Raw genomic sequence first — 49777 nt, 5'->3', positions numbered from 1 at the left:
GATAAAGATATAACGGCTCCAGATGCACCGAAATTGAATGAGGTTACAACAAACAGTAAAGAGGTAACAGGAAGCGGTGAACCTGAAGCAAATGTGACCGTCACCATTAATTCCAAGAAATATACCGGAGTTGTAGGTCCAGAAGGGAAATTCAAGGTTGCGATTCCAAATCAACCAGTCCATACGGTTATTACTGTTACCCTTACCGACGCGGCTGGGAATGTCAGCGAGAGTTCATCTTTCAGGGTAGTACAGTTTATGCCAAGTGAACCTGTAAAGATCAATCCTGTGTACCCAATTGCAGAGGTTATAACTGGAACTGCTCCTGAAGGGGCAACTATCGTTCGCTTATTGGTAAATGGCGAAGCACTGCGTACGGCACCTGTCAATGAAGATGGAACATTCAGTATATACAGTAAGTATGTAGGAGTAGATGAGAATGGAAATAATAAAACCCTACAAGTAGGCGATATCGTAACGGTTGACTACGGTGTTCGGACTCCATCGAACCTACAGGCTCATACTACGGTAATCAAGGAAGCGGAGAAACTGCAGGTGAATCCTGTAGCTCCTAATGCCGATTATGTTACGGGCAAGGCATCGGAGGGAACTAAGAGTCTCCGTTTGCTAGTGAATGGAATAGCGCAGAGAACAGTGTCTCTAACTCAGACTGGGGCAGGATTCATTAATCCAGATGGAAGTTACCAAATTTACAGCCGGTTTATTGTGGATGAAAATGGGGTTACTCGAAGATTGCAAGCAGGAGATGTCATTGAAGTTGACAATGGACCTCTAGTAGTTGGGGGAGAAATAGCAAAAACAGTAGTGAAATAATCAATTCGATAATGATGTAAGAAGGCCTCTCCTATTGGAAGTGGGTCCTTCTTACATGTTTGAAAACGCTTCTTAAAGTGTTTGAGTATTTTTTCGTTACAAGGAAAGAAGTCCAATTTTTAAATGAGATAAAAGGTACTGAAGAATCTCTCTTTAAGAAGGGTTTATATTTTTTAAAAGGAGTGGAATCATGATATTGAAGAGAAGGTTCAGAAGTATTGGAATCTGTATATTTACATTAAGTATATTTTTGACAGGCTGCATGTCAGGAGAAAAGGAAGTCCAGAAAGAAATGCAAAAGCAAACGAATACTTCTACTAAGGACGAAACGGATAAAAAAGAAACAGGACAAGAGAAGACCGTATCTGGCGTAAGTATTGGGATTGAAGAAGCATTGCAGCTCGAGCATCCAGATCAAAAAGGAAAAAAAGTTTTACAGTTACAGCTGAAGGCAACTAATAAAACGGCAGAAGAAAAATTTGTAGACGTTTTTGAAATGTCGGTATGGAATCAAGAGGATAAAAAACTACGTATCTATCCAGGAGATAATCTAGGCACGAAACTGGCTCCTGGAAAAAGTGTAAAAGGTAATGGGTACTATGTGATTGAAGGAAAGGGACCTTACAAGGTGCAGTATGAAAATACTGAAACGAAAGATAAGCAGGAATGGACTATTAACAAAGTGAAGGACATGACAGAGGACGAATCTGAAAAGTAGTATGTAATTTACATTTTGACTGAACATTGGAGTTCCCCCGATGAATGGCCCCCCTGGTTAAAGGTCATTCAATCGGGGGATTTGTATTTCCTGAACGATAAGAAGAATGGAGTATGGATGGAAAAGACTATGTTCGTTTTTATCAGCTGATTGCTTGAGGGACGTCCATTATAAATGTGAAATGCGTGGGATTAAGTTCAGAATCAAAAATTAATTATGATTATAGGTGTTTTGGCTAAAAAACAGATTTAGTTTTCCCCTAACCATGCACTTGTACCTCACGTCAAAAAAACAGGTGATTCTGGTTAAATAGGGTAGATGAATCAAAAACAGAACGCTTCATTCGAAATCTGGAACCAGCAACAAAAATAATTATGATAATTTATTAATGCTGACGATAAAAATTAACGGGAAACTTACAAGGCGACTTTTCAAGGCGGAACTCTAGTATTTCATTCATAAAAAATGATATATCTGGTCAACTTTGCTGATTAAGAAAGATAGCGTTAGGAATTTGCTGGTTTTTTGTAGTGAATTTTCATTGTGGCCTAATAATTTAAATGTTCGTTATGTTCTGATAAGGAAATGGAGGAGTTGAATCATGATAACAGCGACAACGCAAGAAAGGCAGCAACAAAAAAATACTGCCCAATACTCGCACAAATCTGCTCTGCAAAGAGAATTAAAGAACAAGACCGCTAAAGTCGGAGTGATTGGATTGGGTTATGTTGGTCTCCCGACTGCTTGCCATTATGCATCTAAAGGTTATACGGTGACAGGATTCGATGTCTCTGAGACAAAAGTGGAAAGTTTAAATAGCGGAATCAACTATATCAATGATGTAGATAATGACGGGCTTAGAGATTTGATAAACCAAAAGCGGTTTACAGCGACGACGGATATGAAGCAGCTAGGAGACATGAATGTCCTTTTGATTTGTGTCCCGACCCCAGTTAATAAGTTGAAGGAACCTGATATCTCGTATGTGAGGGATGTAGGGAACATTGTCGCTGAACATGCGAATGAAGGTACAATGGTTATTTTGGAAAGTACAACATACCCAGGAACGACAGAAGAGTATATCTGTACACCATTGACAGATAGGGGATATGTGATAGGTGAGAACCTTTTTGTAGCTTATTCCCCGGAAAGAATAGATCCAGGAAATAAAAGTTTTAATATAAGCAACACGCCAAAAGTTATTGGGGGGATGACGGAAACCTGTACAGACCTAGCGTGCAAGTTCATCGGTTCGACAGCTCATCGTGTTAAGGGGGTTCGTGTTGCAGAATTAAGCAAAATCTTTGAGAACACTTTTCGATGGATTAACATGGCTTTGGTCAATGAAATGACGGTACTATGCAATGAGTTGGAAATTGATATATGGGAAACGATCAATGCGGCTTCTTCAAAACCATACGGGTTCATGAAATTCACCCCAGGCATTGGTGTCGGGGGACATTGCATTCCGGTAGATCCATACTACTTGCTCTATAAGGCAAAAGAACATGGTCATCGGACAAAAATGATTGAACTGGCAGGGGATATCAATGACGGAATGGTTCACTATTCATATAACCGGATACTTGAATTGCTTGCAGCCAATGACAAGCTCATGAAACACTCACATATTGTGGTTTTAGGTGCAACTTACAAAAGTGATATTGGTGATTTAAGGGAAAGCCCGGTCGTCCGCTTACTTGAACGATTACAAAACAAGGTCCGGAATCTAACCGTAATCGAACCCTATGCTAAAGAAATCCGAATCAATGAACAGGTTCTACAGGTGGAAAAATACGATGCTGCCATTCTTCAAAAAGCCGATTTAGTTGTCATCGGAACACCACACAATTGTTTTGACTGGAAAAGTGTCCATGATCATGCTTCATTAATATTCGATTCCAAAAATGTGATGGAGGAAAATGGATTGCTTTCTGATAAGGTCATAAAATTATAGGCCGAGAACAAAAAAAGTGACAAACGAAAAGGTTTAAAGATGGATTGGAGTTGATTGAATGGCGGAGACACTCAATATAAAAGATCTTTTTCAAATGGTGAAAAAACGCATCGTGCTCATTATTATCATCACAACCTTATTAACGGCAATGACGGGAATCGTTAGCTTTTTCATTCTTTCACCTGTTTACCAAGCTTCTACACAAATCTTAGTCAATCAATCTAAAGAAAAGTCAGAACTTTACAATGTAGGTGAGATTCAAACCAATATTCAATTGATTGAAACGTACAGTGAAATCATAAAAAGTCCGATGATGTTAGAAAAAGTCAAAGAACGACTGAATCTTGATATATCAAATACAGCATTATCGGAACAAATCAAAATTGTAAGTAATGGGAATTCACAAATTTTCACCATTAAAGTTGAGGGGGCTGACCCTAAAATTACCGTTAGTGTCGCCAGTGCAATTACGGACATATTCCAAGATGAAATAAAAACGCTTATGAATGTGGACAATGTCAATGTCTTATCCAAAGCAACTATAGGAGATAATTCCTCACCTATAAAACCGAACCCGATCATGAATACGATCGTTGCATGTTTTGCAGGGTTAATCATAAGTTTATTTCTTACATTAATGATCGAATTTTTCGACAAAACAATCAAAGTTGAGTCTGATATTGAAGAACATTTAAAGATTCCGATGCTAGGCATCGTGAATTTAATGGAAAATAAAAAAAAACGGAAATGATAGTGTAATTACAACCTCAAGAGGTGAAAAGCTTGACACGCGATAAACGGCATAAAAAGACGGAGATTAAAAAAAGAAGCAGTATTTCCATGTTGAAATCGAAGTCACCTGTTGTGGAGCAATATAGGACAATTCGAACGAACCTTCAATTTTCCGCTGTGGAAAAAGACATAAAGACGATGATTTTCACCTCTGCAAATGCAGGTGAAGGAAAATCGACGACTTCAATCAATGTCGCAGCAGTTTTTGCTCAGCAAGGGAAACGCGTTCTCATCATAGATGCAGATTTGAGAAAGCCTAGTGTTCATACTAACTTTAATATGGAGAACTACTTGGGGTTAACGAATATCATATCAAAGCAAAATCAATTACTCGATGCTGTACAACCTTCCTTTTACCCTAATTTAGATGTGCTGACAAGTGGGCCAATCCCCCCAAACCCATCGGAGTTGCTTGGGTCTAACGGAATGGTGACAGTGCTGGATGAAGCAAAGCTAAATTATGATTTAGTAATTCTGGACACACCGCCTGTTAATGCAGTCACAGATGCTCAAGTATTAGCGAGTATGACAGACGGCGTGGTTTTGGTGGTGAGCAGCGGAAGCACTGAAATACAGCAAGCACAAAAAGCGAAGGAATTACTTGAGAATGCAAATGCAAAGCTTTTGGGTGCAATCCTAAATAAGAAAAAACAAAAATATCCTGACGAATACTACTACTATGGTAAATAAAATAAGTAGTTTGGAAGTTGTATAAGTTTAGCATTCGTGGTTAGGAAAAAGAGGGATAACGATGATTGATATTCATAGCCATATTTTACCGAAGATGGATGATGGTGCTGGAGATATCCATGAAAGTATAGAAATGGCGAGAAAAGCTGTAGAACAAGGAATTTCCAACATCATAGCAACCCCTCATTATAATAAGGGGATATATGAAAATGATAAGGAAATAGTCGTGAATGAAACAGCAAAATTAAACCTAGTGCTAGATGACCTGGATATCCCGCTAAAAGTATGGCCTGGGCAGGAAATAAGGATATCCGATGAACTTTCGGATGATTATGACAATAATGAAATCATGGGCTTGAATGGTTCGCAGTACATCCTTCTCGAACTGCCTTCAAACCATGTGCCAGTGTATACGGAACGATTAATTTATGATCTGCAAATGAAAAGGATGACACCGATCATTGCTCATCCAGAGCGGAATTTGGAAATAATAAAAAATCCGCAACTTCTAAAAGAACTGATTTGGAAGGGTGCTTATTCACAAATAACTGCAGGGAGCATCACGGGCAAATTCGGCTGGAGAACAAAAAGGTTTTCCAAATATTTAGTTCAATCAGGTCTTACTCATTTTATTGCATCAGATGCTCATAATGTTGGAAACAGAGGTTTTCAACTCAGGGAAGCACATAAGTTGATTGAGAAGAATTTCGGTCAAGAAATAGTCGATGCCTTTAATGAAAATGCCGAGAATGTTTTGTACGGGATGAAAGTTAAAGAACTCTTGTTTGACTAAAAATATTAATATGGGGAGAAGTAGATTTGACATATTATAACCGGCTTTTCACATTAGTCTTACTGGACGCTGTGATTGTTGTGACGGCTGTATTTTTAAGTTATTGGTTATTACATCCGTATAATGAAATATCGGCATTTATAATGACAATTACACTTATTTTGCTTATGTGTCATTATTTCTTCACTGCTTATTTAAAACTCTATAAAAAGGCTTGGGAATACGCCAGTATCAAGGAAATGTTCAATATATTCAAAGTAACGGCCTTTTCTATTACGATTACTGCCGCCTTTCAGCTATACTTTACCCATTTTCTATATATTAGAGAGCTTTTCATTACTTGTATTCTATATATTGCCATGATTGGGTGCTCACGTTTGGCATGGAGGATCTATTTTGAACGATACATTAAGCAATCACCCAATAAAAAAAGAACGTTGATCGTTGGAGCAGGGTCTGCAGGGACGATGATAACGAGTCGGTTGTTAAAATCCAGCAATATAGACTTAGTCCCGGTTGCATTCGTTGATGATGATAAAGCGAAGCTTAGTTTAGAAATCTTCAATATACCAGTTGTAGCAGCAACAAAAGATATTTCTCAAGTGGTTGAACAATACAAGATCGAACATATCGTGATTGCGATTCCTTCTTTGAAAAGAGAAGAAATAAATTCCATATTTTCGGAATGCACCAAAACTTACAAAAAGACTCAAATTGTCCCTAGCCTGGAAGCGATTGTTCAAGGCAAGGTTCCAATTAATCAATTGCAGGATATCCAGATGGAAGACTTATTGGGTCGCTTACCCGTTCAACTTGATGATAAAGGGATTTTAGAAAAGATTGTTGATAGCACTATTTTAGTAACCGGTGCCGGCGGTTCAATTGGATCGGAAATCTGTCGTCAGATCATGAAGTATAATCCAGCTAAAATTGTATTGCTCGGGCATGGTGAAAACAGCATTTATGCGATCGAGTTGGAATTGCGAGAGGCTTATGCAGATACAATTGAGATCGTGACAGAAATTGCAGACATTCAGGACCGCCGGAGGATGTTTCAGGTAATCGACCATCATCGGCCTAATATCGTCTACCATGCAGCCGCCCATAAACATGTACCGCTTATGGAGTCCAACCCTAAAGAAGCGGTGAAAAATAACATGATAGGCACGATGAATGTTGCCGAGGCATCAGAGGCTGGCATGGTTAATATTTTTGTCATGGTTTCGTCAGATAAAGCCGTAAATCCGACAAGTATAATGGGTGCCTCTAAATGTTTGGCCGAGATGATGATCTGGTATAAGAGTTTGTCTAGTCATACTAAATTTGTAACGGTCCGATTTGGAAATGTCCTTGGCAGCAATGGCAGCGTAATCCCACTCTTTAAAAAACAAATAAAAAAAGGGGGACCTTTGACAGTCACTCATCCGGATATGATTCGCTATTTCATGACAATTCCGGAAGCTTCAAGATTAGTCATTCAGGCAGGGGTCCTGGCCAAAGGAGGAGAGGTATTCGTACTTGATATGGGCGAACCGGTCAAAATTGTCGATTTCGCTAAAAAGCTTATCCAACTGTCAGGTTACAGCGTTGAAGAAATTGGAATAACTTATACTGGAATCCGGCCAGGTGAAAAATTATACGAAGAATTGCTTGGGGAAGACGAAGTTTACTTGAATCAGATTTACCCGCAAATCCATATTGGAAAACCAAGAGAAGTAAATTGGAAAGCGATAAAAGAGATTATCACAACATATGAAGACATGAGCGAAGAAACGTTAAAAGATAGAATGCTGAATTTGGCGAATTACAGGAAGAATAACAAAATTCCCATACCGTGATAATGCCTCAAATCCGGGTGATGTTAGCAATTAATAGAAAAAGTAAAGCAAGTGTCACAATTTTGATGATTTGCGTTTTTCAATGAAGGAAATTGGGCAATATATTCACCTTTTAAAAAATGTTAAAGAGAAGTAAGAATAATAGATGCGAAGAAATTTTCAATTAATCACTAGAATTCTGTATAGCTATCTGAAGAATTCCTTTGTTACTTGATAACGATACACAATGATAATTTGGGAGGAAAAAATGAAACGGGCTTTTGAATTTTTGATATCTTGTCTGGCGCTTATATCCTGTTCACTTCTTATGCTGTTTATCGTCATCCTAATCCGTTTAAAATTAGGTTCACCTGTCATTTTTAAGCAGGAGCGGCCAGGATTTAATGGCAAACCATTTTATCTGTATAAGTTCAGAACGATGACAGATGAAAAAGATGAAAAAGGGGATTTGATTCCTGATGAGAAGAGATTAACTGATTTTGGGAAATTACTTAGAAAATTAAGTTTAGATGAATTACCTCAATTATTTAATGTCATGAAAGGCGATGTGAGTTTTGTAGGCCCACGGCCATTATTAATGGAATATCTCCCATTATATACTTCCGAACAAGCAAGGAGGCATGATGTCCGGCCTGGAATGACGGGGTGGGCCCAAGTGAATGGGCGAAATGCAATCTCGTGGGAGAAAAAGTTTGAGCTTGATGTCTGGTACGTTGAAAATCAATCCTTTTTACTGGATATGAAGATCTTGTACCTTACCTTGATTAAGGTATGTAAACAAGAAGCCATTACCCAGGAAGGACATGTCACAACCCAAAAATTTGTTGGATAATGGGATGAATGATATTGATTTAAGGTTTACCAAAATTCAACTGTACCTCGAGGTAACAAGAAACCCCAAATTTGATGATGTGAGAAGTGATTTGAATTGAAGAAAATCGTAATAATCGGTGCGGGCGGGCACTCAAAAGTTGTTCAAGATATTGTTGAAGCAATGGGTGAATATCGTCTCATGGCTATTTTAGATGATCAATACGAAGTGCTGAAAAGAAAGGGAAATGTATATTTTGGCCCCATCTTAAGCTATAGAAGCTTATTTATTCATTTTGAATATAAGGTAATTATTGCGATAGGCAGGAACGATTTAAGATTAAAAATCGTAAACGAACTGAATTTAGATGTAATGGATTATGAGACAGTCATTCATCCAACTGCTATAGTGGGTAAAAATGTTTCGATAGGTAAAGGAACGGTCATTATGCCTAATGTCGTCTTGAACGCTGGCGCTAAAGTGGGGAATCACGTCATTGTTAATACGTCTTCAGTCATTGAGCATGATACCCATCTTGATGACTATATCCATATAGCACCAAGTGCTACCCTGACAGGAGCTGTCAAGGTAGGAACTGGTAGCTTGATAGGAGCAGGATCTACGGTCATACCAAGCATAACGATAGGGGAATGGTGTACGGTTGGTGCCGGGTCAACCGTTATTCAAGACATTTCTGATGCATCTACCGCTGTGGGGTCCCCAGCTAGGATAATATAATAAGGAGTGTGTGTGGGATGGAGAATAAAAGATTGTATCTTTCGCCTCCTCATATGAGTGGGAATGAACAAATGTACATTAGACAAGCGTTCGAGACAAATTGGATAGCGCCACTAGGACCGAACGTAAAAGCTTTGGAAGACGAATTTGCCAAATATGCGGGCACTAAGGGAGCGTTGGCAGTAAGTTCAGGAACTGCGGCCATTCATTTGGCATTGCAAGTATTGGGAGTCACCACTGGTGATACTGTATTCTGTTCTTCATTAACTTTTATAGCCAGTGCAAATCCTATCATCTATCAAGGTGCGAAGCCTGTTTTTATAGATTCTGAATCTGATACATGGAATATGTCACCTAAGGCATTGGAACTGGCTTTGGAATATGCGAGGAAAAATCGGAGAATTCCAAAAGCTGTAATTTTGGTCCACCTATTTGGACAAAGTGCAAAGGTAGATGAGATTAAGAGCATTTGCGGGAAATATAAGGTTGCTTTAATAGAGGATGCGGCCGAATCCCTTGGTGGATCTTACAAGGGGAAGCAAACAGGAGCGTTTGGTGATATAGGGATTTATTCGTTTAATGGAAATAAAATCATAACAACTTCTGGAGGGGGCATGCTGGTTTCAAATAACGAGGAATACTTACATAAAGCTCTCTTCCTATCTACACAAGCACGTGATGCAGCGCTTCATTATCAGCATAGCTCGATTGGATATAACTATCGTTTAAGCAATATTCTAGCTGGAATCGGCCGTGCCCAATTAGAAGTATTGGATGACCGTGTTAAAGTTCGGAGAGAAATTTTTGATCGTTATAAAAAATCTTTAGGGAACATACCTGGCATTACCTTCATGCCTGAATTAAAAGATACGATGGGGAATCGCTGGCTTACCGCATTAACAATAGACGACAAAATCAATGGAGTACGATCCAGTGACGTGATTAATGCGTTAGAAGCAGAAAATATTGAGTCCAGACCAGTATGGAAACCATTACATTTACAGCCTGTCTTTAAAAATGCAGCATTTTTTACAGAAAGCGGCGATAAAAGCATTTCAAGTATGTTATTTGAACAAGGTTTATGTTTGCCGTCCGGTTCGGGTATGACATTTGAAGATCAAGAGCGGGTCGTGGAAATTGTAAAGGAAGTACTTGAACCGTCCAAATTAGCCCAATGATTCTTTAGTCGTGTGATACGAGTTAATTCATTAAAGGAACTGTTGCATGCAGTCACATTTAGCAGATATACCAAAGCCCGTTTTCTTACAATGAAAAGGAGGCAAACCAAAATATGAGAATTACATTTAAACAGATTTATCAAGATATCAACAATTTAGTATGTTTATCCAATAACCGAAATGGTTTGAATTTCAGAGAGATTGAGCTTACAAGAAAAAGACTGGTTGAAAATATAAAAGCGATAGAACTGCATACCATCATTTTAAAAAAGAAAGATCCTGGATGAAAACCCCCATATCATCCTTACCTTTTAAAAATGATTTCATTTTTTGGGAGCCTTTTTAAATCCACATTAGAAATGAGGGTGCTTATGAAGATTGGTGATAAAGTTATTTATAAATCAAGGGAATATAAAATTATTTACATCTATAGAAATGATTTAAAAGCCGAGCTTCTTTCCTTTGATGCTAAGCATGAGAAATTCGAATTAGCGCATATATCACATTTGATAAAGACTAACCCGGCTTATGTAGAGAATCTACAAAAGGTGTCCCCTTATGAAAATTGTTGAGTAGCGGTTGTTGAATAGAATGCAGATGACACACCACCCTGGCGTTTGGTCAGTCTGTCGAGCAATTCAACACAGTCTTTTTCTTGACTTATGCAATCAACATATAAAGATGATGTATCTTCAATATTCTATTGAACCTTGTTGGGGTAGGTATTAAACCTATGAACAATTTTTTCCTCCTCAATATGGATGCCTTCTATGAATTTAACTTTTCATTTTCATAAACCTCTTTACTGACTTTTTACATGGGAGCACTGCTTTTGAGGCGTTGTTCATTTAAATAGTAAGCACTGCATTCTTTTAAGGTATATTCCCTTAAATCCTCTATAAAAGAATGAGGTGTTTTTTTTTGTCCGGAACAAATGAATGCTGTAAAGAAAACCATTATTGCTTAACGATTGATAAAGCAAAAGAAATTGTTTCTAAAATGAAATGCTTCATTGTTAATTTGGGTTATATTACTAACTGCATTTACATTTTAAACCTTACAACTATACATAGCTTGTTGATAGTATTCGACGGATCATGCTTGTTACATCAAAGATAAGTTTCAATTATTGATTTCCACATACCACTTATGAAACGACGCAGGAATAAAATTATGGTAAATTTGGGTAGTAAGTAGTGTGTATTTTCTGTTATTTTTTAAAAAAGAGTGAGGTAATTTTTAATATTAGGTATTAATACTCAACTTATATATTAATAGTTTTAGTAAGAAAAGATATGAAAATCAAAAGTTAAAGGTGATTGTATGAATCGATTTACTGACCGCTATTCAAAACTGCTGTATCATTTATTTTATGAGGATAACTGGTGTAGTTTAACGGAGCTATCAAAAAAAACAGGTTATTCGAAAAGCACATTATGGCGGGATATATTGCATATGAGTTCAAATCTTCCACCTGAATGGAAAATTGATAAGAATGAAGTGCAGGGCGTAAGGTTAATGAAACCTAAAAACGGCACCTTGGAAGAGCTTTGGTTTCATCTTAAAAGTGAAAACACCTATTTTCAAACCTTGGAATTAATTCTTTTTAACAATGGAGTAACGATAAAATATATTACTCAAAAAGTGCATATTAGTCGCTCTTCAGTGTACCGACAGTTAGAAAAAATAGAAGAAGTATTAAAAAATGCCGAAGTTCATTTATCAAATAGTCCGTTTAAAATTGTTGGGGATGAAATAAAGATTAGAAGATTCATCATGCAGTATGTAGAGTATATGTCCGGCAATTTAAATGATTTTATTACTTCCTTTAATCTTAAGGAGTTTCAAGACACTTTATTGGAGCTATTGAAGGAACATTCAACTTCTTTACACATGGGTGCCATACAAAGACTAGCGATAATCCTTCATATCTCCAACATTCGAATAACCCATAATTGTTTTGTGACATTCCCAAAAGTGGTTATAGATGAAAATGAAACATCCACAGCATTCGAAATATCAAAGAAACTATTTAAATTCATGGTGAAATGTCCAAATAGGGAGAAACAGATTTCTGAAATTTTATTTTTTTCTTTATATTTTATGAGCGAAGAAATGTCTTTAAATCGTACCCAAGAACTTCGGTACATTCGTTCCAAATTTAATTCGGATAGCGGTAAGCCTTTAGGTCAATTTTTAAGTAATCTATCAAAGAAAATTGGGCTGGATGTTTCTCAGGATGATATTTTCATGTACGAATTTGCGCAAACTCTTCGTGGGATATCGTTTGACTTACAGTTAAAAACGGATACGAGAATAAATAATATTTTGCAATTCGTTCCTTATTTTGAGAATAATGAGTTATTTGTGATCATTGAAGAAATAGCACAATACATATCGGATGAATTTGCTATTTCTTTTGAAAATATAGAAGTATTAGAGATATTCATGTTGGTCCAAGCTTCAATTTTAAGAAAACAAAACCAAATGGTTATAGAGACTGCATTAATTTGCCGATCATATGTAGAGAAAGGTTATATTCGTGAGGTATTGAAACATCATTTCGGAAACAAGCTAAATATTTATGTTATGGATTTTTCCGATATAGACTCACTTTTCAGAAAAAATGGGTTTGATATCTTAATAACCACAGATTTAGGGCAGTTAATTAATATTGAACACATTCCTGTATATAAAGTTTCTTCATTTCCAACTCCCTCTGAATTAAAAGAAATTAAGATGTTCACTCGAAAGAATTTCATTGATCGGTATGGTTTAAATCCTAATATTTTATATCCATTTGAAGAAGACATTGATTGAGATCAGTCTTAAGGCATTTATTCACTTTGTACTTTACCCCACTGATAACGAACAGTAATATGCAGCAAATAATTTTACCTCGTCTAAGCCTAGGTCATTTCTTTTTTCTCCAAAAGGAGAAGGTGGAATTTACTTATCTGACAGAGTTTAAGGTTGATAATTTACTAAAGGTAAGGGATCCACGAAATTACCGAAGCGAGAACGCCATACATTCCTTCTCAATTTATACCACAGACCATTCTCTTTAATCGAAACTAAAATCACGAAATAGGAACCTGTCTTACTGCTATCAGTGGCTGGTATGTAAATGGCCCCGGTACAATACCGGGGCCATGGCCGTTTAGAACCTTTACTGGCTTTATTGAGTAGTTACATATTCATTATTTCCTGCACGCATTCCAACAATGAAAATAAGTGCCGATATTGCGGCCAACATCAATAAGGGAACTGTCCAGCTGTGTGTAATGTCATGAAGCAAGCCGAATAATACTGGTCCAATGGCAGCTAAGAGGTACCCGAATGATTGAGCCATTCCTGATAATTCCGTCGCCTCATGGGTGCTTTGTGTTCGAAGACTAAAGAACATCATCGATAAACTGAATATGGTTCCAACTCCAATCCCGATCAATATCATGCATACTGGTATGAAGAGAGTGCTTCCGTATAATATGCCGAATATCCCTGCAATAAGGAAGACGACAGGCGGGATCACTAACAGACGCTGACTTTGTAAGCGTCCAGCTAAAATTGGCACAAGGAATGTTATTGGAATGACTGCAAGCTGCATGATGGAAAGCATCCAGCCAGCTTCATCGGCGTTCAGGCCTTTTTGCTCCAGGATTTCCGGCATCCAGGTAATTACTGTATAGAAAATAAACGATTGCAAACCCATGAAGAATGTAATCTGCCAGGCTAAACCAGAACGCCATAAGTTAATCTTTTTATCCTTTTGTGCCGTTTGTACATCCTTACCTGAGTTGAATGGCCGTCTTATTTGCGGCATCCATAAAAAAACTGTAATAAGTGATAAAATTCCCCAACATCCAAGGGCACCAGCCCATCCCAACCCCGATGAAGAAGCAAGGGGAATGCTGATCCCTGAACCTATTGCGCCACATAAATTCATGGAAACAGCATAGGTTCCTGTCATCAAACCGATGTTCCTGGCAAAGTTATGTTTAATCAGACTTGGTAACAATACATTGCCTATTGCAATGGCCAACCCGATTAAAATGGTCCCTATGAACAATGTCGGCACTCCGCCAACTGAGCGTATAACAATTCCGATTGTTAGTAATATCAAGGAAAGGAAAAGCGTAAGCTCCATTCCAAAACGCCGTGCTATCCTAGGTGCAAACGGTGATAATAAAGCAAAGGAAAGCAAAGGCAATGTCGTTAATGAACCTGATAATGTATTGGATATCCCCAAGTTATCTCGGATCGAAGTGACAAGGGGGCCAACCGAAGTTAAGGGAGCCCTCAGATTTGCCCCCAGAAGAATGATTCCGATGATGAGTAGTCCAACTCTGGGTTTAATATCCATTTTAGTTTGTTCTAGTTGATTTGCCGCTTGATGAATGCCCATAATCTCCTCCTTACTTACTCTATAGATTTTTTGAATTGTGCAATGTATTCATTCACTGTTTCGGTTGCCCGGTTCACATTTTGTTCGATGATGGCATCTACAAGTTTGCAATGAATGTTCAAATGAAAGTTCACATCAGAACTCATCTCCACTATCTGATGGATGGATTCATGCAGGGAGTGTTCCATATGTTCGTACAAATCAATCAATAAATCATTATGTGATGAAACCATAATCGATTTATGCAACTGTATATCGGCTTCTTCGTAAGCCTTGATATCCCTTGCTTCGGCAGCTTTACTGCATGCTGAAATATGAAACCGCAATTGTTCTATATCTTCTTGATTACGTCTTAATGCCGCTAACTGAGCTCCCTCTCTTTCAAGGGCATGACGGACCTCTAACGTTTCTAATAAACTTGACTGCTGGATCCTTCTTTCAAATGCTGCCCCCAAGGCACTTGATGACCTTACGAATGTCCCCTTTCCTTGTTTCGTTACTAATAGCCCTGCATAAACAAGTGATCGTACAGCTTCCCTTAATGTATTTCTGCTTACATCGAACTGTTGGATCAAGTCCATTTCAGGGGGAATTTGATTTCCAATTTTCCATTCACCTGATTCGATTAACGATTCGATTTGGGAAACCACTTGCTCTACAAGTGATAAGCGATTTGTTTTAGATATAGACAAGATACACACCTCTAATTTGTAGGATGATTGGGTCATTGGCTATTTTAACATATGTATGTTGAAAATGGAGCAAACGAGTATTTTAAATCCAAATTTGTTTCCTTTTATTCTTCAGAAAAAAATTTCAGAAATCCGCTCCCTTTCAGCCGACTGCTTGCCATGCCTCATCAAAGCAAGCATCTAGCGGGGTCTCGACTAGCCAGTTATTCAAAATTCTTCAATCCAAGTGGGTTTCATCCAAAACTCGTAACCCAAGTTTGTTTAAAATCATTGTGAGGGGTGAGACCATTTCAATTGATGGAACCGCCAGTTGGTCCATAGTTTTAAAAAAACATTCCAATCGACGTTCGAACTGTATTAGCACTAAAAAGACTGAAGGCAAACTCGACTTTCTTCGAGTTTGCCTTCAGTCTGAAATCCCCATTAAAGTCAGGGGGGATAATATTTCTATTTTTTTTGTTTGACAATAAAGGAAAGAAGGATAAATATCACTAACGTGACAAGACATACTGTGGTCCCAATGATGTTTTGCTTATTAAAGATAAATGCCAAAAAGATAATGCTTAATGCCGTGATGGCTAATATAGTTGTATATGGGTACCATTTTACCCGGAAACCTGGTTTGCCAATGTATTGCTTACGCAGCTTCAATTGCGCGGAACAAATACTGATCCATAATAATAAAACTGTGAATCCAGGAATGGCCATAAGGTAGCTTAAAATCAGGTCGGGGTACAAATAGGATAAAAACACACCAGCCAATATGCATAATGTAGTTAAAAATATACCATTAAGCGGGATACCCTTTTTTGTTGTTTTTAAAAATGCCTTAGGCGCTTCCCCATTATGGGAAAGAGTGAACAGTGTCCTTGAAGTAGCGTATATACCTGAATTTGCAGCTGATAAGACAGCGGTTAAAAGAACGAAATTCATGATATCGGCGGCTCCGGGAAGACCCGATAAGCTGAAAACCTGAACGAAAGGACTTACTTCAGTGCTTACTTGGTTCCAAGGTATTACCCCGCAAATAATAAATATCGGCAAGACATAGAAAAGAATCACCCGCCATACTGTTCCTTTAATGATTTTTGGTATGACTCGCTGACTATCTTTTGTTTCCGTAACGGCTACACCAATTAATTCTGCGCCACCATATGAAAACATTACCACTAAAAGTGCACTTAACATTCCGTCAATTCCTTTTGGGAAAAAACCACCATGTTCCGTGTAATTAGAAAATGAAGCAGTACTAGGAAAAAGTCCTAGCATGATCAAAGCTCCTAAAATAATAAAGGCAATCAAGGTTATTATTTTAATTCCTGCGAACCAAAATTCGAGTTCTCCATAGTATTTTACTTGAAACAAATTAATTCCTATAATTACTGAAGCGCAAAGTATACTTAACAGCCATAATGGTACTGTAGGAAACCAATATTGTAGAAAGCTTCCGGCTGCGACTATCTCTACAATGATCACGATAATCCAGTTAAACCAATAGAGCCATCCGACAATGAAGGATAGTTGAAACCCAAAAGCTTTATTAATGAGATGCTGTACGTTCAAATTAGGAAAAGCGGTTGCCATCTCTCCTAATGCGGCCATTACAATAAATAACAATAGCCCCCCTATTAAATAGGCTATTACAACACTTGGACCTGCCATATTTAATGTATCGGAACTCCCCTTAAAAATCCCTGTTCCTATCATTCCGGCTAGAGCAATGAACTGGACATGCCTCGGCAATAGGCCCTTTTTTAAATCTTGATGAGTCTTCTCCATTTTATTCATGCCTTTCCTTTTAATAAAATAGTCTATAAGTAAAACTAGGAAGTTCTTCTGCTATTGAACGCTTTCACGCACTAAAGTACTATATTAATATATCATGAATCGGAAAAATGTCAATTTAGGCAAGTGAACTGGAATAGATTCCTAATCAGCAAAACAGGAATAGTTTTTATTATCTAAAAGTATTTGGATTTTATGAAATAAATCAAAGGAAAAATTAACAAATCGGCGTAAGGCACTATATTGAAATAAATACATATTGTAAAGAGAGAAAAATAATTCTGTTTAATCGCAGTATTTCTGACATTTTGTTGGTAGTGAATAAGATGATGTAATCAGTTCAAGTCCTTCCATAAATATGTCAGGTTGTGATGGCGGTTTTGGATTTGGGGTTATGGAACATACTGCTGAATAACAAAAAACCGACCATTCAAGGTCGGTTTTTCTTTTAATATAAGGTACGAAGCGGGAGAAGCTAACGAGACTATCCGTTTTCATTTAAAAAGGGGAGAAGGGGCGGCTGTGGGTGTTCGGTTTCTTGTATCGGGTCAATTTCGCTTAGAAATTCCAAATAACCGGAATATACCTGCGAGGCCATCCCTAAATAGTGCAATTCAGTGTGAATGATTCCCTTCCGTGGTGAATGGAGCATATACATTTTTTCATCCCTCCTTTCCAAAAGAATAGGCAAGCCTGTTATAGGCGGTAATCGAACCAATGAAATGTTATGTTTATATGAGATTTTCACTTTAAAAATTGGATGCGCCAGGTTCGAAGGCTTCTGAATCTCTTTCTTCTATCACCATGCGCAGTCCACTCTTAGGTCTGAGTGTAAGGGATGGAAGGGGGGGTACTTCATGATGATCATGTGCAAGCTTTATCCTATACCGCTTTGCAATGCAGGCCAGGACAAACACCGCTTCCATCATCGCAAAATGATTGCCGATACAAACCCGCGGCCCTCCGCCAAACGGAAAGTAAGCGAACGCAGGCAGGCTTTTCATGAAGTTATTTTCAAATCTTTCAGGAATAAATGATTCCGGTTGATCAAAATACTCTGGATCATGCTGCATCACATAAGAACTTATTAGAATCATATCGCCTTTTTTAAAGCGATATCCTCCTATTACGACATCCTCCGTCACATCACGGGATAGGATATACAGTGGCGGGTAGAGGCGAAGTGTTTCATGAATGATATTTTGAGTGTATGGTAATTTCATGAAGTCTTCAGGCTTGGGTGTCCGGTGACCGATTATGCTATTCACTTCACTGAAAAGCTTGGCTTGAATTTCTGGATGCTTCGAAATTGCGTACAGTGCCCAGGAAAGAGCATTTGCTGTCGTTTCATGACCGGCAAGGAAAATAGTCATCAATTCATCACGGACCTGATGGCTTGTCATACCCAATCCGTCGTCGGCATCACGTGCGTCCATCAGGATCCCAAGCATGTCTTCATGTTTTACTGTGTCGTTCTTCCGTTTTTCAATAATGCCGTAAATCACTTTATCAAGTCTTTGTATCGCCTTTTTATATTCACGGTTGATTTTGGTAGGTACCCATAATGGCATACGGAAAATCTTTCTCATCCTTTTGACTGTAATTCTCAAAGCGGTTTCCAGCGGTTTTCCAACAATTTCATACCCATCCTTGAATTCCATGCTGAACATCGTCTTGCTGATTATCCCGAGAGTGATGTCCATCATATCCTTCGTTATGATCCGTTCTTCATCATGTTGCCAAGTTGATATATAATCCATTGTGGTATCAATCATATCCTTGGCGTATTGGCTAATATGATTCTTTTTGAAAGAGGGTTGGATAAGCCTTCTCTGTCGCATATGAAAGTCTTTTTCGCTTGTAAGCAAACCTTCACCGATAAGCGGTTTTAAAACATTGAAGTCCTTTGATTTGATGAAGGATTTTTGTTTTGTTACGAGTATTTGTTTTATTAAATCAGGATTTAAAACGTGATAAACATTTTGGAATGGGCCCAAACGGAATTTAGCGACTTCTCCATATTCCTTGGCCAATCGGGTCAGAAAACCAATGGGATCTGCTTGAAACTCCTTTGTATGTCCGGAAATCACCCTTCCTTTTGGAACCTTTGGAGAAGTGCGGAAGACATCATCAGCGTGGCTCAATGTGGTTTTTCCCCTTTCTTTAAAATAATTACATGTAATCATTCTATGAGGATCAGTTAAATTGGTTTGGACAAGTCTTTAAAGAAAGGGCGGATAATTCTATGGAAGTAATAAGGTTATATAAGAAGCCATAAAAAAACTCTGGCTGAATAGAGCCAGAGTTTTTCATGAAAGCTTTAGATTTGATGATGTGGGATTTACCTTCTTTCTTCATCGTCCCTATGTTGGAAGCGATCATTTTTTTCTTTAATGGGCCCGCCAAATTCTGCATTGATTTCCTTTACCACTTGATCTAGGAATTCATCTGATATTATTGGATTATTAGTTTTTTTATGCATGTACAATCCTTTCTGGATATCGTTGTTTGGATAAATAATGAAGTATACGTTATCAACATAACCTCACTTTTAATAAATTATTCTTTCTTTGTCCAACATTTTCACTTGCATTTACATTTCACGGAAGCATTTATAAAAGACTGTTATATCTAGTTTAGTGATGATGGTATGTGGAAATAGCCCAATCACCTCTAGGTAATTGGGCGTGGGTTATATACTTGATTAAGGGAACAGCTGCCTTAAATATGTTATTAGCTGATCACGAAGTTCAGGTCGTTTCATGGCGAAATCTATTGAAGCCTGAAGGAAGCCGAATTTATCGCCGACGTCATATCGATTTCCTTCGATGATATACGAATATAATGGTTCCTTTTCTAACAAAAGGTCTAAAGCTTCGGTAAGCTGGATCTCCCCCTTCCGGTCGGGCTGTACGGTTTCAAGGATTTCAAAAATCTCAGGTGATAAAATATATCGGCCAATAATCGCCTGTGTTGATGGTGCATCCTCCACTTTTGGCTTTTCCACTAAGTTTCTTACCAGAAATAAATCCTCATATCGTTCTTGGAAATTTACGATCCCATACTTGGAGACATCGGCAGGTGACACTTCCTTACATCCGATAATGCTCGCTTGAACCTTGTTATACCGTTCCATCAACTGCTTCAAAGCTGGAACCTGGCTATCCACGATATCATCCCCTAACAGGACGGCAAAAGGTTCGTTTCCGATAAAAGTTTTGGCACATAATACTGCATGCCCGAGACCTAATGGTTCCTTTTGTCTTACATAGTGGATATCCACCATGTTGGAAATGTTCTCCACGATCTTAAGCAGCTCATTTTGACCTTTCATTTGCAGAAGCATTTCTAGTTCAATGGATTTATCGAAATGATCTTCAATGGCACGTTTGTTTTTACCCGTAACGATGATAATATCTGTAATCCCTGATTGAACCGCTTCCTCGATAATATATTGAATGGTCGGCTTATCGACAATCGGCAGCATTTCCTTTGGTTGAGCTTTCGTAGCAGGTAAAAATCGTGTTCCTAAACCGGCTGCTGGAATCACCGCTTTCTTTATCATAGCCCAGCCCCTTTTTAAGGTACTTTTATATGCTTTTAGTTCTACCCTTCATTTTATGTAGCCATTGGTTGACCTATATCAAAATAGGTTAAAATAAATTCCTGAAAAAGAATAGATTTACCTTTGAAGCAAATATTATGGATATATGAATTTGGTCAAGAGGTGTATATGTTGCCAATTGAAAAACAAGAGAGAACACAAATCCTTTTTGCCTTACTCGTCATTGTTTTATATCTTTCTCCTTTATTCATCCTTGGAGAAAATGCGCATATTCGCGTACATGATAATTTGGACTCCAACATTGCCTGGTATAAGGTCCTTTCAGAAAGCGGTGAGTTATTCGGTGCGATAGATGCCGAAATTCCCCAAATCATGAATGGTCTGCCCCGAAATGCCTTTGGCAGTGAGTTCAGTATTATCGTGTGGCTTTACGCACTTTTTCCGACAATGGTTGCATATGCAATAAGCCAGGCATTAACAAGATTTATTGCATTCTTTGGTATGTATATCTTATTAAAGAAACATTTGGTTACAGGAAGCCAATCAGGTTGGATCAGGGTTGGAACATCCTTGGCCTTTGCCCTTACCCCATTTTGGCCGTCGGGAATGCTCAGTACACTTGGGATGCCGCTTGCACTTTGGGCTTTTTTGAATATTCGCAGCAAGGACCATTCGTGGAAGAATTATTTGGTCCTTACACTTTTGCCGCTTTATTCAAGCATTGTGCTTGGTTTTTTCTTTTTCCTTGTTGCAATGGGCTTTCTTTGGTTAACGGATGTGATCAGGAGAAAAGGGTGGAATATAACGTTTCTTCTTTCGATCGTGTATATGACCTTCATTTTTGGTTTGGTGGAGTACCGTTTGGTGTCTTCATTCATTTTTGATTCGGAGCCAAATAGCAGAGATGAATATTTTCACGCAAGGCTGCCGCTCGATTGGGTCATCAAGCTTACTTTCAAAAATTTCGTTCTTGGACATACGCATGTCATGACTGTACATGCGCTTATTATCCTGCCGATTACAGTCTTTGCCCTTTATATCATTCTGACCAAAAAACTGTGGCGACAGGAAAAGGTATATGTATTTTTATTCGGCTTGAACTTTATACTCTCAGCATGGTACGCATTCTGGTTTTATAAAGGCTGGGTTCCTTTGACGGAAAGGTTTCACACCCTGGATACATTTAATTTTGCCAGATTTCACTTTTTAAGGCCGATGGTGATTTATTTGGGCTTTGCCCTCGCGATAAAAATCATTTGGGAACACAGCGATTATGCTAAGAAAACCCTTTCCATTTTCATCGCCGTCCAAATTATGATCTTAATGGGCTTCAATGAAGAAATCACTTACAATAAAAAACCATCTTTTAAAGAGTTCTATTCAGAAAGCCTTTTCCAGGAAATAAAAGATCATATTGACCTTCCACAGGAAGAGTATCGTGTTGCTAGCATTGGGCTGCATCCTGCAATCGCACAATTTAATGGATTTTACACGCTCGATAGCTATAACAATTTCTATCCGCTTTCTTACAAACATCAATTTCGTCAAATAATTGAAAACGAATTGGCTAAGAATAAAAACATCAGAATCTACTTTGATGAATGGGGAGGACGTTGTTACCTATTTACCGATGAGCTTGGGAAGCATTATATGTTCAAGAAAGGCTCGAAGAAAGAGCTGGAAAATTTGGATCTTAATATGGATGCCTTTAAAGGATTAGGTGGCAAATATATATTTTCTGCCATCCCAATCAACAACGCGAAGGAGAACGGATTGGTGCTAGATGGGGTTTTCACAAAGAAGGGAAGCAAATGGAAAATTCATTTATACAGAGTCATGTGAAAAGGGGGGAATAGAATGAATTCACCGATAGTAACGATTGTTGTACCTTGTTATAACGAAGAAAGCGTTTTGCAGGATACCATTTCCCAGCTTTGTGGATTGATGAGGGGATTAGTCGAAGAAAACGTTGTTTCTGGTCAAAGTAAAGTCCTGCTGGTTGATGATGGAAGCAAAGATCAAACTTGGAAGATCATTTATAAGGAAACGATCAATAATGAATTGGTTCGCGGGCTAAAGCTTTCCCGGAATGCAGGACATCAAAATGCACTCCTGGCAGGATTGTTTACAGCCAAGGAAGCCTCGGATTGTGTGATTTCCATTGATGCAGATTTACAGGATGATATTCAAGTCATCCCTGAATTCATTCGGAAATTCAATGAAGGATGTGAAATCGTATATGGTGTCCGCCAGAAAAGGGACCTTGATTCATTTTTTAAACGGACATCTGCAACTGGTTTTTATAAATTGATGAACAAGATGGGGGTTAACCTTGTCTATAATCATGCCGATTTCAGGCTGATGAGCAGAAGGGCGATCGCGGAGTTGGAACGATTTGATGAAACGAATCTTTTTTTAAGGGGGATTGTCCCGCTTATTGGGTTTAAGACGGATTCTGTTTATTATGACCGAAAAGAAAGATTGGCTGGGGAAACGAAATATCCATTTAAGAAGATGGTTGCTTTTGCGCTTGATGGCATTACTTCCTTTTCAGTTACACCGATCCGGCTTGTATTATGGCTAGGATGTCTTTCCTTTTTCATTAGCTTACTCTTTGGGTCTTACTTTTTATGGTTAAAGTTTTATGGGCAGACCGAAACTGGTTGGACCTCATTAATCACCTCCATATGGTTGATCGGCGGACTGCAGTTGATTGCTGTCGGCTTGATAGGGGAATATATCGGAAAAATCTATAATGAATCCAAACGCCGGCCTAAATATATTGTTGATCTTGATTTATTTAATCCGCTCGATTTAAAAAAACGGGAGCAACTAGACAATGAACGGAACAGTATTGAAAAACTATCTAAAACACACTAACTCCTTTATCCGCTTTTTATTGGTTGGAATAGTCAATACAGCGGTTGGACTTTCCATCATGCTTTTTCTTATGAACGTTCTTGAATTATCATACTGGGTCTCCACCTTTTTCGGCAATGGAACGGGAGCTGTAACGAGTTTTCTTTTGAACAGGACTTTTACCTTTAAAAGTGATATAGAATGGCGGCGAGGAGTTGCCCGTTTCTTTTGCGTCATCCTGATTTGTTATTCCGCCGCTTATTCTATAGGCCAAGCCATTGCGGAATCACTGGAAGGATCCGTCCATTTATCCATACAACAAAATTTGGCTGTTCTCATAGGAACAATCTTTTATACCGTGCTTAACTATATTGGCCAGAAATACTTTGTCTTTAAAAAAAGCAATCTGAGACCAATTCAAGAAGGAAGGAACTAATTAGGTGAATCAGTGGAATAGTGCCCCTATTGGACGGGAATAAAAGCGGAATTTGATATTTAATGCAAGTTTACCCTTTTAATGACGATCCGAGCTGGGGCAGATCTGGTTAATTCATCGCATTCTTCATTAAGGTGATTTTTTTCCTTTTCGGACCACCTTTTGTTCATTGGCCCCTGGATTTTGACCTTTACTTACCTCCTTTCCTACCTTCGAATCATGTCATTGCATGACTTATGTTATATAAGCCAAGAACAAAACCTCACTTACAAAGAATTATTTATTTTTGAGCAAAATTTTCATTTACATTTCCATTTCACGGGAGTATGATAATCAACAGTTTCATATTTCTAAATCGCTTAAACCTTATGGTGCGGGGGACCCGTTATTGGGATTGTTTACAATCCAAGGGGTGAATCCTTTTTAAAAAGGTAGGGCTACTCTTAGGTCCGAATCCGACAGCTAACCTCGTAAGCGTTATATGAGAAGGAAGGTGGAGCTTGTTAGACAAAAAAATTGATGTCTACAGGTCTATTTAGCTATGACTTGTAGGCATTTTTGTGTTTCGTCTAGTTTTTTGCTACAGCTGGGTAACATAAACTTATAAATTAACTATGGTGGTGAAATCTTGATGTTATCTTCTATAAAGAGGTTCTTGATTGGGAGACCTTTAAAGTCAAATGCACTTGGTGAACAAAAGCTTAACAAAACAAAGGCTTTGGCGATATTATCTTCTGATGCTTTGTCTTCGGTTGCATATGGGCCGGAGCAAATATTGATCGTCCTGATCACGGTCGGTGCTGCAGCATTCTGGTATTCCATCCCTATCGCGATCGGAGTATTGATCCTCTTAACTGCTTTGATTTTGTCTTATAGACAAATCATTTTCGCTTATCCGCATGGCGGGGGGGCCTATGTGGTTTCAAAAAACAATTTAGGAGTCAATCCAGGGTTGATAGCTGGAGGATCTTTATTGGTAGATTATATATTAACTGTGGCTGTAAGTGTCTCTGCAGGTACGGATGCAATCACGTCCGCTTTTCCTGGCCTGCATTCCTATAATGTCGTCATTGCCATCATATTCGTGATTCTACTTACAATCCTGAACCTTCGGGGGGTTACGGAGTCAGCCTCTGTTTTGGCCTATCCGGTGTACCTATTCGTTTTAGCCTTGTTCATCTTGATCGGTGTTGGAATTTACAAGATTTTAACAGGAGGAGTTTCACCTGAATTGCACACATCAATCGGGACTCCGGTAGCGGGCATCAGTTTATTTATACTGCTAAGAGCATTTGCATCAGGAAGCTCCGCCTTGACAGGAGTAGAAGCAATTTCCAATGCAATCCCGAACTTTAAAGATCCAGCCCCGAATAATGCTGCGAAAACTTTAATAGCGATGGGTTCATTGCTAGCTGTATTATTTTCGGGAATCGTATTCTTAGCCTATTATTTAAGCATTGTTCCCAGCGCAGAGGTAACGGTCGTCTCCCAGATTGCTGAAGAGATCTTTGGACGGAATTTCATGTATTTCTTCATACAAGGTACGACTGCCCTGATCTTGATACTTGCGGCCAATACTGGCTATTCGGCTTTCCCTCTGCTTGCGGTAAATCTGGCGAAGGATAAATTCATACCAAGGGCGTTTACGATCAGAGGGGACCGATTAGGGTATTCCAATGGAATCATCATACTGGGACTTGCATCCATCATCTTGATTGTCGCATTTGAAGGACATACTGAAAATCTCATTCCGCTTTATGCGGTAGGGGTATTCATTCCATTTACGTTGTCCCAGACTGGCATGATCGTTAAATGGGTTCGCGAAAAGCCAAAAGGCTGGATGATGAAATTAACCATAAATTCAATTGGTGCCATAATTAGCTTTATCGTCACGATGATATTCTTTTTAACCAAATTTACTCAGGTTTGGCCTGTTTTGATTTTTTTACCTATCATCATTTTAATTTTTCATCGGATTAAAAAGCATTATGAAGCAGTTGGTGACCAACTAAGGATTACAACATGCGAGCCGATCTTACCAATTGAAGGAAATATCATTATCGTACCTGTGGCAGGTATAACTCATGTGGTTGAGAACTCTTTAAATTATGCAAAATCGCTCTCAGCAAATCAGGTCATTGCCGTTTATGTTGCTTTTGAAAGAGAAGATGAAAAGAAATTCGGAGAAAAGTGGAAAAAGTGGCAGCCGGATGTCAGACTCGTTACACTGAATTCTTATTATAGAAGTATCATTCAGCCACTAACTAAATTTGTGGATACAGTTGAACATAAGGCGAGTGAATCCAATTATAAAGTTACGGTGGTCATCCCCCAATTCATTCCGAAGAAGGGATGGCACAATATACTTCATAACCAATCAAGTTTACTGATTCGCGCCTACTTACTTTATAAAAGAAATGTGGTTGTAACGACAGTGCCATATCATTTGAAGAAATAAGTTCCATATCTATAACTGGAAGCAAACCTGCATAAGGTTTGCTTTTTTTATAATCTTATAAAGGGAAAGACCGCAGTACAGCTGTCTTTTCTCCAACTAAACGCTCCCGATATTATTAGCATCGGAAGCTTTCTTTGTGATGAACACTATTTTTGCAAAAACACTTCATAAAATTACCAAGGGTCAATTCAAATAAAGCGAACATATTAAAAAGAAGACAAAATGAAATTTATTAGCTTTGAACTTACATATATGGGGGTTGAATATGGATATATTATTAGCTCTCTTGCCGGCACTATTCTGGGGAAGCATCGTTTTATTTAATGTGAAACTCGGGGGTGGGCCATATAGTCAAACACTGGGTACAACCATTGGCGCATTGATTTTTTCAATAGGTGTTTATATTTTTGCCGATATTAAGTTGTCATTTCTCGTGTTTGGAGTCGGGGTTGTCTCTGGATTGTTTTGGGCCGTTGGACAAGCTAATCAGCTTAAGAGCATTGATTTAATGGGAGTATCCAAAACGATGCCGATATCTACTGGAATGCAGCTCATTTCAACGACTTTATTCGGGGTCATCGTTTTTAACGAATGGTCCACAATGAAAGCGATCATTTTAGGCGTCTTGGCATTAGTTTTCATTATTATAGGAATCGTCTTGACCTCACTGGAGGATAAAGAATCAAAAGAGGGCAAATCGGGAAACTTGAAGAAAGGAATTGTTATTCTCCTCATCTCGACATTCGGTTATTTGGTTTATGTGGTCGTGGCTCGTCTTTTCGATGTTGATGGATGGTCAGCGTTGTTCCCTCAAGCGATAGGGATGGTGATAGGCGGTCTGTTATTGACTTTTAAACATAAACCGTTTAATAAATATACGATTCGCAATATCATTCCGGGATTGATATGGGCTGCAGGGAATATGTTTTTATTCATATCCCAGCCCCGTGTGGGAGTGGCCACTAGTTTTTCCCTTTCGCAAATGGGCATTGTCATCTCAACTCTCGGCGGGATCATCATTTTACGTGAAAAGAAAACGAAACGCCAACTAATTGGAATCATAATCGGAATTATCTTGATCATCATTGCTGGGATTATGCTCGGGATGGCAAAAAGTTAATTGGAGGGTGATTAAATGTATACAGATTTAGAAGGTAAGGTCGTTGTTATAACCGGTTCATCCACTGGTTTAGGGAAAGCGATGGCCATTCGCTTTGCCAAGGAAAAGGCAAAGGTCGTGGTTAATTATCGCACTAAATCAGAGGAAGCGGATAGTGTAATGGAGGAAATCAAAACAAATGGCGGGGAAGCAATTGCAGTAAAAGGCGATGTCACCGTTGAAGAAGATGTGATTAATCTTGTTCAATCAGCGATAAAGAATTTCGGGAAACTCGATATATTCATCAATAATGCAGGAATTGAAAATCCGGTTCCGTCTCACGAGATGCCGTTAAGCGACTGGAATAGGGTAATCAATACCAACTTAACGGGAAATTTCTTGGGCTGCCGTGAAGCTATCAAGTATTTTGTCGAGAACGACATTAAAGGGAATGTTATAAACATGTCCAGTGTACATGAGATGATTCCCTGGCCTTTATTCGTTCACTATGCTGCAAGCAAGGGCGGGGTGAAGCTGCTTACGGAGACACTGGCACTTGAATATGCACCAAAGGGAATCCGTGTGAACAGCATTGGTCCTGGAGCCATCGCCACGCCAATTAATGCCGACAAGCTTGAAGATCCCGAAAAGAAAAAGGATCTTGAAAGCATGATTCCGATGGGGTATATCGGAAAGCCTGAAGAAATTGCTGCGGTTGCTGCATGGCTGGCATCTTCAGAGTCCAGTTATGTAACGGGCATCACTCTATTCGCTGACGGAGGAATGACGAAATACCCTGCATTCCAGGCGGGAAGAGGATGAATTTTGTTTAATGATGCAAAAAGACTCCCAGCAGGCTCAAACCTACTGGGAGTCTTTTTTTATCATTAACGAGTATGATGATTATACCAGCTAATGAAATTATCGACGACCGTATCGATAAACTGGACAGTCGACTCATGTGTAAGCCTGCCTTCGTTATCGATTTTGTCATGCACTGCACCAACATATACTTCATTCCCTGGAAGGAGTGGGGAGGCGATGCCTATTGCGAATAAGATTTCACGCAAATGCAATTGAGCTTTAACCGTTCCTAATTGCCCCATTGAAGCACCCATGATCCATGATGGTTTGCCGATCAAGACTTTATCGACACGTGATAACCAATCGATTGCATTGCCCAATACACCTGGAATCGTACCGTTGTATTCAGGAGTTACCCACAAAACTGCATCTGCTTCGGCCACTTTGCTTTTAAATTCTTTTACAACTGATGGAGGGTCATTTTCAATATCTTGATCATAAAAAGGTAAATCCCGAATGTTCAATATTTCGAGATCGAACCGATCTTGATATCTAGATTGAATATATTTGGCAAGCTTAAGGTTGTAAGACTCTTTACGGATACTTCCCACTATTGCAACAACTTTCATCTTCAATACCTCCAATGATTTTTATAATGGATAATCATGTAAATGTATTCCACTTACCTATTATAATTGGAATGTAAATGAAAGGGAAAAAGGATGCTTGGAAAAAAGTTGAGTTAGAGCTTAATAAACAAATTCCTCTCGAACATTCATTCACTTAGGGTTACCCTGCAAAGTTAGACTCGAAAATTAAATAGATTTGTTTGTGCCAATCCAATCCCCATTACTAGAACTCACCAAACAATATTGCATTTGTTTTTAATTTAATATTATGGCCATTCCTATAGGGATTAAGGAAAAATCCTTTCAGAGAAAATGAAATAAGACGCTTGAAAAAGTAAATAATGAAATATCATGAAGACCGTAAGTGAAATGAGTTTTTTTGCTTGAAAACTATTTTACTAAAATGATAGGAGAGGATGAAGTTGATCTTTCGTACCATTGATACGAACAAAGATAAAGATATTATCATTAAATTCAGGAAAGATTCCTTTGTTGTAAGTTTTGGATCTGAGGCAGGTTTTGGAGATGAAAATACATATCTGCAACGAATGGAAGAAAGGGTCCGCAAATTCCCGGGGGGACAGGTGATCATTGAAAAGGACCAAGTACCGATTGGGCAAATGGAACTTCGAATTCGGGCGTATGAAGGAACTGAGATCGGCTATGTAGATCTATTTTATCTTATTCCCGGATACCGCAGTAAAGGCCTTGGCAAGGAAATGGTTCGCTATGCAGAAAACTTTTTCGGGCGATTTAATGTATCTGAATATCATTTAAGGGTTTCTCCGGATAATCAAAGGGCGATTCGCTTATATAAGAATTCAGGCATGATGAAGATAAGGGAAGAAAATGAAATATACCCAGTATGGAGAATGGGCAAATCATTATAGAATATAAAATTTAAACTATATTAATATAATTAAAAAGCGTCAATCACTATACTGTGAAAATATTTTAACCGATGAAAAATATAGTTGACTTTAGAGAAATTAGAATATATAGTGAAGGACATAATTAAATATAACGTTAATTCTTATCAAGAGATGTGGAGGGACTTGGCCCTATGATACCTCGGCAGCGGGTTTTTACTTTTGTAAAAATACTGTGCTAATTCCAACGGACGAAAGTTTGAAAGATAAGAAGGAGCTTTTCTTAGATAATTAATTTAAGAGTTTACTCTTTTTTATGTCTAAAGAGGCCTCTTCTGTCTGATGACGGAAGAGGCCTCTTTTGTTTATTCAAAATGTATATGGTTATTAGGAAATTTGGTGCAATTACTCATGAGTTTCGCAGATTTACTCGTGAGTTTCGAATTTAACCCTATCATTATGAAGCGTTGCAAAGCTCTTCTCTCTGGATAATGAATTCGTACAAATAAACAACATGGGGGGAGATTGGATGATTGAGTTTCAAAATGTTAAAAAGGTATATCAAACAAAGAAACAGACTGTCGAGGCTTTGAAGGGCATTAATTTGACAGTGGAAAAGGGGGATATATTCGGTGTAGTCGGTTATAGCGGGGCCGGGAAGAGTACGTTGATCAGGTTGGTCAATTTGCTTGAACATCCTTCAGATGGTTCGGTGATTGTTGGGGGCAAGGATTTAACCAAATTGAGCGCGAAGGAATTGCGGGCAGAAAAGAAAAAAATCGGGATGATCTTTCAGCATTTCAATTTGCTAAACTCAAAGACCGTTTTTGATAATATCGCCATGCCGCTGATTTTATCGGGAACCCCTGGTAAAGAAATCAAAAAGCGGGTAGGCGAGCTGTTGGAGTTCGTTGGCTTATCGAGCAAAGCAAAGAGTTATCCGGAACAATTATCCGGCGGTCAAAAGCAGCGGATCGGCATTGCGAGAGCATTGGCTACCAATCCATCGATCTTATTGTGTGATGAAGCTACCTCGGCATTGGATCCGCAAACAACGAGTGCTGTTCTGCAGCTCTTAAAGAAAATCAATAAAGAATACAATATTACCATTCTGCTAATCACTCATGAGATGTCTGTCATTCGGGAAATTTGCAATAAGGTAGCGGTCATGGAGGGCGGATGTGTCGTTGAACAAGGTTCGGTTTTCGAAGTTTTTGCGAAGCCGCAAACGGATATTGCAAAAAACTTCGTGAGAACGGTCATACATGACGAAATTCCACAAAGTTTCCTAAAAAGCATAGGGTCCCATATCCCGATTATTTGGAAAATTAATTTTATTGGGACTACTTCGGGTGCTCCTTTGCTTTCAACCATCTCGAAGAAATATGATGTTCATTTAAGTGTTTTATCAGCCAATATTTCTGAAATTCAGGAAACGCCTTTCGGGAATTTGATCATCGAAGTGACCGGGAATAAAAATGAGGTGGACAAGGCTTATCAGTATATTAAAGATGAGGGGATTCTCGTCCAGGAGGTGCAGATAAATGGGTAATACGCTTTGGGGAATGGAAATAACGGCAGATCAGCTGTCGACAGCTTTCGGTGACACACTTTATATGGTAGCCATCTCATTGGTATTTTCCGGATTGATTGGTCTTCCGCTTGGTATCCTGCTTGTCATTACAAGAAAGGGCCATATCCTGGAGAATAAATGGGTCTTTAATGTATTGAACCCGATCATCAATATATTGCGGTCGGTTCCTTTCATCATCTTGCTAGTAGCACTTATTCCGTTTACCAGAATGATTGTAGGCAGTGCGATCGGAACGAATGCGGCCATTGTTCCGCTAATCTTTTACGCGGCTCCTTATATCGCCCGGCTTGTGGAGAACTCCCTGTTGGAAGTGGACAAAGGGATCATCGAGGCAGCTCAGGCGATGGGGGCGACGACATGGCAAATCATTTATCGTTTTTTGATTCCTGAGGGACTTAGTTCGTTGATCCTTACATTTACAACAGCGACAATCGGGCTTGTTGGATCTACGGCCATGGCAGGTGCCGTCGGTGCAGGCGGGGTCGGAGATTTAGCTTTGGCTTACGGTTATCAAAGGTTTGATACGATGACGATGATCGTCACAGTGGCGGCGCTCGTGATCATCGTTCAATTACTGCAATCCACCGGGAATTTTGTTTCAAGAAAAATCAGAAGAAGATAAAAATAACAGGAGGTAGGAGAAATGAAGAAAATCTTATTAACGATCATAGTATTGGCATTGGCCATCTTGTCTGCAGCATGCGGGAAAGAAGAAGGTGCATCAGGCGGTTCGGATGATGTGAAAACAGTAAAAGTCGGTGTCAGCAGCGGGGATACAAGAACATGGGAATACATTGTCGACATAGCGAAAGAGGAAGGGCTTAATATTGAACTGGTCACTTTCAATGATTATATCCAACCGAACCTTGCTTTAAGTGAAGGTGAAATTGATGCCAATTCATTCCAAACGGTCGCATACTTCGATGAATTCGTTCAAGACCAAAATCTGAAATTAGAGGCCATCGGGTCGACTGTCATTGCTCCTATGGGCCTTTATTCGAAAAAACATAAAGATCTCAAGGATCTTCCGGATGGCGCTACGATTGCCGTTCCGAATGAAGCAACGAACTTTGGCCGTGCACTGCTTCTTCTTCAGGAAGCTGGATTGATTACATTGAAAGAGGAATTCAATGGATCGGGATCATTGGAAATCATTAAGGAAAATCCGAAAAACTTGAAAATCCAACCTGTTGCTGCCGGCAATACACCGCGTCTATTGGATGATGCCGATGCTTCAGCCATCAATAATAACTTTGCCGTCGAAGCAGGCCTTACTTTAAAAGATTCTTTATTCCATGAGAGTAAAACGGCGAAACCATATATTAATATCATTGCAGTTAAAAAGGGTAATGCCGATCGTCCTGAGCTGCAAAAATTAGTGGAGCTTTATCAATCGAAAAAAGTGGAAGCGTTCATTGAAAAAACGTTTAAAGGAAACACCATTCCTGCATATGTTTCTGTAGATGAATTAGTGAATTACCAGGATGCTTGGACAAAACCAGCTAATGAAAAATAATGATTCAGATTCAAAACGAGTGAAGGAATGCCGGATGGATTCAAGATGCCTATCCGGTTCCTTAAACCAAAAAGGGGAGATAAGAATATGGCGAGAGAATTAGTGCAGAAGCAGCATCAGCAGATCATTGAAGATCACATCGACCTTCATTCCAAATTATATATCGAAACGAGTCAAGCCATTCATGCTAAACCCGAAATTGGGAATCAAGAGTTTTTCGCTTCGGATACATTAACCGGAATACTTCGAAATGAAGGATTTGAAGTAACCCGCAATATTGCCGGGCATGAAACAGGATTCATCGCCAAAAAAACCTCTTCAAAGAAAGGTCCCACAATTGCCTTTTTAGCCGAGTATGATGCATTGCCGGGTTTAGGCCATGCTTGCGGCCATAATATCATCGGCACAACGAGTGTTGCAGCGGGCATTTCCTTGGCTCAAGTGCTGGAGGAAACGGGCGGAGAGGTGATTGTTTTCGGAACACCGGCAGAAGAGGGCGGGCCGAATGGAAGCGCAAAAGGCAGCTTTGTGAAGCACGGTCTATTTGATGGGGTTGATGCGGCAATCCTTATCCATCCTGGCGGGCAAACGCGTGTCACAAGTCCATTTCTGGCAGTCGACCCCCTAGATTTTCATTTTTACGGGAAGTCAGCACATGCAGCAGCTGCACCTGAAGAAGGCGTGAATGCACTTGACGCGGTGATTCAGCTGTTCAATGGCATTAATGCTTTGCGTCAGCAGCTCCCGACTGAGGTCAAAATCCACGGAATCATCACCAATGGCGGGGAAGCTCCTAACATCATTCCCGAATATGCTTCAGCCAGATTTTACATTAGAGCAACAACATGGAAACTTTGCCAAGAAGTATCCAATAAAATACGTGCTGTTGCCGAAGGGGCAGCACTTGCCACAGGAAGTACGGTTAAAGTTGAACGTTTCCAAAATGAAGTACTCGATTTTGTCATTAATCCAGTTCTGGATGAACTGTTAAAAGAAGAGCTCTCTCAATTAGGGGAAGCAGTGGGTCCTCGAAAAGAGAGTGGCTTTGGCTCGACGGATGCAGGTAATGTAAGCCATGTAGTGCCGACAGCACATCCTTATATAAAAATTGGCCATGATGAGCTGATTGCCCATACGAATGAATTCCGCGACTGTGCCAAATCTCCTGCTGGAGACAAAGCCATCCTGACCGGAGCAAAAGCGCTTGCACTTACAGGTTATAAACTGATTACGGATAAAGACCTGTTGGATAAAGTGAAAGCAGCATTTCATGAAGCGAAGCAAAAATAAATAAGATGCACGAAAAAAATTGTTGACTGCGGATCACAGAGTTAGTATTATAAAAACAATAATACCGAGTAATTTAATAGGGATTATAGGTTAATTGACCGGAAAACCGGAGACTTTTCTTTCATGTAAAGAGGTGTCTTCGGTTTTTTTTTGTGAATGGGCAAGTCGAAAGATTATCAAAAGGAGGATTTAGCATGGGGATATTATTACGTAAAGCCATTGAGAAAAAAAGAAACTTCCTGATAAACAAGTTGATTAACAAGGGAATTTATAAAAAGAATGACATCCATCTATTTGAATTAACCTTAACCGATTTAGAGAATGAATATATTAAAATAAGCAAAATTGAAGAGAAGGAATCCGACGATCATTCCCCCTGTCTAAGGATACATTTCATATAATATCAGAATAAAAGGAGAGGGTGAAATGAGGAAGAGTGTGGAAGAAAGGCGGAAGGAATTAATCTTTAAACTTATGATCCATACTGTAAATAAGACTGTGGAACAGCTTATGAAGTTAACCTTAAAAGAATTGGAAACAGAATATAAAAAGGTTCAAAATGAATGTCATCCCCATAGTGATGCGGGTTCGATACAATGGATCAATACAAAACGGCATTAGGTTGAATGTGTAACCTCAATGTTGCATGAAAAATTTCATCATTTTGCTAACGGCTGCCTGGGCTGATTCTGCATGATATTTTGAATTGTAAGGATCACTGAATCCGTGTTTTCCGTTGAATTTATGAACCTCGACGTTCGTTCTTTCTAAAGCTGAAATTAACTCGTCCACATTAAATGATGGCTCTTCTAGTGGGAAAAATAGCAATGCAGGGCATTGTGGCGCCAAGTCTGCATAATTCCTAATACGTGAACCGTAGTAACCAACTATTCCATCGACACACTCTTCCTCACTGCACAGCCAAGTTACAGTTGCCCCTGCACTGAATCCAAGAATAAAAATCTTTTGGTATACATCTTTTATATCCGATAAAATATGCTTTATCTTATATAAAGCACCCGTGAAGCCAACGTTCTCCATAAAATGTCGATAAGCAGCAGCCTCTTGGGAATAATCAAAAGGCGTCTCGCGGTCTAACAAATTCGGACAGATTACATCAAAGTCATTGTTTGATAATGACTCACAAATACCCTGCATATGTTGGTTCAGTCCATATATTTCGTGAATGACAATGATGACAGTATCGGACTTTTTCTGTATGTGCAGCATTTTTTACCTCCTTATACGATTCCCTTCTATTATAAACCAATTCTTAACAGTCTTTTTCCAACTCTATATCCGAAGGGGATACCATCCTTTAGGTATAGGGAAGTTCTTTTCCTTCTAAACAAGCTTTTAAGTTAGCCAAACTAAGTTCATATCCGTTCATGTTAATGGATACTCTAGTGCCTTCGGATTCTGGGAATATTTCAAAAGTGAAAACGAGTTTATCCGAATCCGAAGAATAAGAAAACCTTTCGCAAGGGATTATCTCTTGGATTGTAAAGCTCATTGGGATGCTTTCATTCTCTTTAAGATTGTTATGTGCACTAGGCATTAATACGAAGATTGCCTTCTCTCCAACCTGGAGTTTAGGAATATTCCATTTTGAACCCGGGGCATACCATTTTGAAATGATTTCATCATTCGTGATCGCATTCCAAACCGTTTCTTGGTTTTCATGAATTAGAACAGAGTTCCTATCATTATTCATTTGACTAACCTCCGTATTTTTCTTGGATTATATAGAAAGTTCAGGAAATATACAAGACCCCACCAAGCTTCTTTAACCGGGTGACAATATTGTAAGACGGCAGCTTAAACTGTTAGGAAGAACGATGGCGATATATTTCCTTTCTCTTTAATATGTAAGAAAAAGGGGAAGGTTGGGTATGAAATGGACTTTTTTGAGTTGAATACCAATGTATTCAGAATGATCAATGACTTAGGGAAACAGTACGATTATTTAAACCCTTCTGCCATTTTCATTGCCGAGTACATGGTATTTTTATTAGCTTTGGCAGTCATCTTAATATGGTTCACTCGAAATGAACAGAGTAGGATGATGGTTGTTTGTGGGATGATTACGTTTGTAATAGCTGAAGTGATGGGGAAAATGGCAGGGAGATTACATTATAATAATCAGCCATTTGCCGAATTGGCCAATGTTAATCAGTTAATTGAAAAAGCAGTGGATAATTCATTTCCAAGCGACCATACCATCTTGTTTTTCTCGTTTTGTGTATCTTTTTGGCTTTTCAAAAGAGGATGGTGGTTGTTATGGATCATGCTGGCTTTCCTTGTTGGCATTTCCCGTATTTGGGTAGGTGTCCACTTTCCGGCGGATGTGCTGGCAGGAGCAATACTGAGCACCATTTCAGGATTGGCGGTTTACCTTGTTGTTCCTAAAATAAGCGTGATTCATAAACTATTAGGGGGATATGAGAGGTATGAACAAATGGTTCTATCCCCGTTAACTAAATCGAAGGAAAAAAAATCAAAGGATTTGTAAGCGAAAACAGGGTTGCTCAGGCAGGAATATCCATATGGTGATGCTGATGGTAAAATTAAGTGAAAGCAATCCATCGCAATGGGGGACTTAATATTGATTGACATTCAAGAAATCAAAGACATTATCAGGCATCGCTATCCATTTCTATTAGTTGATAGAGTTTTGGAACTGGAAGAAGGAAAGAGGGCGGTGGCCATTAAAAACGTAACGGCAAATGAAGAGTTTTTTACTGGTCACTTTCCCGATTACCCAGTGATGCCAGGTGTGTTGATCGTGGAGGCATTAGCACAGGTAAGTGCTGTTGTCATGCTTACAAAAGAAGTAAATAAAGGGCGGATCGGGCTTTTGGCCGGGATCGATGGATGCCGTTTTAAAAGGCAAGTAAAACCAGGGGACCAATTACGTTTAGAAGTGGAGATTACTCGCTTGAAAGGTCCTATCGGTAAAGGAACAGGCAGGGCTACTGTCGAGGGGGAAACTGTATGCGAGACAGAGCTCATTTTTGCTTTTGGTGATTGATGGTGATAATGATAAAAAAAGCTTACGGGTATGTGACAAGAATCAATAATGGAGAAACACAGGTATTGGTTTTTCAACATCCCATTAGGGAAGCGGGCATACAGATACCTAAGGGAACGGTGAAGCCTAAAGAAGATGCTTACCAAGCAGTAATTAGGGAAATGAAAGAAGAAACAGGTCTGGAAAATTTTCATGTGGAGAAATTAATAACAGAAGATTTTTGGGAGAACGTCGATGGTGCCATACATAATAGATATTTTTATCAAATAAGTGTATCGAATGTTCCTGATGAATGGGACCATCAGCCGACGGGTGGAGGAGATGAAGCGGGGCTGACATTTCATTTCTTCTGGATTTCATCCGAACATGAAGTGCAACTTATCAAAGGGCATGGAGATTATTTAAACCGGATATTTACTTAACCTGCAGTTTATCACAGCCGGCCAAGATCATTATTGATCTTGGCCGGCTGTTTTTTAATGATCAGGTTTGTTTCTCGGTAATGAAAGTTTTTACGGTTGGCGGTTCATATGTAATGAATTGATCAAGAAGTCCATTAGGTTCAACATCTACCAGCGCCATGGAACGGAATTTTTCATGCAGGAACTGTTCGTCGGACATATGGTTGAATAAAGCGACCAAAGGATCATAATAGTGATTGATATTTAAGAGTCCGCAAGGTTTTTGATGAAGACCAAGCTGAGCCCAAGTGAAAATCTCAAAGAATTCTTCCAATGTTCCTGGCCCGCCTGGCAAGGCCATGAACCCATCTGCAAGCTCAGCCATTTTTGCTTTTCTTTCATGCATGGATTCCACGACGATCAGCTCGGTTAAGTTCTTATGTGCTATTTCCTTTTTTTCTAGGAAATCTGGCATTACGCCAATTACATTTCCGCCTGCTTCCAAGACGGAATCTGCAACTGCACCCATGATTCCTACACTTGAGCCCCCATAGACAAGGGTAATCTTACGTTTTGCCAATTCCGCACCCAGTTTTTTAGCCTCTTCTACATAGACAGCAGATGCACCTTTGCTTGATCCACAAAATACAGCTAGACTTTTCAAAATATCACATCTCCCATTTAGTAATCTTCCTTTCTTATCATACAAAATTCAAGGGGATTTGTTAAACTTGAATTATCTAACTCACGAGTAAATAGCGCAAACTCACGAGTAAACCAGTGAAATTGACAAGTAAATAGCTCGAACTCACGAGTAAATAGCGCAAATTCACGAGTGAAACAGTGAAATTCATGATTAAACAGCGCAAACTCACGTGTATATCGCTCAAACTCACGTGTATATGCTCAAACTCACCAGTAAACAGCACGAACTAACGATAAAGGGGTTCTTAATAAATGTTTAAGTATACAGTCTGTTTTGTAAAGAAGAATAATGAACTTCTCATGCTTAACCGGGAGAAAGCTCCAATTATGGGTGTTTGGAACGGGGTGGGAGGCAAAATCGAGAAAGGTGAAACGCCTGATATAGGTGCACAGCGTGAGGTATTTGAGGAAACTGGGATAGAGGTGGAGCCTTTTTTTTCTAAAGGAACGGTAACCTGGGAGACTCCAGAAGGTGAAGTGGATGGAATATATGTATATTTGTATATGGCGGATGAGGATTTAATATATGAAACACCGAAAAAAACGCGGGAAGGCATTCTTGATTGGAAATCCATTGATTGGATACTTCATCCACTTAATCTCGGAATTGCTGAGATGGTCGCACAGTACTTGCCGGTATTAATGAAAAAAGAAGGAGACTATACATTCACTTACAAAAATGGTCAAATATATAATTCCTGAAATCAACATTACTTAAAAAGGGATACTGCCATTTTGAGCAGTATCCCCTTCAATAAGTTAAAACTCATTCTCGAATATCGTCCCCTTTTTGAATCTTGAATCCTTAAAGGCGAACTTCATCAGAATAATATAGGCGATGCCTGCCACAATAACGCCGATGATCCAGGCAAGCTCGACTTTTATAAAGGCAGCGCCGGCACCGATAAGCATTGCGAGCAGTGCGCATGGATTATATCCTGCAAATGGCCCGTCTTCTCTGTACAAATCGGCAACATTCATTTTTTGCTTTCTTAATATATAGTATTCGACTAATAAAATCGAAACGATTGGACCTAAAAAAGCGGAATAAATCAGAATGAATAAACCAAGGCCCTTCGCCGAAGAATCCTGTACAAGCACCCAAGGGAATGAGCAAAAGGCAAGAACTCCGGTTATGATAACGGCAACCTTATATTTCAACTTTGTAAGCAAAGTAATCACATATGTTGGCGGAATAATATTGGCAACCATATTTACCGCAATTGCACCTATGACGATAAATGCTGAAACGCCTACTGTGATATAAGGATTATCCACCACAATGGCAAACGCCTTAACTGGATTGGAAATGCCAGTAGCGGAAGCAAGCATTACACCGATTGTCAGTACGAAGCCGTATGCTAGTAAAATGGGCGAAAAATACAAAAATCCTCGTTTTGCATCACTGATGCCAGACTTAAGCTCTCTTGAATAGTCCCCTGCGCTTAAAAAGATAGCCGCGTAGTTTCCTAAAAACATCATGATGAAAGCAAAGAACGGCAAGCCCCAAGAGCCTTCAGCATGTACCCATTTTTCCGCGATGACCTCGCTATGTGATGTAAGAAGAATACCAAATACATAGACTAGCGCCAGCATGATAACAATGGATGCAAGCATTTCCACCCATTTGATGGCATGGAAGCCATATAGCGAAAGTACAATTTGCACCAATTGAATCGCGACAAAGCAAATGACCGTATTATCAAAAGCGCCACCCGTAATGATCTTTACGATTTCGTTTAAGGCAGTACCGCCGATCCAACTTTGAAAACCGTACCAGATTATGGCCGGAATACCACGTAAAAGTGATGATATGATGGAGCCTTTCATCCCGAAGGACATTCTGAGCTGAACAACATAGGGAATACCGGTCCTGTATCCAATCCTATCATTTAAAGCGAAAATCACGGAAATGATAGCGATGGCAATGGCAGCTGCGGTAAATGTCTGAAGAATATTCAACGTAGCGGTTCCCGCTACGACCAAGCTTGCCCCAAGTGTCATATTCCCTAAATTGACGCCGTCCCCAATCCACATGAACGTATAGGATATCGGGCCAACCGTCCTATCTTCTTTTGATCTCGGCTTCAGAGATTCATCCAAATCCGCAGCATGGTGGAACTCCGCCTCTTCTAAAGCATGGCTTTCTAGATATGTAGACAATTTACACTCAACTCCTATTCATAGTGTGTTATATGATATGACTATTGATGTGATAAAAACTAACATGAGAAAAGTATACAGGTTTCGTATTTAGGAATCATTAGAAGAAGTGTGAAATTTCAGATATTATTTTGTGCTTTTTAACTAAATGAAGATCAAATGAACTCTTGTCCTGCTGTATCGTGATTTGTTTGCAGTAACTAAGGTTACTGCGGCAGACCTTTTCGGGAAAAACGACGCAGCATAGGTAAGATTAAGCCTTGAAATTCATTGAATAGAAGTGATAAAATTGTTATATCAGTGTGTAGAGATATTGGTCTTTTTTATTGACCAAAAATATATGTCTCACGATACGTCTGCCATCTGAAATATTTTTAATGGGGATGATCATATGCACGATGAAACAAGATTACCGCGAAATGGAAAAGACTTTGTATTATTTTTAGCGATTATATCAATACTTTCAGTCAACATTATTGCACCACTTATTATGGGATTTAAATTTGGATTCAGTAAAGAAGTGTATTTTGAAACCTTACGAGTAATTCCATTTGTATGGATTTGTGTCATTTTATTAGTAACACTTGTTGTAAATCCTCTGGTTAATAAACTCGTACAAAAGTTTATTGAACCTACGGACGGTTTTAATGCAAGAGTGTTATTCACGATATTATTCAGCGTAACCATCCTGTCCATTTTACTGACGGTTATCGGATCTTGGATTGGCATGAGAGAAATTAGTATGGAGCCGATTCAGACGTTCTTTTATGAGTGGCCACGTAACTTTTTCGTCGCATTTTGGGTTGAAGTACTGATCGCACAGCCGATAGCAAGATTTGCAATGAAAAAATTACATGCGAGTCAGGCCCGTAAAGCAGTAAATGCGTAACATTCAAATAAATTAAAAGCCCATATAGCCGACTGGTTTTATTAAAAACCAGTCGGCTTTTTCGTGCAGAAAAGCGGGGTGATTAATGAAGAAATTTCCATTTTTCACACAATGAAAAGCTGTCAAATGGTATGATTAAATAAAAAATTGTACTTAAGGGGAAATAATTTCTTGAAAATAGTTAAAATCATCTTAGCAATAATTGTAGTTGCTTTATATGCATATCAGCTAATTACTGGAAGTGTTGAGTTGATGCCATATTCTATGTTGTTTCTGGCGGTAATTATGTTAATTACAGGATTAGAGGAGCCTCAAAAAGATAGAACAGGAGGATCTTTGAGGTACGTTGTTGTCTCATTATTTCTTTTCTTTGTATCCATGCTTGGTTTCTTAATGGACTAATTGGTGTTTTTGTTTAAAAACGAGAGCTACTATTACCTTTTTAGTAGGTAGGAGGAAAAATGAAGATAATAGAACTGCCAATTGAATTTGAATTTAATGGACAAAAAAATCACATAAATCCTAGCTTGATTATTTTGAAGAACGAACTAACTTTGGTCGATACAGGGTATCCAAATTTTTTACCTTTAATTGAAAATGAAATTATAAAAAATGGTTATGAAATGAAGAATTTAAAGAATATAATCATTACTCATTATGATATTGATCATATAGGCTCCTTATATGATTTCAAGGAAAAGTATCCTTTGATTAACATTATAGCCAGTGAAATTGAATCAAAATTTATTAGTGGTGAAATGAAGTCAGAGAGATTGGTTCAAGCCGAAGAAATGTGAGAAATATGCCAAATCAAGAAATCGAATTCGGTAAATGGTTTATACAACAATTAAAGAATTTAAAGCATGTGTCAATTGATGAAAAGGTACATGATGGTGATTTGATTTTAGATAACGAATGCAGGGTAGTAGCAACACCAGGTCATACTTCAGGGCATATTTCATTATATTTTCCAAGTTTAAAAAGTGTAATAGCAGGTGACGCAGCTGTTATAGAGAATCATGAATTGGTCATTGCTAATCCGCACTTTTGTCTAAATGTCGAGGAAGCAGAACAGTCCTTAAGAAAGATTAAAGATCTTAGAGCTGTAAATTACTATTGTTATCATGGTGGAAAATTCACTTTATAATTGGGTTTTGCTTAAGATTGGGGCTGTCTTTAGGCAGCCTTTTCTTATGAGCTAAAGGGGCAGGATAGTTAAGGGCTAGAAATGAAACCCCCATCTAAACCAGGAAGGGGGTATATGTGTTTGAAGTTTTAAAATTAAATAACTTATTGTAATCTTGACATTCTTTATTGCGGGCGGTGACAGCTTCGCTGGTACTACCCATTTATACAGAAAAAACCGAACTTTTTACAGTTCGGTCAAGCAAAGGTGGGGGAATATATCCTTTGGAATCTATATTGTTTGCTAGTTTGAAGATTTTTGTAGAATCATAATATATTAATAATTCTGCTGTTCACTTCCAACAGGAAATGAAACCCCCATAGTTCGTAAAGCTTCTTTTGCTTGATTTAAATAGGATTCCGCTTGTTCTTGCCATTTGATAATCACTTTAATAAAGGCTATATATTCAGGTCCTGCGTTTTCCTCCATTACTTTTAATCCTTCATGTACTTTTTTATCTTGGGTTTTAGCGTTTATTATACAAGCTGTCATTGTTTCTATAATGGTTTGCTGTTGCTCGCCATTTTTTAGTCTTTGGGCTGACCCCACTGCGGTTACACGGTGATATGAAGCAGGGATTAGATGGTTATGCATCTCGCGACTTCCTTTTAAATCTTTGGTTTCGGGTATATGGAAAAGCTCACTGCTCATGGCACATACCATTTCTTCAGCATATAAACTTTGATGTAACACATATAAAATAGGTTCCCAGTTGTTTACTCGATAATAATAATCATTCGGATACAAAAAAACATCTCCTCTTTCAGTACATTTTATCGTTATAATTTAGGATTGAAATTAATGAAATTGTGTTTTCCATCATATGTTTATTAATGTTGTCCAGTTCAAATAATAATGCAAAGGTTAAACATGGATAACTTATTCCTAGATGTCAACTGAATATGTACCTTTGGCCTATATGAGAAAATACATATAAATCCAACATTTTATCCTCTGAACAGAGATGGAGACTATTGGTGTCATCTTCCTGATTAGAGCATAAGATGATATTACCCATTTATTCCTCCTTAAAAAAAGGAGATGTTTCTATATGTCAGGTTGTGAACATGATTTTGACCGCGGTTTTGGATTTGGTGGAGGTTTCGCCTTTATAGTCGTTTTGTTTATACTCTTAATCATTGTTGGGTGTAGTTGTTTTTAAGGCGGGAAAGGGCGGCTTCTGCTAAAAAAGTATAAAAAAGCCTGACCGTATTTGGTCAGGCTTTTTATATTTAATCTAAGTATCATCAATTTTTGAATCAGCCTAGATACTGCTTTAATATTTCTAATCCTATTTTTAACTCATCGAATGAGTTTGTGGAAGAAAGTGCAATACGCAAATACATATCAGGGGTGGTCTGCCCGCTTTGAAAACGATTGGAATGAAATACCCGAATACCGCGCCTTTTCAAATCCGTTTCCAGCTGTAACGCATCGTTATGTCCTTTAATTGGAAGCCAACGATAAAGACTGAGAGGATGTCCAACATCCATTCTTAAAGGAAAATATTCCGAATAAATATCATTTGCAGTTTGTGCAAGCTGTTTCTTTTGAGAAACAATTTCATGAGCCTTTCCTGATAGGATTAACTCTGTGATAACCTCTGCATCAAAAGAAGAGGTCTTTACATTAATGTTGAAAATGGCTTGGGCAATTTTCTCGCGAAAGGCCTCCCCATAAACCATATAGGCAACTCTTAATCCAGAACATATTGACTTAGAGGTGCCGCAAATATAAACGCTCTGTTCCGGAAGCAAATGGAACATCGGCTGCCGGTAATCGGAGATAATGCCTGCAGTCAAAAATGCATGAATATCATCCTCAATCAAAATTAAACGATGCTTACGGATGATCGCAGCTAATTCCTGCTTTCGAAAATCTGAGATCATGACTGTAGTTGGATTGTTGCAAGAGGGCATCAGGAAAATGCCGTCAATATTTGTTTGAGAACACTGCTTTTCAAGTTCATCTGGCAGCATTCCATAATGGTCTCCGGGAATGGGCACTAACTTAATATGAAACATCTTTGCCAGCTCGATAAAGTTTGAATATGTGTATAAGTCGGTTGCAATTCTATTACCAGGCTCAAACAAAGCTGCCAAGGCTATGGCCAATGCATTTTGGGCACCGGAAACGATTGCAATATGCTCTTGATCCGCGTGAATGCCGAAAGATTCCATCCAGTTTAGAGCTGCTGTTTTTTGATGTGGAATACCAGTCGGGTCGTTGTAATTCAGCAGATGCTCCAAATAACTTTTGTTCACAGTTTTTTGTAAAGTTTCTGAAACAATATCATTGGTTTGCTCAAAAGATGCCACAAAACCAAGATCAATGCTGTTTGCCGCTTTATCTGCGGAAATGGTTATGGAACGAGTGGCATTAGGAGCCACAAAAGTTCCGCTTCCCGTAACAGCATATATCAATCCCTTTACTTCACATATTTTGTAGGAACGAGTAATCGTGGTGAAGTTTAAGTCTAGAAAATCCGCCAATTCTCGTTGCGGGGGCAACTTGGTTCCAGGTGCTATAAAACCATTTGTTATATCTTGTTCAAGTAATGAAGCAAGAGATTTATAAAAAGGCCGCTTTAATGCTTTCTTATCAGGTTTCCAAGACATTGGATAATTGTCAAATGAATTTACGGGCATAGTTCACCTCTACTATCATATTCCATACAATCATAACATTTTTTGTATGGAACTCTAATGGATTTGAGCTGGCTTTAAACGAATATAAGGTGATAAGCCTATCAGTCCGTCCGTTTTATGAAATGTGCGAATTTTATTTTAATTGTAATCCATACAATTAACTTGTTTTTTGTACGGATTTTGTATGTTAAGTTTAAATAAATTTAGTCATCAGGATGTGAATTATATGAAAAAAAGAACTCAAATGCTAACTGCATTTCGTGCGGCTTTTCCGTACACAGTGCCCATTTTGGCAGGCTTTTTATTTTTAGGCATCGCTTATGGAATCTTTATGAATTCATTAGGGTTCAGTGCGATTTACCCGATATTGATGAGTCTAACAATATTTGCAGGATCGATGGAGTTTATTGCAGCCAATTTATTGCTTGTCGCGTTCAATCCGATTAACGCCCTTTTTCTAACATTAATGGTGAATGCACGGCATTTGTTTTATGGCATATCAATGCTGGATAAGTATAGGGGGACCGGTAAGAAAAAGCTGTATCTGATTTTTGGGCTTTGCGATGAGTCTTTTTCCATCAATTGTACCGTTGATGTTCCGAAGAATGTAGACAAGGGCTGGTTTATGTTTTTCGTGACAATGCTCAATCATTGCTATTGGGTGATAGGATCAACGATTGGCGGTATTTTTGGCTCTTTTGTCAAATTCAACACAGAAGGACTCGATTTTGTTATGACGGCTCTCTTTGTAGTGATTTTCATTGAACAATGGATGAAAGAGAAAAAACATCATAGTGCTCTCGCTGGGCTTGGGCTGTCAGCTGTCTGCCTTATTATTTTTGGCGGAAGCAATTTCATCATCCCTGCCATGTTTGCCATTTTGGGGGTACTCACCTTACTTAGAAAGCCGTTAGAGAAAGTTGAGGTGAGAACCATATGACAATGACTTTAACGCAGCAAATCATTACAATCGCGATGGTTGTTTTAGGCACAATGCTTACAAGATTTCTTCCCTTCATCGTTTTCCCATCAGGTAAACCTACACCGAAGTATGTACAGTATCTTGGTAAAATGCTGCCATCTGCAGTAATTGGGCTTTTGGTCATTTATTGTTTAAAGGATGTGAGCTTACAATCCGGAAGTCACGGCACCCCTGAATTTATTGGGGTGGCTGTAGTTGCCCTGCTTCACCTTTGGAAGAAAATGATGCTCCTCTCCATAGCGGGGGGAACGATTGTCTACATGGTGCTGGTTCAATTGGTTTTTTAAATTGATAATGATCAGCACATCCAATTCACGTCACAATTACTGATATCAATGGTATTGGAAGGGGCAGGTAATGGTGAAGAAGCAAATTGATGAATATCAAATTTATGAAAAACACTATGAACAAATTCATGAGCAAGTGAAAAACGATCCGTATGCTCAGTCGTTAGGCATTCAGTTAACAAAATTCGAGGCAGGTTTTGCAGAAGCAACGTTAGAAGTGCAAAGCACTATGGTAAATGCATATGGAACTGTTCACGGGGCAGTTATTTATGCTGTAGCAGATCATGCTTTTTCCGCAGCCTGTAATGCCTATGGAAAAACATCATTAGGACTTTCGACAACCATCCAGTTTATTGAATCAGCTAAACCCGGAGACAAGGTAGTAGCCCGTGCAACTGAAGTCAAACGAAACTATCGGACAGGATTTTATCGAATAGACGTCTTGCATGAGCAAAACCTGATCGCGACCATGGAGGCAGTGTCATACCGTAAGGACCATTATTTTATTGAACTTGATGATGGACAAGATTAATCAGTTTAATAGTTTACGAGCAGAGCTGTCTTTAAGGCAGCTTTTTCTTATGGCATTTTAGGGCAGGGTAGTTACATGCATTTCTTCATAAGGTTATTTAAAGGAAATTTAATCTATCCGCTTTCGCTTTAGATAGAAACGTAAGAGGATTAGGCATTGATTTAAGAGAAATAGGACAGCGTCCGCATTTTAATCTGTAGCATAATGAGGATACCTCTACATTAATACACTACTCTTTTATAGTGTTTATGTGCTAATGCCTCAAATTACAAATTCACTGTATATATGGGAACGATTGCTAGTTTTGTATAGTAATAATTCGGAAAGAACTTGGAGGAAAACAGATGAAAAAACTATTATTTATGTCTCTGGCTTTGGTCATGTCCAACACTCTATCTGCATGTAACAGCAATAATGACAGTAATGGGATTTCCCAACAGGAACAACAATCAGAATCCAATCGTGAATTGGTTGAATTCCCTGAGAACTACGATAAAGGTGTAAACTATACCACTGTCAATCGTGGAAATGTCAGGGAGGAACTCTACACGAGCAGGGAAGCGATCGAAGCGGTGCAGAACGGTCAGTCAATCCCTGACGGCACAATAATCACACTCGAAATCTATCGGGATGAAGATCTTGATGAAATCTTCGTAATGGAAAAGCGCGCTGGCTGGGCTGATGGGAACCCATCTGAGATGCGTAATGGAGATTGGCTATACCAGGAATTCAATGGAGACAAGTCGGTGGATTACAAGGAAGAAATCGGCAGATGCTTTACTTGTCATGCGAACCAGGAACGTGATGACTTCGTGAACACGATGGATGAAATGAAAAGTTTTGACCTTGGAGAGTTTACAGGATCAAAGGATGGCAATACAGGATCCCAAATCGCAGGTATCCCCACCGAACACACTGGGAGGTGAAGGCGGCAGATGACCTGGAGGGCTCTCAGGATATATTGCATGAAAGCAGATTAATGGAGGAAGAAAAATCCGGAATTATCCAGAAGGTTCTATTGATGGTTCATTATAATAAAGAGACATAGGGAGTTAGCTTACGGAAAACCAACCTAGGGATAAATAAAATTAGAAAGAGGAGAACTTCTTGAATCGAAATATGTTAATCCGGCTGGTCATTGACCTTTCTATGACAGTTCTGATGTTAGTTGCAATGGCTTACCAGATTACTGGAAATGCAGTGCATGAACTGGCAGGAGTATTATTGTGTTTATTGTTTATTACCCACAATATTTTAAATCGACGATGGTATAAGACGATCTTTAAGGGAAAACACAATGTACGACGTATTCTGAGCATAGCGGTCAATCTGCTTTTTCTAATATCCATGGCTGTGGTGATAATAAGTTCTGTGCCCATATCTCGTGACATGTTTCCCTTTATTCCTTTAAACAATGACACGGTTCCATTGCAGATACATGTTATGACTTCATATTGGGGATTTATCTTCATGGCTGTGCATATAGGAATGTCCTGGGCAACCATTATCAATTCAGTTCGAAAGATGACGGGAATTACTGGCACCAGCCGTATCCGCACCATAGCATTTCGTGTCATAGCGGTGTTGATTGTTGTTTACGGGGTTCAGGCTTCTTTCGAGAGGGAGATGATTTACAAATTAACCATATATAATCCGTTTGGTTGGAAATTTAATGATTCCTCCATGGGGTTTTTACTAGATCATCTAGCTATCATGGGAATATATATCAGTGGGACTCATTATGTTCTGAAATTTGTTCAGAAGCAGGATAACACAAATTTCCAGAATAAAAAAGTGCATTAATCCATAATAGATTAATGCACTTTTTTATTCATATGTTGCCTTCAGGCGGTTAATATCTTCTTTCGGGGGTAAACCAAACAAGCGGGAATATTCACGGCTGAATTGGGATGGGCTCTCGTAGCCTACGCGGAATGCTGCTTCAGTGGCATCTGTTGACTCGGATAATAATAGGCGCCGGGCTTCCTGTAGCCTCAGTTGTTTTTGGAACTGAATGGGACTCATTGCTGTTACCTCTTTAAAGTGCCTATGAAGCGATGAAACGCTCATATTTGCAATTTCCGCAAGGTCTTCAATCCGAAAAGACTGGTCATAATTATTCATTATATGGTCGACAACGTCGCCAATTTGATAGGTGGAACTTCCTTCTATCGCAATTTGGCCAAGAGTAACTCCATGCTGACCTTGCAAAACCCTATAGATGATTTCCTTCGTGATAAGAGGTGCGAGTACCGGTATATCATTAGGATTGTCCAGCAAACGAGCTAATCTGGTTACCGCGTCCAACAGAGATATCTCTATTTGGCATACATACATGCCTCTTTTAGCATGTTCTTTCTGGTTAACAGCAAGTTGAGAATCCTGTAATACCTCCAAGATCTGGCTTGGTGTAAATTCGAGTTTGAGTGCCAAATATGGATTTTCGGAAGAGGCTTCTGTGACTATTCCGGTAATTGGCAAGTTAACAGAGGCAATAAGGTAATCGGCTGGACCGTATACATAGCGGTCCTGTGCAAGCAGTACCTCCTTCATACCTTGAACGATAATGCATAAGGAAGGCTTGGAAACTCCGTAATTCGGAC

General features: G+C 38.9%; 52 protein-coding genes, 2 pseudogenes and 2 riboswitches (1 of these 56 only partly in view). Of the genes and pseudogenes, 39 read left to right on the top strand and 15 right to left on the bottom strand.

Going from position 1 to position 49777, the window contains the following annotated elements:
* The 13 genes from ACSR9O_RS17625 to ACSR9O_RS17565 all read left to right on the top strand — a co-directional run.
* Positions 1 to 834, top strand: an 834-nt coding sequence (locus tag ACSR9O_RS17625) for an Ig-like domain-containing protein (protein ID WP_491724833.1), incomplete at its 5' end; no start/stop codon positions are given.
* 190 nt (positions 835 to 1024) lie between these two features.
* Positions 1025 to 1552 carry a hypothetical protein gene (locus ACSR9O_RS17620; RefSeq protein WP_101223353.1) on the top strand — a complete coding sequence of 176 codons (528 nt, stop codon included), beginning with the start codon at positions 1025 to 1027 and terminating at the stop codon, positions 1550 to 1552.
* Between the two features lie 601 nt (positions 1553 to 2153).
* Complete coding sequence (locus ACSR9O_RS17615) at positions 2154 to 3509, top strand: nucleotide sugar dehydrogenase (protein ID WP_101223352.1); 1356 nt, start codon at positions 2154 to 2156, stop codon at positions 3507 to 3509.
* Positions 3510 to 3567: 58 nt separating this feature from the next.
* Positions 3568 to 4260 carry a YveK family protein gene (locus ACSR9O_RS17610; RefSeq protein WP_101223351.1) on the top strand — a complete coding sequence of 231 codons (693 nt, stop codon included), beginning with the start codon at positions 3568 to 3570 and terminating at the stop codon, positions 4258 to 4260.
* 23 nt (positions 4261 to 4283) lie between these two features.
* Positions 4284 to 4991 carry a CpsD/CapB family tyrosine-protein kinase gene (locus ACSR9O_RS17605; protein WP_491724832.1) on the top strand — a complete coding sequence of 236 codons (708 nt, stop codon included), beginning with the start codon at positions 4284 to 4286 and terminating at the stop codon, positions 4989 to 4991.
* Positions 4992 to 5052: 61 nt separating this feature from the next.
* Positions 5053 to 5784, top strand: a complete 732-nt coding sequence (locus ACSR9O_RS17600; protein WP_260358614.1) for a tyrosine-protein phosphatase — start codon at positions 5053 to 5055, stop codon at positions 5782 to 5784.
* Between the two features lie 26 nt (positions 5785 to 5810).
* Positions 5811 to 7622 (top strand): polysaccharide biosynthesis protein, encoded by a 1812-nt coding sequence (locus ACSR9O_RS17595; protein ID WP_101223349.1) that lies wholly within the window; start codon positions 5811 to 5813, stop codon positions 7620 to 7622.
* A gap of 247 nt (positions 7623 to 7869) precedes the next feature.
* Positions 7870 to 8454, top strand: coding sequence for a sugar transferase (locus tag ACSR9O_RS17590; RefSeq protein WP_311735970.1), 585 nt, complete (start codon positions 7870 to 7872; stop codon positions 8452 to 8454).
* A 96-nt stretch (positions 8455 to 8550) separates the two neighbouring features.
* Positions 8551 to 9171 (top strand): acetyltransferase, encoded by a 621-nt coding sequence (locus tag ACSR9O_RS17585; protein WP_491724831.1) that lies wholly within the window; start codon positions 8551 to 8553, stop codon positions 9169 to 9171.
* A gap of 17 nt (positions 9172 to 9188) precedes the next feature.
* Positions 9189 to 10349: a DegT/DnrJ/EryC1/StrS family aminotransferase gene (locus ACSR9O_RS17580; protein ID WP_491724830.1), complete on the top strand. Its 1161-nt coding sequence runs from the start codon at positions 9189 to 9191 to the stop codon at positions 10347 to 10349.
* Positions 10350 to 10414: 65 nt separating this feature from the next.
* Positions 10415 to 10636, top strand: a complete 222-nt coding sequence (locus tag ACSR9O_RS17575) for a hypothetical protein (protein ID WP_491725486.1) — start codon at positions 10415 to 10417, stop codon at positions 10634 to 10636.
* Between the two features lie 84 nt (positions 10637 to 10720).
* The gene (locus ACSR9O_RS17570) at positions 10721 to 10921 is read left to right on the top strand and encodes a hypothetical protein (RefSeq protein ID WP_101223345.1); all 201 of its coding nucleotides are present in this window, start codon (positions 10721 to 10723) and stop codon (positions 10919 to 10921) included.
* Positions 10922 to 11672: 751 nt separating this feature from the next.
* Positions 11673 to 13169: a BglG family transcription antiterminator gene (locus ACSR9O_RS17565; protein WP_491724829.1), complete on the top strand. Its 1497-nt coding sequence runs from the start codon at positions 11673 to 11675 to the stop codon at positions 13167 to 13169.
* 358 nt (positions 13170 to 13527) lie between these two features.
* On the opposite strand, the gene ACSR9O_RS17560 is transcribed toward ACSR9O_RS17565, so the two are convergent.
* The 7 genes from ACSR9O_RS17560 to galU all read right to left on the bottom strand — a co-directional run bounded on the left by ACSR9O_RS17560 (position 13528) and on the right by galU (position 20796).
* A complete protein-coding gene (locus ACSR9O_RS17560) occupies positions 13528 to 14712 on the bottom strand; it encodes a CynX/NimT family MFS transporter (protein ID WP_260358636.1) in 1185 nt (394 codons plus the stop codon).
* 56 nt (positions 14713 to 14768) lie between these two features.
* The gene (locus tag ACSR9O_RS17555) at positions 14769 to 15446 is read right to left on the bottom strand and encodes a FadR/GntR family transcriptional regulator (RefSeq protein WP_491724828.1); all 678 of its coding nucleotides are present in this window, start codon (positions 15444 to 15446) and stop codon (positions 14769 to 14771) included.
* A 447-nt stretch (positions 15447 to 15893) separates the two neighbouring features.
* Complete coding sequence (locus ACSR9O_RS17550) at positions 15894 to 17225, bottom strand: amino acid permease (protein ID WP_101223522.1); 1332 nt, start codon at positions 17223 to 17225, stop codon at positions 15894 to 15896.
* Positions 17226 to 17715: 490 nt separating this feature from the next.
* Entirely contained in the window at positions 17716 to 17889 is a 174-nt protein-coding gene (locus ACSR9O_RS17545; protein ID WP_157831042.1) for a hypothetical protein, read from the bottom strand.
* A gap of 91 nt (positions 17890 to 17980) precedes the next feature.
* A complete protein-coding gene (locus ACSR9O_RS17540; RefSeq protein ID WP_491724827.1) occupies positions 17981 to 19375 on the bottom strand; it encodes a cytochrome P450 in 1395 nt (464 codons plus the stop codon).
* A 197-nt stretch (positions 19376 to 19572) separates the two neighbouring features.
* A complete protein-coding gene (locus tag ACSR9O_RS17535; protein WP_230178076.1) occupies positions 19573 to 19713 on the bottom strand; it encodes a hypothetical protein in 141 nt (46 codons plus the stop codon).
* A 222-nt stretch (positions 19714 to 19935) separates the two neighbouring features.
* Positions 19936 to 20796: a UTP--glucose-1-phosphate uridylyltransferase GalU gene (gene galU, locus ACSR9O_RS17530; protein ID WP_101223339.1), complete on the bottom strand. Its 861-nt coding sequence runs from the start codon at positions 20794 to 20796 to the stop codon at positions 19936 to 19938.
* Between the two features lie 168 nt (positions 20797 to 20964).
* Here galU and ACSR9O_RS17525 point away from each other — a divergent pair, with 168 nt between their 5' ends.
* The 6 genes from ACSR9O_RS17525 to ACSR9O_RS17500 all read left to right on the top strand — a co-directional run bounded on the left by ACSR9O_RS17525 (position 20965) and on the right by ACSR9O_RS17500 (position 28470).
* Positions 20965 to 22638, top strand: a complete 1674-nt coding sequence (locus ACSR9O_RS17525) for a DUF6044 family protein (protein WP_491724826.1) — start codon at positions 20965 to 20967, stop codon at positions 22636 to 22638.
* Between the two features lie 15 nt (positions 22639 to 22653).
* Entirely contained in the window at positions 22654 to 23676 is a 1023-nt protein-coding gene (locus ACSR9O_RS17520; protein ID WP_101223337.1) for a glycosyltransferase family 2 protein, read from the top strand.
* Positions 23636 to 24091 (top strand): GtrA family protein, encoded by a 456-nt coding sequence (locus tag ACSR9O_RS17515; protein WP_101223336.1) that lies wholly within the window; start codon positions 23636 to 23638, stop codon positions 24089 to 24091. Before ACSR9O_RS17520 ends, ACSR9O_RS17515 begins: the two co-directional genes overlap by 41 nt.
* Before the next feature lie 346 nt (positions 24092 to 24437).
* A riboswitch (cyclic di-AMP (ydaO/yuaA leader) is annotated at positions 24438 to 24584 on the top strand.
* A gap of 138 nt (positions 24585 to 24722) precedes the next feature.
* Positions 24723 to 26549 carry an APC family permease gene (locus tag ACSR9O_RS17510; protein ID WP_230178231.1) on the top strand — a complete coding sequence of 609 codons (1827 nt, stop codon included), beginning with the start codon at positions 24723 to 24725 and terminating at the stop codon, positions 26547 to 26549.
* A 265-nt stretch (positions 26550 to 26814) separates the two neighbouring features.
* The gene (locus ACSR9O_RS17505; RefSeq protein ID WP_101223334.1) at positions 26815 to 27669 is read left to right on the top strand and encodes a RhaT/GlcU family sugar-proton symporter; all 855 of its coding nucleotides are present in this window, start codon (positions 26815 to 26817) and stop codon (positions 27667 to 27669) included.
* Between the two features lie 15 nt (positions 27670 to 27684).
* Positions 27685 to 28470: a glucose 1-dehydrogenase gene (locus ACSR9O_RS17500; RefSeq protein ID WP_101223333.1), complete on the top strand. Its 786-nt coding sequence runs from the start codon at positions 27685 to 27687 to the stop codon at positions 28468 to 28470.
* A gap of 65 nt (positions 28471 to 28535) precedes the next feature.
* On the opposite strand, the gene ACSR9O_RS17495 is transcribed toward ACSR9O_RS17500, so the two are convergent.
* Positions 28536 to 29081 carry an NADPH-dependent FMN reductase gene (locus ACSR9O_RS17495; RefSeq protein ID WP_101223332.1) on the bottom strand — a complete coding sequence of 182 codons (546 nt, stop codon included), beginning with the start codon at positions 29079 to 29081 and terminating at the stop codon, positions 28536 to 28538.
* Between the two features lie 422 nt (positions 29082 to 29503).
* Between ACSR9O_RS17495 and ACSR9O_RS17490 the strand changes: the two genes are divergently transcribed.
* The 7 genes from ACSR9O_RS17490 (at position 29504) to ACSR9O_RS17460 (ending at position 34971) form a co-directional block, all read left to right on the top strand.
* Positions 29504 to 29971, top strand: coding sequence for a GNAT family N-acetyltransferase (locus ACSR9O_RS17490; protein ID WP_491724825.1), 468 nt, complete (start codon positions 29504 to 29506; stop codon positions 29969 to 29971).
* Between the two features lie 140 nt (positions 29972 to 30111).
* Positions 30112 to 30223: riboswitch (SAM riboswitch) on the top strand.
* Between the two features lie 256 nt (positions 30224 to 30479).
* The gene (locus ACSR9O_RS17485; protein WP_491724824.1) at positions 30480 to 31502 is read left to right on the top strand and encodes a methionine ABC transporter ATP-binding protein; all 1023 of its coding nucleotides are present in this window, start codon (positions 30480 to 30482) and stop codon (positions 31500 to 31502) included.
* Positions 31503 to 31515: 13 nt separating this feature from the next.
* On the top strand, positions 31516 to 32166 hold the full coding sequence (locus ACSR9O_RS17480; protein ID WP_053537357.1) for a methionine ABC transporter permease: 651 nt from the start codon (positions 31516 to 31518) through the stop codon (positions 32164 to 32166).
* A gap of 21 nt (positions 32167 to 32187) precedes the next feature.
* Positions 32188 to 33060, top strand: coding sequence for a MetQ/NlpA family ABC transporter substrate-binding protein (locus ACSR9O_RS17475; protein ID WP_101223329.1), 873 nt, complete (start codon positions 32188 to 32190; stop codon positions 33058 to 33060).
* An 87-nt stretch (positions 33061 to 33147) separates the two neighbouring features.
* Positions 33148 to 34350, top strand: a complete 1203-nt coding sequence (locus ACSR9O_RS17470; protein ID WP_491724823.1) for a M20 family metallopeptidase — start codon at positions 33148 to 33150, stop codon at positions 34348 to 34350.
* Positions 34351 to 34544: 194 nt separating this feature from the next.
* A complete protein-coding gene (locus ACSR9O_RS17465; protein WP_076372309.1) occupies positions 34545 to 34751 on the top strand; it encodes a Fur-regulated basic protein FbpA in 207 nt (68 codons plus the stop codon).
* A gap of 25 nt (positions 34752 to 34776) precedes the next feature.
* Positions 34777 to 34971, top strand: coding sequence for a Fur-regulated basic protein FbpA (locus ACSR9O_RS17460; RefSeq protein WP_101223327.1), 195 nt, complete (start codon positions 34777 to 34779; stop codon positions 34969 to 34971).
* A gap of 15 nt (positions 34972 to 34986) precedes the next feature.
* On the opposite strand, the gene ACSR9O_RS17455 is transcribed toward ACSR9O_RS17460, so the two are convergent.
* A complete protein-coding gene (locus ACSR9O_RS17455; RefSeq protein ID WP_491724822.1) occupies positions 34987 to 35580 on the bottom strand; it encodes a dienelactone hydrolase family protein in 594 nt (197 codons plus the stop codon).
* Positions 35581 to 35668: 88 nt separating this feature from the next.
* Entirely contained in the window at positions 35669 to 36064 is a 396-nt protein-coding gene (locus ACSR9O_RS17450; protein ID WP_101223325.1) for an SRPBCC family protein, read from the bottom strand.
* A gap of 183 nt (positions 36065 to 36247) precedes the next feature.
* On the opposite strand from ACSR9O_RS17450, the gene ACSR9O_RS17445 reads away from it, so the two are divergent.
* The 3 genes from ACSR9O_RS17445 (at position 36248) to ACSR9O_RS17435 (ending at position 37803) form a co-directional block, all read left to right on the top strand.
* On the top strand, positions 36248 to 36862 hold the full coding sequence (locus tag ACSR9O_RS17445) for an undecaprenyl-diphosphatase (protein ID WP_491724821.1): 615 nt from the start codon (positions 36248 to 36250) through the stop codon (positions 36860 to 36862).
* A 93-nt stretch (positions 36863 to 36955) separates the two neighbouring features.
* Positions 36956 to 37381, top strand: coding sequence for a 3-hydroxyacyl-ACP dehydratase FabZ (gene fabZ, locus ACSR9O_RS17440; RefSeq protein WP_491724820.1), 426 nt, complete (start codon positions 36956 to 36958; stop codon positions 37379 to 37381).
* A gap of 8 nt (positions 37382 to 37389) precedes the next feature.
* Positions 37390 to 37803 (top strand): NUDIX hydrolase, encoded by a 414-nt coding sequence (locus tag ACSR9O_RS17435; RefSeq protein ID WP_230178086.1) that lies wholly within the window; start codon positions 37390 to 37392, stop codon positions 37801 to 37803.
* 61 nt (positions 37804 to 37864) lie between these two features.
* On the opposite strand, the gene ACSR9O_RS17430 is transcribed toward ACSR9O_RS17435, so the two are convergent.
* Complete coding sequence (locus tag ACSR9O_RS17430; protein ID WP_063594709.1) at positions 37865 to 38446, bottom strand: LOG family protein; 582 nt, start codon at positions 38444 to 38446, stop codon at positions 37865 to 37867.
* Between the two features lie 293 nt (positions 38447 to 38739).
* On the opposite strand from ACSR9O_RS17430, the gene ACSR9O_RS17425 reads away from it, so the two are divergent.
* Positions 38740 to 39189 (top strand): NUDIX hydrolase, encoded by a 450-nt coding sequence (locus tag ACSR9O_RS17425; RefSeq protein WP_101223321.1) that lies wholly within the window; start codon positions 38740 to 38742, stop codon positions 39187 to 39189.
* A 57-nt stretch (positions 39190 to 39246) separates the two neighbouring features.
* On the opposite strand, the gene ACSR9O_RS17420 is transcribed toward ACSR9O_RS17425, so the two are convergent.
* Complete coding sequence (locus tag ACSR9O_RS17420; protein ID WP_101223320.1) at positions 39247 to 40650, bottom strand: NCS1 family transporter; 1404 nt, start codon at positions 40648 to 40650, stop codon at positions 39247 to 39249.
* Between the two features lie 391 nt (positions 40651 to 41041).
* On the opposite strand from ACSR9O_RS17420, the gene ACSR9O_RS17415 reads away from it, so the two are divergent.
* From ACSR9O_RS17415 to ACSR9O_RS17405, 3 genes and pseudogenes are all read left to right on the top strand, one after another.
* Complete coding sequence (locus tag ACSR9O_RS17415; RefSeq protein WP_491724819.1) at positions 41042 to 41539, top strand: DUF2798 domain-containing protein; 498 nt, start codon at positions 41042 to 41044, stop codon at positions 41537 to 41539.
* 171 nt (positions 41540 to 41710) lie between these two features.
* Positions 41711 to 41941: a DUF3953 domain-containing protein gene (locus tag ACSR9O_RS17410; RefSeq protein WP_491724818.1), complete on the top strand. Its 231-nt coding sequence runs from the start codon at positions 41711 to 41713 to the stop codon at positions 41939 to 41941.
* Positions 41942 to 42000: 59 nt separating this feature from the next.
* Positions 42001 to 42686: pseudogene (locus tag ACSR9O_RS17405) on the top strand (MBL fold metallo-hydrolase).
* A 315-nt stretch (positions 42687 to 43001) separates the two neighbouring features.
* On the opposite strand, the gene ACSR9O_RS17400 reads toward ACSR9O_RS17405, so the two are convergent.
* Positions 43002 to 43472 (bottom strand): hypothetical protein, encoded by a 471-nt coding sequence (locus tag ACSR9O_RS17400; protein WP_491724817.1) that lies wholly within the window; start codon positions 43470 to 43472, stop codon positions 43002 to 43004.
* 304 nt (positions 43473 to 43776) lie between these two features.
* On the opposite strand from ACSR9O_RS17400, the pseudogene ACSR9O_RS17395 reads away from it, so the two are divergent.
* Positions 43777 to 43884 (top strand): annotated as a pseudogene (locus ACSR9O_RS17395) (YjcZ family sporulation protein); the annotation flags it as partial.
* 100 nt (positions 43885 to 43984) lie between these two features.
* Here ACSR9O_RS17395 and ACSR9O_RS17390 read toward each other — a convergent pair.
* Positions 43985 to 45373 carry an aminotransferase-like domain-containing protein gene (locus ACSR9O_RS17390; protein WP_230178091.1) on the bottom strand — a complete coding sequence of 463 codons (1389 nt, stop codon included), beginning with the start codon at positions 45371 to 45373 and terminating at the stop codon, positions 43985 to 43987.
* A gap of 184 nt (positions 45374 to 45557) precedes the next feature.
* Between ACSR9O_RS17390 and azlC the strand changes: the two genes are divergently transcribed.
* The 5 genes from azlC (at position 45558) to ACSR9O_RS17365 (ending at position 48977) form a co-directional block, all read left to right on the top strand.
* Entirely contained in the window at positions 45558 to 46313 is a 756-nt protein-coding gene (azlC, locus tag ACSR9O_RS17385; protein WP_230178092.1) for an azaleucine resistance protein AzlC, read from the top strand.
* Positions 46310 to 46642, top strand: coding sequence for a branched-chain amino acid transporter permease (locus ACSR9O_RS17380; protein ID WP_491724816.1), 333 nt, complete (start codon positions 46310 to 46312; stop codon positions 46640 to 46642). The genes azlC and ACSR9O_RS17380 overlap by 4 nt, the downstream gene beginning before the upstream one ends.
* A gap of 70 nt (positions 46643 to 46712) precedes the next feature.
* The gene (locus tag ACSR9O_RS17375; protein ID WP_491724815.1) at positions 46713 to 47174 is read left to right on the top strand and encodes a PaaI family thioesterase; all 462 of its coding nucleotides are present in this window, start codon (positions 46713 to 46715) and stop codon (positions 47172 to 47174) included.
* A 344-nt stretch (positions 47175 to 47518) separates the two neighbouring features.
* Positions 47519 to 48100 (top strand): cytochrome P460 family protein, encoded by a 582-nt coding sequence (locus ACSR9O_RS17370; RefSeq protein WP_491724814.1) that lies wholly within the window; start codon positions 47519 to 47521, stop codon positions 48098 to 48100.
* Positions 48101 to 48281: 181 nt separating this feature from the next.
* Entirely contained in the window at positions 48282 to 48977 is a 696-nt protein-coding gene (locus ACSR9O_RS17365; RefSeq protein WP_491724813.1) for a DUF4405 domain-containing protein, read from the top strand.
* Positions 48978 to 49001: 24 nt separating this feature from the next.
* On the opposite strand, the gene ACSR9O_RS17360 is transcribed toward ACSR9O_RS17365, so the two are convergent.
* Positions 49002 to 49777, bottom strand: the 3' portion of a protein-coding gene (locus tag ACSR9O_RS17360; RefSeq protein WP_260358591.1) for an AraC family transcriptional regulator. The gene runs 127 nt beyond the window's last position; only the last 776 of its 903 coding nucleotides appear in the window; its start codon lies off the right edge, out of view — the gene reads right to left on this strand; the stop codon is at positions 49002 to 49004.

The sequence above is a fragment of the Peribacillus sp. B65 genome (genome assembly GCF_058513295.1).
This window is presented reverse-complemented; position numbering and strand designations above follow the sequence as displayed.

Excerpts from the sequence above, each read along its gene's own strand:
- ACSR9O_RS17620 (WP_101223353.1), top strand. The coding sequence starts at position 1,025 with ATGATATTGAAGAGAAGGTTCAGAAGTATTGGAATCTGTATATTTACA.
- ACSR9O_RS17615 (WP_101223352.1), top strand. The coding sequence starts at position 2,154 with ATGATAACAGCGACAACGCAAGAAAGGCAGCAACAAAAAAATACTGCC.
- ACSR9O_RS17610 (WP_101223351.1), top strand. The coding sequence starts at position 3,568 with ATGGCGGAGACACTCAATATAAAAGATCTTTTTCAAATGGTGAAAAAA.
- ACSR9O_RS17600 (WP_260358614.1), top strand. The coding sequence starts at position 5,053 with ATGATTGATATTCATAGCCATATTTTACCGAAGATGGATGATGGTGCT.
- ACSR9O_RS17590 (WP_311735970.1), top strand. The coding sequence starts at position 7,870 with ATGAAACGGGCTTTTGAATTTTTGATATCTTGTCTGGCGCTTATATCC.
- ACSR9O_RS17580 (WP_491724830.1), top strand. The coding sequence starts at position 9,189 with ATGGAGAATAAAAGATTGTATCTTTCGCCTCCTCATATGAGTGGGAAT.
- ACSR9O_RS17570 (WP_101223345.1), top strand. The coding sequence starts at position 10,721 with ATGAAGATTGGTGATAAAGTTATTTATAAATCAAGGGAATATAAAATT.
- ACSR9O_RS17565 (WP_491724829.1), top strand. The coding sequence starts at position 11,673 with ATGAATCGATTTACTGACCGCTATTCAAAACTGCTGTATCATTTATTT.
- ACSR9O_RS17560 (WP_260358636.1), bottom strand. The coding sequence starts at position 14,712 with ATGGATATTAAACCCAGAGTTGGACTACTCATCATCGGAATCATTCTT.
- ACSR9O_RS17550 (WP_101223522.1), bottom strand. The coding sequence starts at position 17,225 with ATGGAGAAGACTCATCAAGATTTAAAAAAGGGCCTATTGCCGAGGCAT.
- ACSR9O_RS17545 (WP_157831042.1), bottom strand. The coding sequence starts at position 17,889 with ATGTATATGCTCCATTCACCACGGAAGGGAATCATTCACACTGAATTG.
- ACSR9O_RS17535 (WP_230178076.1), bottom strand. The coding sequence starts at position 19,713 with ATGCATAAAAAAACTAATAATCCAATAATATCAGATGAATTCCTAGAT.
- galU (WP_101223339.1), bottom strand. The coding sequence starts at position 20,796 with ATGATAAAGAAAGCGGTGATTCCAGCAGCCGGTTTAGGAACACGATTT.
- ACSR9O_RS17525 (WP_491724826.1), top strand. The coding sequence starts at position 20,965 with ATGTTGCCAATTGAAAAACAAGAGAGAACACAAATCCTTTTTGCCTTA.
- ACSR9O_RS17520 (WP_101223337.1), top strand. The coding sequence starts at position 22,654 with ATGAATTCACCGATAGTAACGATTGTTGTACCTTGTTATAACGAAGAA.
- ACSR9O_RS17515 (WP_101223336.1), top strand. The coding sequence starts at position 23,636 with ATGAACGGAACAGTATTGAAAAACTATCTAAAACACACTAACTCCTTT.
- ACSR9O_RS17510 (WP_230178231.1), top strand. The coding sequence starts at position 24,723 with ATGTTATCTTCTATAAAGAGGTTCTTGATTGGGAGACCTTTAAAGTCA.
- ACSR9O_RS17505 (WP_101223334.1), top strand. The coding sequence starts at position 26,815 with ATGGATATATTATTAGCTCTCTTGCCGGCACTATTCTGGGGAAGCATC.
- ACSR9O_RS17500 (WP_101223333.1), top strand. The coding sequence starts at position 27,685 with ATGTATACAGATTTAGAAGGTAAGGTCGTTGTTATAACCGGTTCATCC.
- ACSR9O_RS17495 (WP_101223332.1), bottom strand. The coding sequence starts at position 29,081 with ATGAAAGTTGTTGCAATAGTGGGAAGTATCCGTAAAGAGTCTTACAAC.
- ACSR9O_RS17485 (WP_491724824.1), top strand. The coding sequence starts at position 30,480 with ATGATTGAGTTTCAAAATGTTAAAAAGGTATATCAAACAAAGAAACAG.
- ACSR9O_RS17480 (WP_053537357.1), top strand. The coding sequence starts at position 31,516 with ATGGAAATAACGGCAGATCAGCTGTCGACAGCTTTCGGTGACACACTT.
- ACSR9O_RS17475 (WP_101223329.1), top strand. The coding sequence starts at position 32,188 with ATGAAGAAAATCTTATTAACGATCATAGTATTGGCATTGGCCATCTTG.
- ACSR9O_RS17470 (WP_491724823.1), top strand. The coding sequence starts at position 33,148 with ATGGCGAGAGAATTAGTGCAGAAGCAGCATCAGCAGATCATTGAAGAT.
- ACSR9O_RS17465 (WP_076372309.1), top strand. The coding sequence starts at position 34,545 with ATGGGGATATTATTACGTAAAGCCATTGAGAAAAAAAGAAACTTCCTG.
- ACSR9O_RS17460 (WP_101223327.1), top strand. The coding sequence starts at position 34,777 with ATGAGGAAGAGTGTGGAAGAAAGGCGGAAGGAATTAATCTTTAAACTT.
- ACSR9O_RS17455 (WP_491724822.1), bottom strand. The coding sequence starts at position 35,580 with ATGCTGCACATACAGAAAAAGTCCGATACTGTCATCATTGTCATTCAC.
- ACSR9O_RS17450 (WP_101223325.1), bottom strand. The coding sequence starts at position 36,064 with ATGAATAATGATAGGAACTCTGTTCTAATTCATGAAAACCAAGAAACG.
- ACSR9O_RS17445 (WP_491724821.1), top strand. The coding sequence starts at position 36,248 with ATGGACTTTTTTGAGTTGAATACCAATGTATTCAGAATGATCAATGAC.
- ACSR9O_RS17435 (WP_230178086.1), top strand. The coding sequence starts at position 37,390 with ATGATAAAAAAAGCTTACGGGTATGTGACAAGAATCAATAATGGAGAA.
- ACSR9O_RS17425 (WP_101223321.1), top strand. The coding sequence starts at position 38,740 with ATGTTTAAGTATACAGTCTGTTTTGTAAAGAAGAATAATGAACTTCTC.
- ACSR9O_RS17415 (WP_491724819.1), top strand. The coding sequence starts at position 41,042 with ATGCACGATGAAACAAGATTACCGCGAAATGGAAAAGACTTTGTATTA.
- ACSR9O_RS17390 (WP_230178091.1), bottom strand. The coding sequence starts at position 45,373 with ATGCCCGTAAATTCATTTGACAATTATCCAATGTCTTGGAAACCTGAT.
- azlC (WP_230178092.1), top strand. The coding sequence starts at position 45,558 with ATGTTAAGTTTAAATAAATTTAGTCATCAGGATGTGAATTATATGAAA.
- ACSR9O_RS17380 (WP_491724816.1), top strand. The coding sequence starts at position 46,310 with ATGACAATGACTTTAACGCAGCAAATCATTACAATCGCGATGGTTGTT.
- ACSR9O_RS17375 (WP_491724815.1), top strand. The coding sequence starts at position 46,713 with ATGGTGAAGAAGCAAATTGATGAATATCAAATTTATGAAAAACACTAT.
- ACSR9O_RS17370 (WP_491724814.1), top strand. The coding sequence starts at position 47,519 with ATGAAAAAACTATTATTTATGTCTCTGGCTTTGGTCATGTCCAACACT.